Here is a 56915-nt window from a genome sequence, read left to right as displayed (position 1 = left end):
CGAACAACTCGAAAAGTCGGGACGGCTGGAAACCAGGTTCACGCCGGCGCATGACCGCGTCATCGAAAGTGGCGCCTGGCGGCGGCGCGTTCATCACTGGCTGTTCCAGGAGACCTTGCCGTTGTGGTCGACATCAGGCGTCGACGAGCGCCACGGTGGCTTCCACGAGGCGCTGGGTTTCGACGCCAAGCCGCTCGTCAAGCCCAAGCGCATGCGCACCCAGGCCAGGCAGGTCTATGCCTTCGCGGTTGCCAAGGAGCGCGGTTGGACCGGGCCGGCCGACCGGCTGATCGCGCATGGCATCGACTTCATGGCGGGGCAGGGCCGCACCGAACGGGGCGGTTGGGTGCGCACGCTGAATGTCGATGGCTCCGTCGCCGATCCCGTCGAGGACGCCTACGATCATTCCTGCATCCTGCTGGCGCTGGCGCATGCGCATATGTCGGGCAATGCCGATGCCTTGCGGCTCGGCCAAGAGACCTTCACCTTCCTCGATGCGCATCTGGAGGACAGCCGCATGACCGGCTTCCTCGACACCTCGGACGGGGCGGGCGAGCGACGCTCCAACCCCCACATGCATCTGCTCGAAGCTTTCCTGGCCTGGCACCAGGCAACCGGTGAGCGTGCGCATCTGCGTCGCGCGGCGCGCATCATCGACCTCTTCCGCAGCCATTTCTTCGACGCCGAGAGCTGGACGCTCGGCGAGTATTTCGATGCAGAATGGAAACCGGTACCGGGAGAGAAGGGGGCCTGGACCGAACCTGGCCATCACTTCGAATGGGCCTCGCTGCTGGTCGATTTCGCCGGCCGCAGCGGCCAGGCCGAACTGAGCGTCTTTGCCCGAAAACTCTACGCCTCGGCAATCGCCAATGGCCTCAACCGGGCCACTGGCCTTGCCTATGGTGCAGTCTCGCGGCAAGGACTGCCGCTCGACCTGATATCGCGCAGCTGGCCGCAGGCCGAGGCGCTCAAGGCGGCGATCGCCCTGGATGGCTCGGGCGGCCCCGATCTGAAGCCGGAGATCGAGGCGAGGGTCGGCCGGCTGTTCCGCTGGCACGTCGACCCGGCGCCGCTCGGCCTGTGGATCGATCGCATCGACGAGCGCGGCCGCTCGCTGGCATCTGACGTGCCGGCGAGCATCTTCTACCATCTGGTCTGTGCGCTGACGCAGTATCTGGATGGAACGGCGGAGAAGTAGGCGGGATCAGTACGGACTGGCGACGTCCCCGGTCTCGACATAGATCGACTTCAGCTGCGAATAGAGCGCCAGTGCCGCCAGCGAATTCTCCCGCCCGATGCCGGACTGCTTGACACCGCCGAAGGGAATTTCCACCGGTGTCAGATTGTACGCGTTGATCCAGCAGGTTCCGGCCTGCAACTCGGCGATGACGCGATGGGCGCGCGGCAGGTCGCGCGTGAAGACGCCGGCGGCAAGACCGAATTCGGTGTCGTTGGCGCGGTCGATCACCTCGTCCTCGCTGTCGAATTTCAGCACGCTCATGACCGGGCCGAAAATCTCCTCGCGGGCGATCCGCATCGTGTCGGTAACGGCGGTGAACACGGTCGGCTCGACGAAGAAGCCGCCCTGGAAGCCCTGCAGCGACGGCACATTGCCGCCACAGGCCAGCGTCGCCCCATCGTGCTTGCCGGCCTCGATATAGCCGACGACCTTGTCTTGCTGTGCCTTGGAGACCAGCGGCCCCATCTGCGTTTCCGGGTCGAGCGGATCGCCGATGCGGATTTTCTTGGTCCGTTCGATCAGCCGCTCGACAAAGCGGTCGTGAATGCCACTCTGGACGAAGACGCGCGTGCCGTTGGAACAGATCTGGCCGGTCGAATAGAAGTTGCCGAGCATGGCGCCGCCAATGGCATTTTCGAGATCGGCATCGTCGAAGACGATCAGCGGCGACTTACCGCCGAGTTCCATCGTCGCGTGCTTCATCCTGGAGCCCGCTAGCGACAGCACCTTGCGCCCGGTCGGCACCGAGCCGGTCACCGAGACCTTGGCCACGACATCATGGCCGACAAGGCCGGCGCCGACGTCGCCATAGCCTTGCACGACGTTGAACAGCCCATCGGGCAGGCCGGCTTCCGAGTAGATCTCGGCCAGCGCCAGCGCCGAAAGCGGCGTGTTTTCCGATGGCTTGAACACCATGGCATTGCCCATGGCGAGTGCGGGTGCGGATTTCCAGCCGGCGATCTGGATCGGATAGTTCCATGCGCCGATGCCGACACAGACGCCGAGCGCCTCGCGGCGCGTATAGGCGAACGGCCCGCCGAGGTCGACCGCTTCGCCGTTGAAGACAGCGACCGCGCCGGCGAAATATTCAAGGCAGTCCGCGGCGGAAGGTGCATCCGCCACCAGTGTCTCCTGGATCGCCTTCCCGGTGTCGAGCGTCTCGATGCGGGCAAGATCGGCGTTGCGGGCGCGCAAAATGTCGGCGGCTCGGCGCAGGATGCGGCCGCGCTCGACCGGCTTAAGACGCGTCCAGGCCGGCTGTGCGGCGCGGGCGGCCTCGACCGCCAGTTCCAGCACGTTCGGCGTCGCCGATCGCAGCATGGCGATGGTCTCGCCCGTGGCCGGATAGATCACCGGCAGCGGCGCGCCGCCTTCGTCCTCGATATAGCGTCCGTTGACATAGTGCGAAGCCGTGGGCTGGGCGCGCATGGGAGGTCTCCAATCGTTGTGCCCAAGACGGCTATTGGGCGGGCGCCTGTCGGGCAGCTCACTCTATCGGCGGATCATGGCCTATCTGTCGGAAGCCTGCCAGCGCGGATTGATCCATGGCTCCTGGTTGGACGGCGCGAGCGGCGTGCGGCCAAGGATGTGATCGGACGCTTTTTCGCCGGTCATGATCGATGGCGCGTTGAGGTTGCCGTTGGTCACGCGCGGGAAGATCGAGGAGTCGGCGACCCGCAATCCGTCGACGCCGATGACCCGGCATTCCGGATCGACCACGCTCGATTGATCATCGACGCGGCCCATTCGGCAGGTGCCGCAGGGGTGGTAGGCGCTTTCGGCATGGTCGCGGATGAACACGTCGAGATCGTCGTCCGACTGGACATGGCTGCCCGGCGAGAGTTCCTGTCCGCGATAGGCATCGAAGGCCGACTGGCCGAAGATCTCGCGGGTCAGGCGGATGCAGTGGCGGAACTCCGCCCAGTCATCCGGATGCGACATGTAGTTGAAGCGGATGACCGGCTTCGCTTTCGGGTCCGGCGAGCGCAGCGTCACCGAGCCGCGCGACTTCGAGCGCATCGGTCCGACATGCGCCTGGAAACCGTGCGACTTCGCCGCCGCCTTGCCGTCATAACGCACCGCCGCCGGGATGAAGTGGTACTGGATGTCGGGATAGTCGACGCCTGCCTGCGAGCGCACGAAGGCGGCCGCCTCGAAATGATTGGTGGCGCCAAGGCCCGAATTGAAGAACAGCCACTGCGCCCCGATCATCGCCTTGGAGAACGGGTTCAGCAGTGAATTCAGCGTGATCGGTTTGGTCGATTCCTGCTGGATGTAGAGCTCCAGATGGTCCTGCAGGTTGCCGCCGACGCCAGGCCGGTCGGCCACGACGGCAATGCCGTTTTCGTGCAAATGCCCGGCCGGGCCGATACCGGACAGCATCAGGATCTTCGGCGAGTTGATCGACGACGCCGCGACGATTACTTCACGTCGCGCCTTAACAACCTGAATCTGTTTGTGAGCTTCGATCTCGACGCCGATGGCGCGTTGATTCTCGATGATCACCCGGCGCGCAAAGCCTTTGACCAGTCTGACGTTTTTGCGCCGGAGCGCCGGCTTCAGATAGGCTGATGCCGCCGACCAGCGGCGGCCGCCCAGAATGGTCTGCTCCATCGGGCCGAAGCCTTCCTGCTTGGCGCCATTGTAGTCGTCGGTCAGTTCAAACCCTGCCTGGCGGCCCGCTTCGACGAAGGCGCCATAGAGCGGATTGCGCCGGGAGCCGCGCTGCACATGCAGCGGGCCGCCGTGCCCGCGCCAGCCATCCTCGCCGCCATCTGAATCCTCCATGCGTTTGAAGTAGGGCAGCACGTCGGCGAAGCCCCAGCCGGCCGCGCCCTGTTCGGCCCAATGGTCGAAGTCGCGGGCGTGGCCGCGCACATAGACCATGCCGTTGATCGAGGACGAGCCGCCGATCACCTTGCCGCGCGGCGTCGCCAGCACGCGGCCACCCAGATGCGGTTCCGGTTCACTGGCGAATCCCCAGTCGTAGAGGCTCATGTTGAGCGGTATCGACAGCGCCGAAGGCATCTGGATCAGCGGCCCGATATCAGTGCCGCCGAATTCGATGACGATGACCGAATGCTTGCCGTCTTCCGACAAGCGATAGGCCATGGCCGAGCCGGCGGAGCCGGAGCCGATGATAACGAAATCCGCTTCAAGCATGGTTCATATGCGCCATAAAATCGGCGAGCGAAACGTTGCCGCCGGTAGCCACCACCAGGACGGTTTTTCCCGCCACATCCACCTTGCCACCGAGCAATGCCGCCAGCGACGCCGCACCTGACGGTTCGAGCACCAGCTTCATCCGCTCGAAAGCGATCCGCATCGCGCGCCGCACCGACTGATCGTCGACCGTGATGCCGCGCACGCCAGCGGTCTTGACCGCGGCGAACGGCGCGTCGCCGGGCCGGCGCGACATCAGTCCGTCGCAGATCGATTTCGGACCGATCGGCATGGTCTCGATGCTGCCATGCGCCAGTGAAGAGCCCATGCCGTCGAACCCTTCGGGCTCTACGCCGATGATCTCGGTCGCCGGCGACAGATAGTGGAAGGCGAGCGAAACGCCGCCGATCAGCCCACCGCCGCCGACCGAGCAGAACAAGAGATCGGCGCTGGCATCCTTACCCGACAGCTGGTCGAGCGCTTCGAGGCCGGCACCCGCCTGACCGGCGACGATCTCGGGATCGTCGAATGGATGCAGGAGCGCTAGCCCTTCTGTTTCAGCGATTTCGCGCGCCTTGGCCGCCGCGACCTCTTCACGCGCGCGATCGTCATGGTCGGTCAGCACGACGCGCGCGCCATAACCCGCGGTAGCATCGCGCTTGGCGGCCGGCGCGTCGATCGGCATGACGATGGTCACGGGAATGCCGAGCGCCTGGCCGGCCGCGGCCAGCCCTTGCGCGAAATGGCCCGAGGAATAGGCGACGACGCCCTTCTTCGCCTCGTCGGGCGAAAGCCGCTTCAGCCGCCAATAAGCGCCGCGAACCTTGAAGGATCCGGCCCATTGCAGCGATTCCGGCTTGATGAAGACCCGGGCCGCGCCGGTTTCTCTGGCGAGCGCCGCCGATTCCAGCAGCGGCGTGACCTGTGTCGCCCGTGACGTTACCGCGTAGGCCTGCCTGAGATGGTCGAGAGTGGGAACGAGAAGGTCTGCCATCATTCGCCTCGCGGATACCTTTTGCTCTCTTCGAGATTGTCGAGGTTCATGTGATTGCGCATGTACCGCTCTGACGCTTTCTGCAACGGCTGGAAATCCCAAGGGTAATAGGCGCCGTTGCGCAGCGCCGGATAGACGACCCAGCGGCGTGCCTGGTTTTCGCGCACGGCGGCATCGAAGCCGGCCATGTCCCAACGCGCCCGGACCTTTTCCAGGAATGCCGCCACAAGACCCGCATTGGCGGGGTCGGCGGCCAGATTGTCCCGCTCGAGCGGATCGGCTTCGAGATCGAACAATTGCGGCGGATCGAGTTCGCAATGGACGAATTTGTACCTGCCTTCGCGGATTGCCACCAAGGGCGCATAGGAGCCCTCCGCCGCGTACTCGATCAGCACCGGTGCCGTGCGCTGCCCGCCCTTGGTGAGCGGCAGCAGCGACTGGCCGTCGGTCCACGGCGCGATCGCCCCGATGTCGATGCCGGCAAGGTCGCAAAGCGTTGGTGCTACGTCGAGATTGGAGACCGGCGCCTCGATCAGCCCGGCACGAATGCCCTTGCCGGCAATCATCAACGGCACTCGCGCCGAGCCTTCGAAGAAGCTCATCTTGAACCACAGGCCTCGCTCGCCGAGCATGTCGCCGTGATCCGAGCAGAACAGGAGGATCGTGTCGTCGAGCATGCGCGTCCGCGTGAGAACGTCGAGGAGCTCGCCGACCTTGTCGTCGACATAGGAGATGTTGGCGAAATAGCCGCGCCGCGAACGACGCACCTCTTCAGGCGTGATCTCGAAAGAGGGATAGTCGCTGGCATGGTACAGCCGCCGAGAATGCGGATCCTGCTCGTCTTCAGCGATGTACCCGGTTTCCGGATCCAGCACCTGGCAATGCTCATAGAGATCCCAATACTGCTTGCGCGCGACATAGGGATCGTGCGGATGCGACAGCGAGACGGTGAGGCACCAGGGCCGATGGCTCGCATCGTCCTGTTCGCGCGAAAGCTGATAGAGCTTCTGAGACGCGAGGAACACGACCTCGTCGTCATACTCCATCTGGTTGGTTGTTTCCGCAACGCCGGCGCCGGTCACCGAACCCAGATTATGATACCACCACTCGATGCGCTCACCGGGTTTGCGGTAGTCCGGCGTCCAGCCGAAATCCGCCGGATAGATGTCGGTGGTCAGCCGTTCCTCGAAACCGTGCAGCTGATCAGGTCCGACGAAATGCATCTTGCCCGACAGGCAGGTGTAGTAGCCGGCCGCACGCAAATGATGGGCGAAGGTCGGGATCGACGAGGCGAACTCGGCGGCATTGTCATAGACCCCGGTGCGCGACGGCAACTGGCCGCTCATGAACGAGGCACGGCCCGGCGCGCAGAGTGGCGAGGCGGTGTAGTTGTTGGCAAAGCGCGCCGAACGCGCCGCCAGTGCCTTCAGATGCGGTGTGTGCAGAAATTCCGCCGGCCCATCCGGGAACAAGGTCCCGTTGAGCTGGTCGACCATGACGATCAGGAAATTGGGTCGCTTCGCTGTCACTGCTTGTGCCGTCCGCCAAGTTTGGTTTCGAGATAATCCTCGACCAGCGCGATCGCGGTCGCGGCGTCAGGCACGCCATCCTTCAGCGCGCGCCTGATGTAGAGCCCGTCGATCATCGCCGCCGTCGCTTCCGCGGCGCGGTCGGCCTCGGTCCTCGGCAGGATGCCGGTCAATCCACTCATCAGGTTGGAATGCAGCCGCCGAGCATAGATTCTAAGCAGCCGGCGCAGCGAAGACGATTGCTGCGCCTCGACATAGAACGCGAGCCATGCGGCAATGGTTTCGGCCTGGAACTGGACATCGGAGAAGTTGACGGCGACCACGGCCGAGACGCGCTCGCGCGCGGTGCCGGCGCACTGCAAGGCGCGGCGCATATCGATGGTCAGTTCGGCCAGGATGTGCCGCATCGTCGCGAACAGCAGCTCGTCCTTGGCGCCGAAATAGTGGTGGGCGAGCGCCGAAGACACACCGGCGCGTCCGGCGATCTCGGACATGGTCACGTCAAGCGAGCCACGCTCGCCGATCGCCGAGATCGTCGCGTCGATGAGCGCCCTGCGGCGCAATGGCTCCATTCCGACTTTTGGCATGCCGTTTCCGATTTTTGCGGGAGATTATTTTTTATTGACGCGTCAATCAATAAAAAATCGACCTCGACGCGACCTGTACCAAGCGATTGTTGCGTTGCGGCCCTTCACGGCCCGGGCGAGAATGTTTATATTTGAACAATAAAGGCGAAGTGCGTCACGAGCCGTGGGCGCTGGCGCCAAGGATGGAGACCGCCATGACCGCATGCATCGTTGGCTGGGCGCATTCGCGCTTCGGCAAGCTTGAGGGCGAGACGCTCGAAAACCTGATCGTCAAGGTCGCGACGGACGCGCTCGACCATGCCGGCATTGGCCCGGACGAGGTCGACGAGATCGTGCTCGGCCATTTCAATGCCGGTTTTTCGGCGCAGGATTTCACGGCAAGCCTGGTTCTCCAGGCGGACGACCGGCTGCGCTTCAAGCCGGCGACACGCGTCGAGAACGCTTGCGCCACCGGTTCGGCGGCGGTCAGGCAAGGTATCCGCGCCATTGATGCAAACGCCGCCCGCATCGTGCTGGTGGTTGGCGCCGAGCAGATGACGACGACGCCCGGGCCCGAAATCGGCAAGAATTTGCTGAAAGCTTCCTATCTGCCCGAGGACGGCGACACGCCAGCCGGCTTCGCCGGCGTCTTCGGCAAGATCGCGCAGGCCTATTTCCAGCGCTATGGCGACCAGTCGGATGCGCTCGCCATGATCGCTGCCAAGAACCACAAGAATGGCGTCGACAATCCCTATGCGCAGATGCGCAAGGATTTCGGCTATGACTTCTGCCGGCAGGAGAGCGAGAAAAACCCGTTCGTCGCAGGACCCTTGAAGCGCACCGACTGCTCGCTGGTCTCCGACGGCGCCGCTGCCCTTGTCCTTGCCGACACGGCAACGGCGCTGAAGATGCGCCGCGCGGTCGCCTTCCGCGCCAACGAGCATGTGCAGGATTTCCTGCCGATGTCGAAGCGCGACATCCTGACCTTCGAAGGCTGCGAACAGGCCTGGACCCGCGCGCTGAAGAACGCCGGCGTAACGCTCGACGATCTCTCCTTCGTCGAAACGCATGACTGCTTCACTATCGCCGAATTGATCGAGTATGAAGCGATGGGACTGGCCAAGCCGGGTGAGGGCGCCAAACTGGCGCTGGATGGCACAACGGCAAAAGACGGCGGCCTGCCGGTCAATCCCTCCGGCGGACTGAAGGCCAAGGGCCATCCGATCGGCGCCACCGGCGTATCCATGCATGTCTTGACCGCCATGCAGCTTGTCGGCGAAGCCGGCGGCATCCAGGTGCCGGGCGCGAAACTCGGCGGCATCTTCAACATGGGCGGTGCGGCGGTCGCCAACTACGTTTCCATTCTCGACCGGATCAGGTAAACCGCCCCGGCATTCGCGGGAGGTAGCATGGCAAATCCGGTTCTGATCGAAGTTTTGCGCGGCGCCATTGTCGAGAGCGCCCATCGCGGCGCCGTCGCCGTCTTCGATGCCGACGGCAAGCCGGTGCTGGAGATCGGCGATACGTCGAAGCCGGTCTTTCCGCGTTCCGCCGTAAAGGCGATCCAGGCCCTGCCGCTTGTCGAAACGGGTGCCGCGGATGCCTATGGCTTCGGCAATCGCGAACTGGCGCTGGCCTGTGCCTCCCACTCCGGCGAGCCGGCGCATGTCGAACTGGCGCGGTCCATGCTGGCCAGGGCCGGGCTGGACGGGTCGGCGCTCGAATGCGGGGTCCACTGGCCCTCGAACCATGACGCGGAGATTGCGCTCGCGCGTGCCGGCGGCTCACCGAATGCGTTGCATAACAATTGTTCCGGCAAGCACTCCGGTTTCCTCTGTACCTGCGTTCATTTGGGCATCGCGCATCGCGGCTATGTCAGACCGGATCACGCCCTGCAGGAAATGGTGCGCGACGCCATGCAGGCAGTCACCGGCGCTGTCCACGGCCCCGACGAACGCGCGGTCGACGGCTGCTCGATTCCGACCTATGCGGTGCCGCTCAGGAGTTTTGCGCTCGGCTTTGCTCGCATGGCCACGGCCCAAGGCTTTGGCCCGGAGCGGGCGAAGGCCGCGAAGCGGCTGCTTTCGGCCTGCATGGCGGAGCCGTTCTTCGTGGCCGGCACCGGCCGCGCGGACCTGTTGCTGATGGAAGCCGCTCCGAGGCGAATTTTCGCGAAAGGCGGGGCCGAGGGCGTCCATTGTGCCGCAATTCCGGAACTCGGCCTCGGCATCGCGGTCAAATGCGATGACGGTGCCGGGCGCGCCGGCGATGCAATCGCCGCCGCGGTCCTCGCCAGGCTGCTGCGGGCGGACGAGGCCTTGGCGGCGAAGCTGCTCGAACTGGCGAATGCGCCTATCGAAAGCCGGATTGGCGCCAAGGTCGGGGCGCTGAGGCCGACGCCGGCCCTGAATTGAAGGCGGTAATCAGCTGACGCGGTTGCGCTCGACGGTTAAGTGCGCATAGCCGCTGCTGCTGGTCTGGGTGAGGTCTGATGTCACCGGCTCGGCCCAGCGCTGGCCGACAACCGCTCCGTTCGACGCGCCATCGATGACGTTGTCGGAGATGACGGCCGTGCCGGCACCTTCGACCACACTGACGACGATGCCGGTGCCTGCCTTGCGAATGATGTTGCCGGTGGCCACGACGTTGCGCAGATACGGCCCCCAGCCGATCGACATGCCGTAGAGCGGCGCGTTCTCGATGACGTTGTTGGAAGCGACGGTGTCGGCCTCGACGGCGATCCCAACGCCGAAGCCGGGTGGATCCGCGGTATAGGGGCCTGATGTCGACAGATTGCGCACGATGTTGCCGGAGCAGATACCCATGCGGCCGCCTTCGTTGAAGTTGACGATCGAGATGCCGTTGGCCGCGCCGTCGACGATGTTGTTGGAAATGACGGCGCCTTCGAACGAGAACTCGGAATAGACCGCGGTCTCGCCCGAGCGCGAGCAGGTGTTGCCCGATATCTGCAAATTGCTGGAACTGTTGGCCCGGATCGCCGAGAAGGCGCAGTCGGAGACCACATTGCCCGAGATGACGACATTGCCGGCGCGGAAGGCATTGATGCCGTTGCCGTTCTGGCCGGTGCCGCCGCTGCGCGCGCCAATGCGTTCGACGCGGTTGCCGGTGACCATGGTGCCGTCTTCCGCAGCTTGCCAGCGGTGCACCAGGATGCCGCCATTGGCGCAATCGGAGACGGTGTTGCCTGATATCGCCAGTCCTGCGGCCTCCACCGAATAGATGCCGGCGTCCGCCGCCCCCGATATGTCCGAACGCTCGATCCGGCCCGCGGCGTGTTCCAGCGCCAGCCCGTTCTTGCCGCTGCCCGTGATCTGGCAGTTGTCAACCACGAGATGCGCCACCCGGCGCAGATCGAGCAGTCCTTGCGCGTAGTCGCCCATAGAGCGATTCGCGCCGTCGAAAACCAGTCCGCTGAGTTCGATATGGTTGGCGTGTTCGGCCATAAACAAATGGCCGTCGCCGCCATAGACGATCCGCGTCGCGCCCGGCACGCCGGAAAGACGCACGCGACCAGGCAGCGAGAGATTGGACACCACATAGGTGCCGGGCGGCAGGAAGATCGGCATGTCACGGCCATTCGCGTCGCGCAGCAGCTTGGCGAAGGCCTTGCTCTGGTCGTCAAACGTACCGGGCTGGACGCCAAGTTCGGTGGCGTTGATCGAGCCGCGCATCGAGGCTTTCTCGATGCCGGTCAGGCTGGCGGCCGCCGCCTTGCCGAGCGCGAGGCCCATGACGGCAAAGCAGGTGGTCTGCGTCAGCAGGGTTCGTCTGTTCAACATCGGCACAGAATCCCAGTGTTCCGCCCCGACACCGCAGGAATCATGCCAGACGTTCAACGCGCCTCTTCTCGGCGGCAATGACTTGTCGGGCAGCCACTCGGCGCCTAAGTTCAGGGGATGAGCAGAGCTTTTACCCGCGAAGAAGACAGCGAAAACGCGATCGCCGGTGTTGGCGAGCGGCCGATCAGCACGCACCGGAACCTGGTGACGGAGCGCGGCCTGGCGCAGATCGACGACAATCTGGCCGATCTGCGCGATATCATGGCGAAAGCGGAGCGGAAAGCCGACCGCGAGCGCATCGCGGTCGTGTCGCGCGATCTGCGCTACTGGACCGCGCGACGCGAGAGTGCCGAGCTTTCCGTGCCGGAGCCCGGCAGCGATGTCGTCCGCTTCGGCATGGGTGTCACGCTGCAAAGTGACGACGGCAGGAAGGTGCACTGGAAGATTGTCGGCGAGGATGAAGCCGATCCGGCCAAGGGCAGCATCTCGCACGTCTCGCCTATGGCGGTCGCGCTGTTCGGCAAGAAGGTTGGCGACGCGGCCAGCGTCAACGGCAAGGAGTGGGAGATCGTCAAGCTCTCGGAGAGTTAGTCTTCAAGCTTGACGACATGGTCGCGGAAGAATGCGGCCGCACCCGCTTCGTCTATCTCGCCGGCAGCGACCATCATCACCAGTTGGATGACCTCCTCCTGTTCGGCTTCGATGCTTAATCCGTTGAAATAGAGAAACAAGTCGGCCGCAGCGAAAGCCGTGCGCTTGTTCCCATCGACGAACGGATGGTTCTTTGCGATGCCGAAGAGATAGGCGGCAGCGAGTTCGCTCAGATCCGGCTCGCCGTATGCTTCTTTCTGTTGCGGACGTGCGAGCGCCGATTCCAACAGGCCTTCATCGCGGATGCCCGACGCGCCGCCGTGAAGACGCAACTGCTCGGCATGCATCGCCTCCACGAACTCTCGCGAATGATGTGCCGTCATTTTGCGAGCGCGCGGTAGGCAACCTCGTATTTCCTCATCCGCTCGCGCGCTACCTTCATCTTGCGCTCGAATTCTTCGGCAGAATCTTCCAATCGGCGCAAGCGAAGCTCTTGACCTTCCTGGACGACGACCACGTTGTCGCCTGTCTTGAGATTCAATCGATCGAGAAGCTCTTTCGGCAGAATCAGGCCGTCCGAATTACCGATCTTGCGAATTGTGGTGTTCATGATGAAACATCCTGTTGCAACGCTAATTATAACGCGGTGCGCCGGGTGTTGCAACAGATATTATAACAGATTCGTCACGAGGATAGCAGCCGATCCAGCAGCCGCTCCGCCGCTTCCGGAATGACCGTGCCCGGCGGGAAGATTTCCGCCGCGCCGGCTTGCAGCACCGCATCATAGTCCTGCGGCGGAATGACGCCGCCGGCCACGATCAGCATGTCGCCGCGGCCGAGCTTCTTCAGCGTGTCGCGCAATTCTGGGATCAGCGTCAGGTGACCCGCTGCCAGCGATGAGGCGCCGATGATGTGGACGTCATTCTGGACAGCCAGTTTCGCGATCTCTTCCGGCGTTTGGAACATGGCGCCGACGGTAACGTCGAAGCCGAGATCGGCGAAGGCCGTGGCGATCACCTTTTGCCCGCGGTCGTGGCCGTCCTGTCCCATCTTGGCCACGAGGATGCGCGGCTTGCCGCCGTTTTTCTTTTCGAAGGCACCGAGCTTGTCCTGCAGGCGGTCGATCACCGGACTGTCGCCAAGCGCCTTGCGGTAGACACCGGAAATGGTCTGCACCGTGGCCACATGGCGGCCATAGGCTCTTTCCAGGGCGAACGAGATTTCGCCGACAGTGGCATTGGCGCGCGCGGCGCGGATGGCGAACTCCAGGAGGTTGTCCTCGCTCTGTGCGGCACGGGTCAGCGCATCGAGCGCGCTTTCGACGGCGGCGACGTCACGCGTGCCTTTCAGCCGTTGCAGCTTCGAGAGTTGCCGGGCCCTGACCTCGGCATTGTCGATCTTCAGCACGTCGACCTCGATATCGGTTCCGGGGCGATGCGCATTGACGCCGACCAGCATCTGCTCGCCGGAATCGATGCGCGCCTGCGTACGGGCCGCTGCTTCCTCGATGCGCAGCTTGGGTATGCCCTTTTCGATCGCCGCCGCCATGCCGCCGAGAGCCTCGACCTCCTCGATATGGGCGAGCGCACGCGCCGCCAGATCGTGTGTCAGCCGTTCGAGATAGGCCGAACCGCCCCACGGATCGATGATGCGCGTGGTGCCGGATTCCTTCTGCAGGACGAGTTGCGTGTTGCGGGCGATGCGCGCCGAATGGTCGGTCGGCAGCGCCATTGCTTCGTCGAAGGAGTTGGTGTGCAGCGACTGGGTATGCCCCTGGGTCGCGGCCATCGCCTCGATCATCGTGCGGATGATGTTGTTGTAGGGATCCTGTGCCGTCAGCGACCAGCCGGAGGTCTGGCAATGGGTGCGCAGGGACAGCGACCGCTCGTCCTTTGGCGCGAAGTTCTTTTTCATCAGCGTCGCCCACAACAGGCGTGCGGCCCTGAGCTTGGCCACTTCCATGAAGAAATTCATGCCGATCGCCCAGAAGAACGATAGGCGCGGCGCGAAACGGTCGATGTCGAGCCCCGCCGCGACGCCGGCGCGGGCATATTCGATACCGTCGGCGATCGTATAGGCGAGCTCCAGGTCGGCGGTCGCGCCGGCCTCCTGCATGTGATAGCCGGAGATCGAAATCGAATTGAACTTCGGCATGTTCTTCGAGGTGTAGGAGAAGATGTCCGAGACGATCCGCATCGAGGGCTTCGGCGGATAGATATAGGTGTTGCGGACCATGAACTCCTTCAGAATGTCGTTCTGAATGGTCCCGGCCAAATCCTTCTGCGCGACGCCTTGCTCTTCCGCCGCCACGATGTAGAGCGCCATGATCGGCAGCACCGCGCCGTTCATCGTCATCGACACGGTCATCTCGCCGAGCGGAATGCCGTCGAACAATTGCCGCATGTCGAGGATGGAATCGATAGCCACACCCGCCATGCCGACATCGCCGGCGACGCGCGGATGGTCCGAATCATAGCCGCGGTGCGTGGCGAGATCGAAGGCAACCGAAAGGCCTTTCTGGCCGGCGGCAAGGTTGCGCCGGTAGAAGGCGTTGGATTCTTCGGCGGTCGAAAAACCGGCATATTGCCGGATGGTCCAGGGTTGCTGGACATACATGGTCGGGTAGGGGCCGCGCACGAAGGGCGGCAGGCCCGGATAGGTGTCGAGATGCGACAATCCCTTGAGGTCGCCCTGACTGTACAGCTGCTTGACGACAAGGCCTTCCGGCGTTGTTCGCTGTCCCTTGACCTCGACAGGCGCGCGGCGCGGCGGCACCCAGCCGATCTGACTGAAATCCGGAATCAAGAAGCGGCCCCGATGGATTGATCGATGCGGACCGGAGACAACGCTTCGCACAGGACGACGCCCTCGGTGAAGGCAGGTCGCTTCTCTGCGTCCAGCGTCTCGACCGGGCGCTCGCTTTTCAACGGATAAAGCGTGGCGCCGACAATGGCCCGCTCGTCTGACTTGAAGGCTATGGCGCGATGGGCGGCGGCGTTGCGGACGCGCTGCTGGATATGTCCGTCCCGAAGGCTGGACAGCACGCCACCCTCAGCCTCGATGGCCTGTAATTCCGCCCACGCGGCTTCGCAAAGGTCTGAGGTCAGCGCTTCGACGGCGCCGGAGCCATAGGCGGGATCGGCGACATGATCGACATGGCTTTCATTGGCCATGATCAGCTGCGCGTTGCGCGCGACGCGGCGGGCAAAGGCGGCCGGCAGGCCGTGCGCGATCGTATGCGGCAGGATTGAGATCGAATCGGCGCCTCCCGCCGCCGCGGCGAAGCAGCCGATCGTCGTGCGCAGGATGTTGGTTTCGGGATCCAATGCCGTCATCATGCGAAATGATGTCTCGGCATGGATGTTGGCCGTGGAATTGGGGATCGAGCAGGCCTCCTGCACCCGTGCCCACAGCCTGCGCAGGGCTCGCACCTTGGCCATCGACAGGAACTGGTCCTGGTCGACGCTGAGCGCGAAACCGATATGAGGCGCGGCATAGACGAGCGGCTGCCGCGCCTTCTCGAACATTCGCAGATACGAGACCGCCGAGGCCAGCATGATGCCGAGTTCCTGCGCTTCCGTGGCGCCGGCATTGTGGAAGACGCGACCGTCTGCCTCCAGAAGCACACCCGGAACGCCCATCGAGAAGAAATGCGCCAGCGATTGCGGCATGGACTCCTGCAGCGCCTCGATCGACATGCGCAGCCGGCCGGTGCCGGCGAGGATAGCAGCCGGATCGATGCCGAAAGACAGGTTGAGCTTTGCCGGATCGGAGCGGCGCTTGCTCAGGAACGCCACCAGCCAGTCGGCCATGGGGCGGCTCCAGGGGTGGGTGTCGATACGGATCTGGACCCGGTTGAGGGGCACGCCCTCCAGCACCGTCTCAAGCGCCTGCGCCGTCCTCGGCAGGCCGTAGCCAAACGCGTTCGGGGCGCCCTCGAAGACAAGCGACAATCCCGTCGCGCCCTGGGCGACATCTTCCAGGACCTGCCTCTTGGCGCGTCCGACATCGGGGTCGTCGACGCGCTGGCTGACGATCCACGGCGATTGAGGATTGGCGCGCACGATCGGTTCCGTTCCGGCCGCGCGTTCATAGAGCGGCTCGACGCGGATATTGTCGTCGGTATGCGAGACCAGCTGTTCCTCGAAGGAGGCGCCGGCCAACGCTTTTCCCGCCAGGGTCAGCCATCGCTGACGCTCCGCATTCGTTGGCTCAACATCCCTGGTCAAGGCTCCGGCGCCCATTCATCGTCCTCGTTCTATGTGGCCGCACCAGCCCGGGCAGCCTAATCTACGGTCCCCGGTCAGTTATCGCAATGCACGCCCAGGCTTGAATTCGACCACCTGATATTCGATCCACCTGATATAGGTCGCTTGCGTGGACGGACCATGGACGATTGCCAAACACCATCGAAATCCGCAAGTTCCAAAATCCGATTTTGGCGATTGGTCCGATTTGGACGATAGCCCTGATTGGATGATTGGCCCCGCCTTGGACAATTGTCATTGTCGCTGTCCGGCAGCCTCACTATACCTTCGGGCACAGGCTGGCTTTAGACACATCAGTTTTGCGGAGACCCGAGCTATGGCTGACGACACCAGTATTTTTATCGGCGCCAGCCGCAAGCCCGACGACAGCTATCAGCGCGCCGAAAACCTGCTGCTGCAATACGGAAATCGCCATGGCCTGGTGACCGGCGCCACCGGTACGGGCAAGACCGTCACCTTGCAGATCCTGGCCGAGGGATTTTCCAACGCCGGCGTTCCGGTCTTCTGCGCCGACATCAAGGGCGACCTTTCCGGTATCGCCATGATAGGCACCGCCCAGGATTTCCTGGTCAAGCGGGCAGAACAGGTCAAGCTCGACCCTTACGACTTCCAGGAATTTCCCGTCATCTTCTGGGATCTGTTCGGCGAGCAGGGCCACCCCATCCGCGCCACCATTTCGGAAATGGGCCCGCTGCTCCTGTCGCGGCTGATGAACCTGACCGACGCGCAGGAAGGCATCATGAACATTGCCTTCCGCATTGCCGATGAAGAGGGCCTTCTTCTCCTCGACCTCAAGGACCTGCAGGCGCTGCTCGCCAACATCGCGGAGCGCGCCGAGGAAATCAGCGCCCGTTATGGCAACGTCACCAAGCCGTCGGTGGGGGCGATTCAGCGCACGCTGCTGGTACTTGAGCAGCAGGGCGCGGCGAACTTCTTCGGCGAGCCGGCTTTGCGCATTGCCGACATCATGCGCACCACCCGCGATGGTCGCGGCGCCATCAGCGTGCTGGCCGCCGACAAGCTGATGATGAATCCGCGCCTCTACGCGACGTTCCTGCTCTGGCTGATGTCGGAGCTGTTCGAGGAACTGCCGGAGGTTGGCGACCCCGACAAGCCGAAGCTGGTGTTCTTCTTCGACGAGGCGCACCTCTTGTTCGACGAGGCGCCGAAGGTGCTGATCGACCGGGTCGAGCAGGTGGTCCGCCTGATCCGCTCGAAAGGCGTCGGCGTCTATTTCGTCACGCAAAACCCCTTGGATATCCCCGAAAAGGTCCTGGCCCAGCTCGGCAACCGCGTGCAGCACGCGCTGCGCGCCTACACGCCCCGCGAGCAGCAGGCGGTGAGGACGGCGGCCGAAACCTTCCGGCCCAATCCGGATTTCGACTGCGCCACCGCCATCACCCAGCTCGCCACCGGCGAGGCCCTGGTCTCTACCCTGGAGGCCAAGGGCATTCCGTCCATGGTCCAGCGCACGTCGATCCGTCCGCCGTCATCGCGGCTTGGACCCATCACCCCTGCCGAGCGGCAGAAGCTGATCGGGGAAAGCCCGGTCACCGGCCAGTATGACCAGGTTGTCGATCGCGAATCGGCCTTCGAAATGCTGCAGAAGAAGGCAAAGCAGGCGCAGGACGCCGAGGCGCAGGCGCAGCAGACCGGCACCGGCGGCTCGCGCTGGACCATTCCAGGCTTCGGCAATGACGATCCCGCGCCGCAGTCCGGTGGCCGGCGCGCGCCTGCGCCGCGCCCCTCCAATCGCCAGACGGTGGCCGAGGCCGCGATCAAGTCGGTGGTGCGCTCGATCGGCTCGTCGGTCGGACGTGCCATTGTGCGCGGGATTCTGGGTAGTTTGTCGCGGGGACGGTAGATCAGGGCAGCGGCAACGCTGCTGCCCCCTGAACTCAGAAGCCCCCTGAAACTCAGAAGCCCCGTGAAACTCAGAAGATCGCGTTCGTGACCGCTTTGACTGGGCCGAGCAGCACCGATCCATCCGGCACGCCGGCATCGATCGGGATCGCCTTGTGGTTGGCCGTCGCCACCATCGGCTGGCGAGCGTCGCTGGTCACGATGACCGGCGTCTTCGAGGGCACGCGGTCATAAAGGTCGATAATGTCCTGGTTCATCAGGCGCACGCAGCCCGACGACACCGATTTGCCGATCGAGCGCCATTCCGGCGAGCCGTGCAGGCGATAGAGCGTGTCCACATTGCCCTGGAAGAGATAGAGCGCACGTGCGCCGAGCGGGTTCTTTAGGCCGCCGGGCATGCCGCCATTGTCGGCGCTGTACTGCTTCAATTCCGGCTGGCGGGCGATCATCTCATCCGGCGGCGTCCACTTCGGCCATTTCTGCTTCCACTGGACGACGGCGTCGCCCGACCATTCGAAGCCGGCGCGGCCAAGGCCGACACCATAGCGAATGGCCTGGCCGCCCGGGCGAACCAGATAGAGGAAGTGGCCTGTCGTATCGACGACGATGGTCCCCGGCTTCTGCCCGGTCGGGTCGGGTACGATCTGGCGCAGGAACTGCGGATCGATCCTGTCGACGGGGATGGCCGGCAGATCGAAACCGCCATCGTTGACCGCAGCGTACATCGACGCATAGTCGGCGAGCGGAGGCTCGACATACGTTGGTGGCGGCGGCGGCTCGACTGGTCCCGGTCCGGTGGTGGCGCATGCGGAAACCGCTATCGAGGCGGCGCCCAGGGCTGCGGCGTTGAGGAAGCCGCGACGGCTCAGGCGATAGGATTCGATTTCGGTTATGGACATGGCTGCCTTCTTTAAGACTCAAATCGCAACAAAGCGTCAACACGCGACGTTCGCTGCGGGTGCCTGACAACACCTGAGGCGATAGGCGGTTCCGATTCTGGCTCGAACGTGGACAAACAAAGGCGAAGCTGTGACTGCGCCGCCACTGTGGCGCTGGGGCCACAGGTCAGTTAGGCACCGGATACGAGTGCCTCCAGCGATGGCAGGATCAGGGCCGGTGGCAAGTCCTGGTATTCCTCCGGCTGGTTGGAGCGGTTGATCCAGACCGTACGGAAGCCGAATTTGGTGGCGCCCGCAATGTCCCAGCGATTGGAGGACTGGAAGGAGACCGCGCCGGGGTAGAGGCGCCATCCGGTGGCGACCATGTCGTAGACAACAGGATCGGTCTTGAAGCGACGCACCGCATCGACCGAATAGATGTCGTCCAGGACCTGGTCGAGTGCCGCCGACTTGACCGCTGCCTGCAGCATTTCGGGCGAACCGTTGGAGAGGATCGCCAGCCTGGCGCCCGAAGCCTTGAGCGCTTTCAGCACGGCCGGCACTTCGGGATAACAGTCCAGCCGCCAGTAGGCTTCCAGAAGTTTCGCCTTGAGGCTCGGATCGGCCGAAGGGACCTTGCGCAAGGCGAAGTCCAGCGCCTGTTCGGTCAGCTGCCAGAAATCGGCATAGGCGCCCATCAGCGTGCGAACCCAGGAATACTCAAGCTGTTTGGCGCGCCAGATTTCGGACAGGAGTTGGCCGTCCGGGCCGATCGCGTCCGCATGGCGGCGCACGGCGGCGTGCACGTCGAACAGCGTGCCATAGGCGTCGAACACGTAGGCGGCGTATTGCATGGCAACAGTTTTGAGGCGAGGCGGGACAAGGTGCAAGCCTTGATTGCAGCGCACCCGTCGCTGGCCTCAACAAAACTCCCCGATGCTGGTTGACGGCGGCGGTCAAAGCATCATCCAATGTTGTCACACAAGATTGACCGGAACGGGAAAACGCGATGACACTGGCGGCGGCGGCGCAATCCGCGACATGGACTTTCGTCGATGGCGATTGGTACGAAGGCAATGTCGCCATTCTGGGGCCGCGCAGCCATGCCATGTGGCTCGGCACCAGCGTGTTCGACGGGGCGCGCTGGTTCGAAGGCGTGGCGCCAGATCTCGAACTCCATGCCGCACGCGTCAATGCCTCGGCGATCGGGCTTGGGCTGGCGCCGAACATGACGCCCGAGCAGATCGTCGGGCTGACCTGGGACGGATTGAAGAAATTCGACGGCAAGACGGCGGTCTACATGAGGCCGATGTACTGGGCCGAGCATGGCGGCTACATGGGCGTGCCGGCCGATCCCGCCTCGACCCGTTTCTGCCTCTGCCTCTATGAATCGCCGATGATCTCACCGACCGGCTTTTCGGTGACCGTGTCGCCATTCCGGCGCCCGACCATCGAAACCATGCCGACCAACGCCAAGGCCGGCTGCCTCTATCCCAACAACGGCCGCGCCATCCTCGAGGCCAAGGCGCGCGGCTTCGACAACGCGCTTGTGCTCGACATGCTGGGCAATGTCGCGGAGACCGGAAGCTCGAACATCTTCCTGGTCAAGGACGGCCATGTGCTGACGCCGGCGCCGAACGGAACCTTCCTGTCCGGCATTACCCGCGCGCGCACGATGACGCTGCTTGGCGACTATGGGTTCACGACGACTGAAAAGACGCTGTCGGTGCGGGATTTCCTCGAAGCGGACGAAATCTTCTCGACCGGCAACCACTCCAAGGTGGTGCCGGTCACCCGCATGGAGGGCCGTGATATGCAACCCGGCCCGGTGGCCAAGAAGGCACGTGAACTCTATTGGGAGTGGGCGCATTCGACCTCGGCTGGCTGAGATAGCCCGCCTTTTGTCTGCGCGCGGCTGGTCACAGGAAAAGCGTGTGACAGTTCCCGGGAACCCGCTTAGAAAGGGAACCGGCGCTTCACTTCCGGAGTTGCTCCAGCTCAATCCCGACCTATCTTACTCCGGTATCCACACCGGATTTTCCACGAGGGAGTACTACCTATGGCTTTCGAATTGCCCGCTCTGCCCTACGACTATGAGGCCCTGCAGCCCTATATGTCCAAAGAGACGCTGGAGTATCACCACGACAAGCATCACAAAGCCTATGTCGACAACGGCAACAAGCTCGCCGCCGAAGCCGGCCTTGGCGATCTTTCGGTCGAAGAGGTGGTCAAGCAATCGTTCGGCAAGAATGCCGGTCTCTTCAACAATGCTGCCCAGCACTACAATCACATCCATTTCTGGAAATGGATGAAGAAGGGCGGCGGCGGCAACAAGCTCCCTGGCGCGCTGCAGAAGGCTTTCGACAGCGATCTCGGCGGTTACGACAAGTTCAAGGCTGATTTCATTGCCGCCGGCACAACGCAGTTCGGTTCGGGCTGGGCCTGGGTTTCGGTCAAGGACGGCAAGCTGGCGATATCGAAGACGCCGAACGGCGAGAACCCGCTGGTTCATGGCGCATCGCCGATCCTCGGCGTCGACGTCTGGGAGCACTCCTACTACATCGATTATCGCAACGCCCGGCCGAAATACCTCGAGGCCTTCGTAGATAGCCTGATCAACTGGGATCACGTGCTTGAACTCTACGAAAAGGCGAATGCCTGATCAATCTTCCGAAAGGCCCGGCACCCCGGGCCTTTTCTTTTCGTCTCGAACCCCACGGCTAGGGTCATGCAATTTCATGCGGGAGAATGGGAATATTCCACCTCCCTCATCCGTTAACGTCCTGTCCTGAAATGCCTTCACCACGGAGCCAAATGAATGAGAAAGCTTGTCATCGCCATCTCCATGCTCGCACTCGCCGCATCGGCGGCCTTTGCCGATCCGATCCTCGATCGGCAGGCTCTGATGAAGGAACGCGGAAAGATCGTCGGCGGCCTGTCGAAAGTGGTCAAGGGCGAGGAGCCCTTTGATGCCGCCGCGGTGCTGACGCAGTTGCAGGCACTGCAGGCAAATGCCGAGAAGTTCGACGTAGAGGCCTTGTTCCCGAAGGGCACCGACACCGGCGACACCACGGCGGCGCCAAAAATCTGGGAAGACATGGCCGGCTTCAAGGCGACCGAGGACAAGTATCTCGCCGATGTCAAGGCTGCGGTCGCGGCGGCTCCGGCCGACGTCGATGCGCTGAAGACGCAGATCGGCACCATCGGCTCGGACTGTGGTACCTGCCACCAGGGCTACAGGGTCAAAAAGGGCTGATCGCCAGCCATGGCATGGCTGAAGAAGCTCGTCGGCGCGGCCCTCGTCCTGGGCGTCGCCGGCGCGTCGGCGGGGTGGCTGCTGTCGGCACCGGTCACGCTTGATGCGGCGACCCTGGCGCAACTCGGCCCAGGCGATGTTGCCCGGGGCAAGCGCATCTTCTATGCCGGCGGCTGCACCTCCTGCCATGCCAAGCCCGGGTCGCAGGGCGATGCACGGCTTCAGCTCATAGGCGGGCTCGAACTCAAGACGCCATTCGGCATCTTTGTTCCGCCCAATATTTCGCAAGATCCCAAGGACGGCATCGGCGCATGGTCGGTCGGGGATCTCGCTAACGCCATGCTGAAAGGTGTGTCGCCTTCGGGCGAGCATCTCTATCCGGCATTCCCCTATGCCTCCTATGCTCGCATGAAACCGTCAGATGTCGCCGACCTTTACGCTTTCTTGAAGACGCTTCCCGCCGTCGCCGGCAAGGCGCCCGGCAATTCGCTGGCGTTCCCGTTCAGCATCCGGCGCGGCATTGGCCTGTGGAAGCGGCTCTATCTCAGTGACAAGCCTGTCGTGCCCCTGCCTGATGGCGCGCCAGACCCTGTGATGGCAGGCCGCTATCTGGTCGAAGGACCGGGCCATTGCGGCGAATGCCACACGCCGCGCGACCTCGCTGGAGGCACCAGGAAAAGCGAATGGCTGGCCGGTGCGGTGGCCACCGAGGGCTCGGGCGTCGTGCCGAACATCACTTCGGGCGAGGGAGGTATCGGCAGCTGGTCCGCGTCCGACATCGCAAACTACCTCGAAACCGGATTCACGCCGGATTTCGATTCCGTCGGCGGCGCCATGGTCGACGTGCAGCGCAACATGGCCGAGCTGACGGCGGACGACCGTGCGGCGATTGCTGCCTATCTGAAGGCGGTGCCGCCGCATCCCAACGGCTATCCGGCGCGCAAGAAAAGTACGAACTAATCCTCGGACTGCAGGTGGCGATCGCCGAGGAAATCGAAGCCCGTTTCGAAGAAAAGGTTGTAGTTGCAGGTCATCTCCTCGCCAGGCGCGATGTCGCGCAAGGCGTAGGTCTCCTCGGGCGACGAGACATCGCAATTCGGCTCGTCGTCATGGTTCATGTAGCGGGCGTCGTCGGCTTCGAAGACGATATAGGCGGGATCGCGACGGTCGGGGTAGGAATAGCGGTCGAGGTAGTTCTTCACCGGCCCGGTTTCGCTCTCATAGGTCTCGACGTCGATGATCCGATCGAACCGGGGGTCGAGCTTCCAGACCAGCGTGCCCTTGGCAATATGGTTCTTGGCAAACACACCGATGCCCTGGATCGGCGATTTGTCGAGATAGACGTCGACGAGCAGCATAATGGACCCTTGTGCAAGTGCGGACTTCGTGCCCCGGAAAACCGTGCCTTGGGTAGCGCGCGACCGTCGCAATTGCGAGCGGAAATGAGCCGCGCGGAATTCAAAAAGTGATGATCATCAGGCCTGCCAGCAGACGTGGGTCGCCTGGCCTCAGCGCTCTTGCAAGGCGAGGCGGACACCCAGGGCGCAGTAGATGCCGCCGACAACCTTGCCTTGCCATTTCAGCACTGTCGGATTTCGGCGCAGGAAACTGCCGAGCCGCCCTGCGCTCACGGCAAACACGACCGTGCTGAAAAGCCCCAGCATGACGAAGATGATCCCCAATACGGCCAATTGAACCATCACTGATCCGTTTTCGGGCCGCACGAACTGAGGCAGGAACGCCAGGAAGAAAAGCGCGGTCTTGGGGTTGAGCACCTCGGTCAGGACAGCCTGTCGAAACGCCTTGCCGGCGGAGCTTGCAAGCGCGCCGGCGGTCGGATCGGTTGGCGCTTTCTCGATGATGACCCGAATGCCGAGGTAAACGAGGTAGGCCGCGCCGATATACTTTACGATGCTGAACAGCGTCGCCGATGTGGCGATGATCGCCGAGATCCCAACCATCGCCATGGCGGTATGAAACACATCGCCGGCCGCGATCCCGCCGCCTGTGGCGATTCCGACTCTCGTCCCCGAACTCGTTGCGCGGGCGATCGTCAACAGCGTGGCCGGGCCAGGAATGAAGACAAAGCCGAGCACAACCGCGATGTAAGCTGTCGCTGTGGCCAGATCGATCATCGCAGCGTTCCTCCGTGAGCTATGCCTTGTCCGTCACCTTCAGCGTGAAGGCATAAGTATAGGCGATCTCCTCCAGGCGTGAAAACCGGCCGGAGGCACCGGCATGGCCGGAATCCATGTTGATCCTGAACAGTACCGGATTGTCGCCGCTCTTGCGGTCGCGCAGCCGCGCAACCCATTTGGCCGGCTCCCAATAGGTGACGCGCGGATCGGTGAGACCGGCGAGCGCCAGGATCGGCGGATAGTCGAGCGCGGCGACATTGTCGTATGGCGAATAGGCGGCGATCGTCAGGTAATCGTCGGCCGACGCGATCGGATTGCCCCATTCTGGCCATTCCGGCGGGGTCAGCGGCAGCGTTGCATCGAGCATGGTGGTGAGTACATCGACGAAGGGAACCTCGGCCACGATGCCGCCGAAGCAATCCGGCGCCATGTTGGCGATGGCGCCCATCAGCATACCGCCGGCCGAGCCGCCTTGCGCGACGATTCGGTCATGCGCGGTATAGCGCTCGGCAACGAGGTGGCGGGCGCAGGCGATGAAATCGGTGAAGGTGTTCATCTTGTGCGCCCGCTTGCCGTCGTCGTACCAGCCATATCCCTTGTCCTTGCCGCCGCGCACGTGGGCAATGGCAAACACGAACCCACGGTCAACCAGCGAGAACCAGTTGGTGGTGAAGGCGGCCGGCACGGTGATACCGTAGGAGCCATAACCGTAGAGCAGGCATGGCGCGGAGCCATCCAGCGGCGTGTCGCGGTGATGCAGAAGCGAGATCGGCACCAGTTCGCCATCGGCCGCCGGCGCCATCAGCCGCCTCGTGACGTAGAGGTGCGGATCGTGGCCGGACGGCACTTCCTGGGTCTTGAGCAGCACACGCTCACGAGTGCGCATGTTGTAGTCGAACATCTGCGACGGTGTCGTCATCGACGAGTAGGAAAAACGCATCATCTCGGTGCCGTATTCCAGGGACCCTGAAAGGCCGAGCGAGAAGGCTTCCTCGTCGAAGGAAATCAGATGCTCTTCGCCGCTGGCCCGATCCCGCACGACGATGCGCGGCAGGCCTTCCTTGCGCTCGAGCCGCACCATGTGGTCCTTGAAGCCGATCACCGACAGGATCAGCCGGCCCGGTTCATGCGGCACCAGTTCCTGCCAGTTGGCGCGGACCGGGTCGCTCGCCGGCGCCGTCATGATCTTGAAGTCCTTGGCACCGTCCGCGTTGGTCAGGACGAAGAAGATATCGCCGCCTTCCTCAAGTTCATATTGAAGGCCGGTCTCGCGCGCCGAAACCAGCTTCGGCTTGGCAAATGGATCGCTGGCGCTCAACAGGCGGTATTCCGAAGTCTCGTGATCGTTGATGCCGATCATGATCCATTGGTTGTTGCGAGTCCCGTCGACGTTCATGAAGAAGCCGGGGTCGGTTTCCTCGTAGATCAGCCGGTCGTTTTCAGGGGCCTGCCCCAGTGCGTGGAACAGCACCTTCGACGGCCGGTGGTTTGGGTCGAGACGCGTATAGAAGAACCCGTCATTGCCCGCGTCCCAGACCCCCGAACCGCCGGTGGCCTGTATCTGGTCCGCCAGTTCCTTGCCGTCGGCAAGGTCGCGCACACGCAGCGTGTAGAATTCCGAACCCTTGTCGTCGAACGCCCATAGCAACTTGCTATGATCGGCCGAATGATCGACGCCGCCAAGCCGGAAATAGGCCTTGCCCTCGGCCTCGGCGTCGCCGTCGAGCAGGATCTGCTCGGGTCCGCCGCCGCGCGGCGTTCGGAAATAGCGCGGCTGCTCGCCGCCGAGCTTGAAGGAAGAGCCGTAGGCATAAGGCCCGTCCTTCATGGGAACGGAAGAATCATCTTCCTTGATGCGGCCCTTCATTTCCTTGAAAAGCTGCTTTTGCAGATCTGACGTGTCGGCCATCAGCGTCGACTGATAGGCATTCTCGGCTTCGAGTTCGGCGCGGATCCCAGGATCGAGCAAGGAAGGATCCCTGAACATTTCTTGCCAGTTATCCGCTCGCAGCCAGGCATATTCATCGGTTCGCGTGATGCCGTGATGCGTGTCCGAAACGGGCCTTTTCTCGGGGGCAGGGGCGCTGGCGATTGGAAATCGGGAAGTCCTGGTCATTGCGTCTCGCTCTGGAAATATCTTGAATGACGAATGAACACGCCGATCAGGGCAGGTTCAAGAGCTGTGGCGTAGAGTTGGTGTCGGCCCATGCGACGGCCGGGGGAGAGAAGATGACTATTCGGTCTCGTATTGCTGCGGCTTTCGCCGTCGCTTCGCTAAGTCTGGTCTTTGCCGGCCAGTCTCATGCGACCGTATTTTCGGCTTGGCAAGTGGCCAATGTGCCGTTCGGCGACACGCTCAATGTGCGCAAATATCCGTCGGGAACATCCCAGAAGCAGGTCGCATACCCGAACGGGACCGTCCTGCAGATGACCGGACGATGCACCGGCGGCATAAACCTGCTCGATATCGCCAATCAACCGGCATGGAAACAGCAGCAGACGGTTCGCTATCGCTGGTGCGAAGTCTGGCATGAGCCGGCCAAGAACGGCACCTTCGTGACCGGCTGGGCCTATGGCAGATATATCATCCCGTATTGAACGACCATCGATTTTGGCCCCGACTGGTTCGGCCGGCGGGCATGTCGCCTGGTTGCCTGCCCGACAGAGAGGAGCGGCAACCTGTGGTTTTGAGGACAGATGCGAACAACCAAGTTTGCCGAAGCGACGGCAAAGCAAACGAGAGCATTGAAACCTGATTTGTGAGTTATCGCGAATGTAACGGTGAACTGACGTTACGTCAGGCTTTACCGGTTTGGCGGGCGAAATATCGAAAAATTACATGATGCACGAAAGATTGAAGCTGATCGCGGAATAGTTGATCAAGATTCATAAATATAATGCGCGCAACGAATTGACTTACTTGACCTGCGGCCGCATTGATGTCCCCGTGACACGAATCGCGGCAGCTCTATCTGCGCAAATTCGTGCAATGCCCTGCCTGTAAAAAAGGGGCACAGACCGACGTAACTCTTGTTGGGGCCTGAAGACCATGGATATTGTCGAAACACCTTCCAGAAACAATGATGCGCTGATCGAGCTCACCGCCGACGTGGTGGCTGCCTATGTCAGCAACAATCCGGTGCCGGTCGGCGAACTGCCGAACCTTATATCCGATGTCCATGCCGCCCTCGGGCGTGTGGGCGGAACCGTCGAACAGGCGCCTGCCGACAAGCAGAAGCCGGCTGTCAACCCGAAGCGCTCGGTTCATGACGACTACATTGTCTGTCTCGAAGACGGCAAGAAGTTCAAGTCGCTCAAGCGTCACCTGATGACCCACTACGATCTGACGCCCGATCAGTATCGCGAAAAGTGGAACCTGGACCCAAGCTATCCGATGGTTGCCCCGAATTACGCGGCGGCCCGCTCGCAGCTTGCCAAGAAGATGGGCCTCGGCCGCAAGCGCAAGGCGGCGCGGTAGTCGCTGCTTGCCAGATTGGATTGAAATCAAACGGCGCCTTCGGGCGCCGTTTGATTTCAGGGGTGGGCGGAAGATCGACAGGTCGATCAGGCAGTCTGGGCGAGCGCCATCTCGGCGTCGCGTTTGATGCGCTTGACCATCGAGCGAAGACCGTTGGCACGCTGGGGCGACAGGTGCTCGTCGAGGCCGAGTGCCTTCAGCGTCGCTTCCGCATCGATTTTCTGGATTTCGCTGGCCGTCTTTCCGGAAAACAGCGCCAGCATGATCGCAACCAGTCCGCGCACGATATGGGCGTCCGAATCGCCGGTGAAGGTGATGACGGGGTCGGCGCCCGGACCCCGTTCGGTGGTCAGCCAGACCTGGCTGACGCAACCTGGCACCTTGTTGGTGGCGTTGCGCTCCGCATCGGGAAAGGGCGGCAGCGCTTCGCCGAGTTCGATGACGTAACGATAACGATCCTCCCATTCGTCAAGGAACGAGAAGTCGTCGCGGATCGTCTGGATCGTGGTCGTCATGACCCGGATATAGTCACGCGGCGGCGCCGCGTCACGGAAAAAACAAGGACACCGCGGGCGTCGAGAGGGCAGACTGCCCGCGGTGCGCCGTCGAGACGGCTTAATTGTTTATCGGCAGGTTGACCGTTTCAGGCAGGACGACTTCCGGCACGCTGCCCGTCATTGTCGAGGTATCGGAGCCGGCGGACTTGTCGTCCAGCATGGCCGCCGCGATCTTGGCAGTTTCCTTGGCGCGTGCGGTGATGGTGTGCATCGCCGACTTGCCCGTCTCGCAGACATCGGGCTTGCGTTCGCAGATACCGGCGATGTCGCCGACGGCGTCTCGCGCCGCGAACAGGGCCTGGATCGGCCCGACGCTTTCCTGGCCCGTTTCATCGGACCCGACACCCAGCGGCAGCGCCAGCAGCACCAGTGAAAACCAGAAAGCCATTCTTATCAGGAAGAACATGCCTTGCCTCTCGTCGTGACCGGATCATGCATCATATGGCATGACCTCTTTTATGGGCAGGATGTTGACACACAGGCACGAAGGACGGCTTGCACGATCGCCGAGAATTTTCCTCAAATTTTAGGCAAATTCGAAACGAAGCGTTTTGCTGTCGATTTGTTTCATATCGGAACGATCCTTCTCACCATTCGATAACCATCTATCCCGTTGAATGAATTGTGTCTTCGAGGAAATAAAGCGGCTTCGACGACTTGGCCCGCGGTCCGACGACAGGACCCGGGGGATAACCCTCCGTTTACTATGGCTGCATTTGACCGGGTTTTCGGCCGCCGTCATCCCGATATTTGCCGCAGGGCGGGCCTTGGTCGGCCCTGCCTTATCCATTCCTTAAACGCTGGGTGCGAGTTTCAAAGCCAACCAACACAATCTGCAAAAGCAGAGCTGTTCACGACGAGTGCGAGTGCGTTGAATTGATGCCGATCGAGGCCAGATACGCTGAATTGCCTGGTGCAATAGCGGCCGGTTGTGAGCGCATGGTTCATCCCAGCGTTCTCGAACGGAGCGACCGCGAGCGCCAGCGCCGTTTCATCGGCGTGATGCTGGCCGCGCCATTTTTTGCAGCGGGTGCCGCGGTCACGCTGGTTACATCGGGGATGGGCGCCGCGGTGACCATGGCCGCCATTTTCGCGGCCTTCGGCCTGTGCTGGTTCGTCGCCCTGCTGGTAGCCGCTACCGGCAAGATGGCTGCCGCGGGGCCGATCGCCCTGGCGATGGCGGCGCTTGCCCTTGCCGGTCTCATCGGTGCCGCCGGCGGATTGAGTTCACCTGTCGCCATGCTTACCCTGGCGCTGCCATTCGAAGCCTGGTGGATCGGCGCGTCACGGCGTGCGGCATTGTGGGGGGGCGCGACAGCCGTCATCGCCATCGCCCTTCAGTCCTTGTCGGCCGCCTTCCTTCCATTGGCGGATGCGCACATCGCCGCCTGGCATTGGCTGGTGCCATTGGCCTGGGCGCTGGCCCTCATCCCGCGGATATCGGCTTTTCGCGGCACCGCCGGCGCGGCCGATACGCTCGATGCCGGTGATCGACTGGAAGACATCATCGACGCGGTGGTCTTGCGGGTCGCCCGCCACGGCGAGATCGTGGATGCATCCGCCAAGTCGCGTACGCTTCTGAAATTGCCGCCTGAACTGTTGTCCGGAACGGGCCTCTTCGATCGGGTGCACCTGTCGGACCGCGTCTCCTATCTCAGCGCCCTGGCCGACATGCGTGACGGCGCACGGTCGCGCCGCCTCGACTTGCGCATCAGGCTGCCCCAGAGTGGCAACGGCGCCCACAATGGAAATGGCTTTGTGGCCGACAATTACCAGCCATTCGCGCTCGAACTGGTGCGTGGCGAGAAACAAGGCGACGTCTTCACGCTTGTCCTGCGCCAAAATGACGAGACCGCGCGGCTGCGCGAAGAACTGGCGCAAGCCAATGAGACGGCCGCCGCCGCCGAAGTGGCTAAGGGCCGGTTCCTGGCAGTCGTGAGCCATGAACTGCGCACGCCGTTGAACGCCATCATCGGTTTCTCCGACATGCTGCTGCACGAGATGTTCGGCGCCTTCAAAGATCCGCGCCAGAAGGAATATGTCGGTCTGGTGCGGGATTCGGGCCAGCATCTGCTGGCAGTCGTGACATCCATACTCGACGTGTCGAGGATCGAATCGGGCGTCTACGCCACCGAGCCGGAGCCGTTCCGGTTCGTAGAAGCCGTAGACATGTGCCAGTCGATGATGCGGCTGCAGGCGCAGGCCAAGAATATCGACCTGCAGACGCAGATCGCCCCTGACGCCGGCGATATCAATGCCGATCGCCGCGCCGTACAGCAGATGCTCATCAACCTCGTTTCCAACGCGATCAAGTTCACCCCCGACGGCGGCGATGTCGTCGTCGGCGCCAAGCGGATCGGCTCACGTCTGCATTTCTGGGTGAGGGACACCGGTATCGGCATCGCCGAGGAGGATTTCGCCAATCTCGGCAAACCCTTCACGCAGATCCAGAACGACTATACCCGCCGTTTCGAGGGCACGGGTCTCGGCCTTTCCCTGGTGAAGGGGCTGGTGGCCTTGCATGAAGGGACCATGTCGATCGAAAGCATGCCGGGCGAGGGCACCACGGTGACCATCAGCCTGCCGGTCGGCGGGCCGAAGGGGCGCCCCGCCAACCCGACCGGAGTGCTGACAATGCCGGTGACGAGGGCGAAAGGGGACGGAAATGGCTCGCTCCGCAAAACAGGCTAAGGCGGTCAAACGCCGCGGCAATGCCTTTCAGGACGGCGCCATCGCCGTCGGCGGCATGATTTCGCGCAATCCCGTCCTGGTGGGAGGATCGACCGCATTCCTGGTGACGCTGTTCTATGTCTCGGCGAATGCGCTATGGTATCAGCCTTTCCCGCACGCCGGGGCGTTTTTCGCCACACGCAATTTCCAGGGCTTTCCGCACGCCGCCGCCGACGAGCCCGAGACGACAATCAACATCGTGCGGTCCAATGCCGCGCCCGCCCCGATCAAGGGTGACCCGGTGGTCGAGCAGGTGCAAGGCATATTGAAGGACCTTGATTTCTATTCCGGCCCCGTCGACGGCATTTCCGGCCCCAACACGCGCAAGGCCATACAGGCCTATCAACAGAAGGTCGGGCTGAACGCCTCGGGCGAGATCGACGCACTGCTCCTGGATCAACTGGGTGCAACGCCGAAGACGGCTGCCGTGCCGAAACCGCAACCTCGTCCTGACATGCCGCCGGCCGCCGTTCCCGTGTCCTTGCAGACCAACGAGGCACAGGCGAATGCCACTTTGCAGGGGCCTGACCCCCGCATCGTCAAGATCCAGGCCGGGCTGAAGGCCTTCGGCAATGACGACATGCAACTGGATGGCGTCGTCGGTGCACGCACCAAGGCGGCGATCAAGGAATTCCAGTCGCTGTTCGGCTTGCCGCAGACCGGCGAGCCCGACGAGATCGTCTACGTCAAGATGCGCGAGATCGGCCTCACCAACTGACGGCAGAAAACGACGGCTCGCCCTCCACGGGAAATTTCGGTAGAGAGCCCGCATGTCGTCGGGAGTCTTCCATGCGCGTAACGGCTGATCTGTGGGTCTCGGCCCTGTTGCGCCGGGTTTTCGGCGCGGGCGGATTTGCCGCCGTGGTCAATCGCGGTGCGACGGAGGCCGGGGCCGTGTTCATCCTGGCGCGGGGCAGGCTGGGTGAAACGGCTCTCTACGGGCCGGCACCGCAGACAAGCTACGATTCGGCCAAGCCCGAAGACCGGTTTTTCAGCCTTCTCGCCGCCGGCAATGATGCCGCCGTGCTGGATGCGAGACTGGAGCGCGAGAAAAAATTCGATCCCGACATCTGGGTGGTCGAGATCGAGGCCGGGAGCGTTCCCGTCGAGGAGCTTATTTCCGTGAAGACGCCCTGAGGCCGGGGGCGTCGGCTTCGTCGCTGTTGGAGACCCTGCGGCTGTCGCCGTTTGCCGGTGGCTTGCCGCGAACCGTCTTGGACAGGGTTTCGGCCTTCCACTCCCGCACTTTGTCCAGGGCCGCGTCGCGATGCAGCAGGCGGTAGCGGTCGAGATAGGCGCGGATGGCCTGGGGATGCGGGAACAGGCCGGGATAGACGGCGACAGTGATCAGGAATGCCCGGTCCTCGCTGAAGTCGAGCGAACGCAGCGCCGCAAGCAGCGGCGCATAGTTCTGGTGGAAGGTCAGCGATTGCGCAATCGAAAAATCAATGTCGAGAGCGTCCGCCAGCGCGGTGTGGAAGAACGCGGCATTTCCCGTCAGTGCCGTCTCGCGCAGTTTGACAAAGGTGTCCGCACCGGGGAACGCGTCGACCTTCGCCGCCAAGGCTTGGTCGCCGGTGCGCATCATGGAGCGCAGCTTACGCCGCGCGCTCTCGGCGGCAACGCCGGGTGTCTGCTGAGTTTCCGCGCTGTCCGCCGTCGCTTGCGCCTTCACGACAAGGCTCTGCGCCGGGGCAGCTTCCGGATCCCGCGTCCGCACCAGGGTTGGCCTTTCGAGCGCCCTGATCAGATCGGCGATCGTCGGGTTCAGGTCCTTGCGCCGCGCTATGGCGCGCGCATGCGGCAGCCCATGCCGGCCAATCAGCGCGATCAGGTCGATGTCGCTGACGGCGCGCGAGCGGATGAGCAGTGGAGCGGCAATGTCGACCGGTTCCTCGCAGAGGCGCCGCACCAGGGCCGCGGGTGCGTATTCGCATTCGGAAAGGGCGGCTGCCACGAAGCGCCGCGATTCGACGGATACATCATCGAACAGAGGCAGCGTCAGGTCTTCGAGTTGGCCGATCTCCCGGCGCGACGGCCGCGTCAGAGAGCAGAACGCGGAAACGGCGGCGCGGAACAGCCTTTCGGCTTTTCCCGCTTGCGTCCTTATCGCGATTTGCCTGAAATCCGAAGATGACACGAAGGATACGCCTGACACCAGATACACACTCGACCTCGCGCACCGGGACTATGTCGGTTTCGCGATTGCCTCGGTCAGAACTCACTGACCCGGGAACAAAGATCAATTTAGCCGCGATCCGTTAGCGCTCCGTTAACCCTCTGCCGGCCTTAATGATATTTGGAGGCGTTGCGTTGTGCTCCGGGGAAACCGAGAGGAATGCGCGAATCATGGGCATGGTACTGTCTTTCGTGCCGCGTGCGGCACCGGCCAATCGAGCCAAGCAAACCACCGAAATACCGGCGGCGGTGATCATATTTCCCGGCATCCGTTATGAACGGTCCAGCACCGGCGAAGCCCGGCCTGCAGGGCCGGACAAGCCGGGATCGCCACGGACGCCAGTCCCCCATCACTGAGCAGTCCCTCACCACTGAGCTTTGCTGAAGCCATGGTGTGGTCCGTCAGGCCCTCTGCTCCGGATCAGCGATCGAGGATCGCGGCTTAGAAATCCTGCAACTCGCAGGAACTCTGATCGAGAAAGCGCGACACGATCGGCTTCCAGCTCTCGTCGGGTACGAAGCTGCGGATGACGAAGATGCCTTCATCGATAGGCGCCTCGACGAAGATCGCTCCCTGAAGATCCTCGGGCAGGTCCTTGCGCACGTCGATCATCTGCGCCGGCGTCAGCACGACGGCATCCAGCTTGCCGCCCGCCGCCGTGTGGTCGTTGAAGGAATAGATGTTGTGACCGCTGCGGTCATAGACCGACACCGACCAGAACGGGACGTCCCCCGGCGCCTTGATCCGGACCATTCCTTCCTCGAGGTCGAAGCGGCAGGCCGTTGCGTAGAACAGCGGGTCAACCGATTTCACCACCGGTGCGCCGCCCGCTTCGGCATCGAGCCGGTTCATCTTGTAGAGATCCGAAGCCATGGAGAGACGCGACCAGGCGTCGCGTTCCGAAAATTCCGGCACCAGAAGCAGGACGACAATGTGGACGATGCCGGCGCCGACGAGGCCGAGCAGGATGGCATGGAGAAGCCTGCGCAATGCGGCACGCAAACTACGCATCGCAGCCCGCCTTGACGATCCTGGGCAGCGAAACGTCTGACAGGCCGGTGCTGCTGGCGATCGGCGTGTCGTAGAGGGTCAGGACGAAATACATCCGTCCAGAACCGTCGGTCAGCAGCCAGTTGCCCGGCATCGGGTGATGGCCCACGGATATAATCACGGAATTGTCCGGTTGGCGTAGCACCTCGTAGGACTGAAGAGCCGCAAGCCGCGATTTGCCGGTCTCGACGACGCCGAGCGACTGATCTGCGGCATAAAGCGTCCAGAACCGCGCTGTCGGAAATCCGCCCTCGATCCTGTAGATGCATTCCCGCTTGAGCTGGTCGCCGGCGGCATCCTTTTCCGCCACGAAGGACAGGCCCTCGGCGCGACCAAGCGCCAGCACGCCCTCGCGCGCCACGCGGGCCTTGGAATAGGGGTCCGCGGCCGGTGTGCCGATGTCGGGGAAGGCAGTCCACTGGCCGATCCTGATTGCGCCGACACCGTCCTGGATCTTCAGCGCATACCAGACGCTGGCACCGCCTCCGCCAATGGCTATGGCTAGCGAAATCAGCATCAGGAAGGCGTTCTTGAGCATGAAGGGCCAGGTGCGCGCAGAATTGCCGTTCGGGGATATCGCGGCCCGGGGCCTTGTGGCAAGCAGGCGTGATGGATTTCCCAGTCGGTCTTGTCTCAGCGGGCGGATATCACAGTGCCGACAACGTTTCGGGTGGAGCGGGGGCGTCGAGTTTGGGGGCCGCCTGGAACATCTGGCTCATGTCCCGCAACGTCTGTGTGGTTCGACTGGACAGCACCGGCGGCCGCTCGGCGGCGGCATCGGCCGCTGCCTGCTCCTCGCTCTTCTTCTGTGCCTCGGCGGCCTTGGCCGCGACCTCCTCGTCGACGAAGGGCTTGTCGATCCCCGGGATCGGCTTCAGGTCGATGTTCTGGTGCGCGTAGACCATCAACCGCTGCCACACCATCGCCGGCAGCGAGCCGCCGGTCATGTTCTTGGTCGGGGTGAAATCGTCATTGCCCAGCCACACGGCGGCCGTGTAGTTGCCGGTAAAGCCGACGAACCAGGCATCGCGGTAGGATTGCGTGGTGCCGGTCTTGCCGGCGACGACGATGTTGGGAATTTGCGCCCGCCGCGCCGTGCCCATCACCGGCACGGCCGCCAGCATGGTGTTCATGGATTTCAGCGCCTGCTCGGACAGGACGCGATGCGGCGGCGGCGCGTCCTTGGTCCAGTCATACACCACGTCGCCGGTGCGGGTTACGAGCTGGGTGATGCCGTGCCGGGAACCGACGAAGCCATTCTGGGCGAACACGCTGTAGCCCGTCGCCTGGTCCATCACGGTCATGCCCGAGGTGCCGAGCACCATCGTCTTGTGCCCTTCGAGCGGCGATTCCACCCCAAACGATTCCGCCAATGCCTTGATCGGCGCGATGCCGAGATGGTCCTTGGCGAGCCGCACCGGCACGGTGTTGATCGACTTGGCCATCGCCATGATCAGCGTGATGTTGCCCGCCGACTCGCCGCTGTAATTGTGCGGCGACCAGTTGCCCCAGCTGATCGGCCCGCCAGAAATGATCGAGTTCGGCGTGAAGCCGTGTTCCATCGCCGTGGCGTAGACATAGGGCTTGAACGATGAGCCGGTCTGGCGCAGTGCCTTGGTGGCGCGGTTGAACTGGCTGGCGCCGTAATCGCGGCCGCCGACGATCGCCCGCACCGCGCCATTGGTCTCGATGACCACCACGGCCCCTTCGGTGACGTTGTACTCCTTGCCGAACTGGCGCAGGTGGAACTCGACGGACTCCTCCGCCGCCTTCTGGATGTTGGCGTCGAAGGTGGTGTGGGCAACCAGCGAGTGCTGGCCTGGCTTGGCGATCTTCTTGACCTCGTCGAAGGCCCAGTCAAGGTAGTAGTCGGGGCTCTTCTGTTCGCCGCGGTCGACGACGTCGGCCGGGTGCAGTCTGGCCTGCAGCACCTGGCCTTCGGTCATGAAGCCGGAATCGACGAGGTTGGACAGCACCACGTTGGCGCGCGCGCGCGCCGCCGGCAGGTTGATATGCGGCGCGTATTTGGTCGGGGCCTTGAACAGACCGGCCAGCATCGCCGCCTCGGCAAGGTTCAGGTCCTTGACGCTCTTGCCGAAATAGAAGTCCGCCGCCGCCTCGATGCCGAACGTGCCACCGCCCATATAGGCGCGGTCGAGATAGAGCTGCAGGATTTCCTTCTTCGACAGATTGGCCTCCAGCCACAGCGACAGGAACGCCTCCTTGATCTTGCGCTCGAACGTGCGCTCATTGGTCAGGAACAGGTTCTTGGCCAGCTGCTGGGTGATGCTCGAGCCACCCTGGACGACCGAATTCGCCCGCACGTTCTCGAAGATCGCGCGCGACAGGCCGAGCACGTCGATACCGTAATGATCGAAAAACCGGCGGTCCTCGGTGGCGAGCACCGCCTTGATGACATGGTCCGGCATCTCGTCGACCGGCACGGAATCGCGCTGGATGATGCCACGCTGGCCGATCTCGTTGCCATAGCGGTCCAGGAAGGTGACGGCGAAGTCGCCCTGGGCACGCCAGTCGCCGGTAGTGTCCTGAAAAGCGGGTATCGCCAGCGCCAGCATCACCACCATGCCGCCGGCGCCGAGTGTAAAACCTTCGCTCAAAAGTTCGATGAAGCCGCGGCGCCAACCCTTGAGACGGAAGCGCCGCGAGAAGATCGTCGCGGCCTCCCAGAACTGGCGTGCCTTGAACCCGATCTCATAGAGCGAGGAATCGAGCCACGCGTCCAGCGCCAGCAACCAGGCGGCGATCGGACCTCTTCTCTTGCGTGGTTCAGGGCTGACCATTCAAAAAACCCGGCTCGGTTCTGGCGCGACCTGAAAACCGCAAGCGGGCAATTTCAGGGCGGCGCCCTGTCCGACTATTCATCCATTTACGGACACTCACAAGGGCGGCGAGGACACAGGGGCACGGTTTGTTGATGGAAGAGCCAGGTAGCCGGCGGCCGGTTCCTCGCCCGCCAGGTGCTCGATCCGGCGAGCGGGAGCTGTTTTGCCGTTTTCCCGACTATCAGGCCGCCTCGCGTTTCAGCGCCTGTGCCATGCAATGGATACCGCCGCCGGTCTTGGAGATTTCGCTCATGTCGACGGCCGCGACCTCGAAGCCGCGCGCCTTGAGTTTTTCGATCAGCGTCTTGCTGGACGTCGGCGCGATCACCCGGTCCTTGCCCAGCGACATGAAGTTGCAGCCGAGCGCCATCGTGTCCTGGAAGGGAACGTCGATGATCTCGTGCCCCTTGCCCTTCAGCCAGTCGACGATGCCAGGCTCGGTGCAGGCGAGGCAGACGGCAGTGAGCTTTTCGGCGATCGGCACCACCATCAGGTCGATATGGACGTAATATTCGTCGATGAAGGCAATGCGTGTCTCCCAGCCTTCCTTCTCGAACCAGGCCTGCACCTGCCGGGCGCCTTCCTCCTGCGTGCGGGCGCCGCCGCAGCCGATCAGCACCACGCCGTCCTCGATGACATTGAAGTCGCCGCCCTCGAAAGTGCCGGCCGTCACCATGTCGTAGATCGGGATGCCGAGCTTTTCATAGGTGCGGATGGCGGCGTAGTTCTCGCCGCGCCGCCACCAGTTGGCCATGGCGGTGATAATGGCGCCATAAGGCGTCATGACGCTGGAATCGCGGGAATAGACCTGCATCGGCAGTTCCGGCGTCGGCTCGTGCCAGTGAATGTTGACGCCGAAATGCTCGTAGGCCGCGACAAGATCCTTGTGCTGGGCCTGCGCGATCTGAACGTTGCAAGGGGCTTCGCGCAGGTGCTTGCGCGACAGCGAGCTGGTCGACAGGTGGCGCAGGAAATTCGGCGATCCGAGCAGCACGTCGGTCAACACGTCGGTTTCGTTGGCGAAGCCCCAGACGGTCAGTGGCTTGGTACCGCCGGCGGGGTTGCGGCGTTGCAGCGAAAACGGCTCGGCGATGATGCGGTCATGGACGGTCATGCGGGTTCTCCTCGTGGGCTCGTTCTAAAGGGTTGGTCAGGTCATGCGTTGCTGGGGATCCACCAGTCGCGGCCGCGCGCGGTGGTGACATATTCCGGCCAGCGGAAGTTGATCGGCGGTTCGTAGTCGCAGAGCGGCGCGATCCAGTTGGAGCCGCCGACGCCGCCGTCGGTACGGGTGGTGAACTCGTCCATTGCCGCATCGCGGGCGGTCTCGTCCTCGAGTAGGCGCAGCGCCGCCAGCGCGACCGTCTTGGCGGCGCAGATGACCATCGGGTCGATCGTCGCCGGAATGCCACCCAGCGCATTCATCACCCAGGAGGGATAGGCGCTGCCATTCGCCGAGCGGAGCGCTGGGCGGGCGACATAGAAGCGGGCGGTCGGCGCGTGCCAGCTCATGTCGGTGTAGTCGTCGGACGTCGAGTTCACCTGGGACGGCGGCAGGTCGCGGCGCAGGATCGCCTCGGCCTCTTGTGGCGAAATCAGCCGCTCAAGCTCCTCGATAAAGGGGTTTCCGGTAGCAGTGCCGCCGGCATTGACCTGGATTTCCCGCGCGATCGTTCTGGCGGCCTCGTCCCAGCGTGGCGGCCCGACCGTCGACAGGGCTTCATAGGCAATCCCGGCCATGGCGTGGTTCGCGAGCCCCGGCCGTGACTTCGACACCCAGTGCCGCTCGTAGCGGCAGCCGCTGATCGCGGCCGCGGCCGCGGCGTTGCGGTCGAGTACCGCCGTTACCTGCTCGGCCATGCCGATGGTGGGCACGCGGATCATGTACTGGATCTCGGCCAGTCCCGCCGGCAGATTGTCGGCCGTGGCCTGGCCGGCCGTCAGGATAGCCTCGCTGATCGACCAGCCGCCCTGGTGTGGCAGCATGGAATCGCGCAACGCCTTGGAAGCCATGTACATGGTCATCAGTGCATCGTTGGCGCCCGGTGCCCTGACCGCCGAATGCGCCTGCGGGATCGGTGCGCCGTCGCTTCCGCGAACCCAATTTTCGGGTTCGTCGCAGACGAAGCGATAGATCATCGCGTAGGCCGCGCCGCAATGCGTGTCCCAGCGCGCGGTATTGCAGAGCGGCAGCATGTAGAAGGGATGGAAGGAGATCATGCCGGCAAGGCCGTCATAGTAGCCTTTTGCCGCATGGATTGGCTTCGAACCGCGCACTTTCTCAGCCGGCTCGCCGGTAAAGCGCAGCGTGCCTTGAATGTCGTGGCGCTGCATGGCGGCTTTGGTGGCGAGCAGGCCGCCGAGACTTGCTACCCCGAGCCCCGAATGCGGGTCGGTATGGCCGCCGGCCTCGGCGCCAAGGCCAGATCGCGGCTGCCTCACCGTCACGGCGTCCTGGCAATTGCCGGGCACGGCATCATATTCGGCATACATGCCCACTGTCGGTCCGGCACCGTTCGTCCAATGGGCGCAAAAGGCGGTCGGCATGCCGCCCGAGCCTTCCTCGACCGAAAATCCCTCGCGCTTGAGTCGATCGACATACCAGGCGGCCGATTGGTACTCGCGCCAGGCGGTCTCGCCGAAATCGAAGATGGTGCGTGTCCATGCCGACAGCAGGGGCTGGATGCCGTCGAGGCAGGCAAGCGCGGTCTCTTGCGCCGATGTCGTCACCGGTTTGTCCATGCGTCAAAGAAAGCAGTGAAGTGGCTCGCCAAAAAGTGATATGTTTTCGTGGTTCATGCAAATTCGGTTCACCTCTTGAGAATTCCATCGACACAGGCGCTACGCGCGCTCGACAGTTTTGCCAGACATGGCAGCGTCTGGCGCGCCGCCGACGAACTGCACCTGACCCGCAGCGCGGTGAGCCACCAATTGCGGCTGCTCGAGCGCGATCTCGGCTTCGATCTGCTGGAGCGTATCGGCAAGGGTGTGGCGCTCACCCCGCGTGGGCAGCGTTATGCCAGCGACGTTCGCAAGGCGCTGACCGTGCTCGGTGACGCGGTGACGCGCGATGCCGGCACTGGCGTCGGCGGCTCGTTCGCCGTCTCCTGTACGCCGGGTTTCGCCTCGCTGTTCCTGTGCACCCATATCGGCGAGTTCCGGCAGATGTACCCCGATGTCGCGCTGCGCATCCTGACGCCCCGACGGCTCGACGATGTCAGCAATGCCGACGCAGACGCCTTCATCGCCTTCGGCGTGGGCAACTGGCCGAACCGCATGGCCGAGCTGTTGTGCGAAATCTCGTTCACGCCGCTCTGCAGCCCGACGCTGCTCAACAAGGTCGGCGGCTTTTCCCGGCCGGCGGACGTGCTGCGCGCCAATCTGCTCCATCTCGACGACACCGAGGATTGGGCCCGCTGGCTGGCGCTGTCCAAGGTCGAAAACCCGGACACCGAAGGCGGCATCTTCTTTTCCGACATGAACCTCGTCTTCTCTGCGGCGATTGCCGGGCAGGGGATCGCCATGGGTGACGAACTGACCAGCCGCCGTGCGCTGAGCGAAGGCCGTCTGGTCAGGCCTTTCGACATCGCGATCAAATCGCCGCGCTCCTATTTTCTGGTCTCCGAACACGCCAAGGCCTCGCACCCGGTCCTGGAAGCGTTCGCGGGATGGCTGAGGTCGACTCTCTCCGAGAACCGCATTCAGCCCTATTGAGGGGCAGCGTGGCGCCAGCCCGCCATAGATGAATGAAATTTGCCGATCAGGCGAAAACTATTCGGTTGCGGTGAGCTTCCGCCCTGCCTACGATTTGGCTCAACGGTAAGGATAGAGGCAGGATGCAGCAACCCGGCCGGGCCGCAGAGATCAAGGCAATCGGGATCGGCAAGAGCTTCGGCTCGTTCCGTGCGCTGGACAATCTGACGCTCGACATAGGCCGCGGCGAATTCCTGACGCTGCTTGGGCCCTCCGGCTCCGGCAAGACCACCTTCCTGATGATCCTGGCCGGCTTCGTGCAGCCGAGCGAGGGCAAGTTTTTCAGCGACGGCGCCGATATCACCGACCGCCCGGCCGAGCAGCGTGCCGCCGGCATGGTGTTCCAGGGCTATGCGCTCTTTCCGCATATGAGCGTCGAGGCCAACATCGCCTTCCCGCTCAAGGTCCGCAAGAGATCGGCCGCCGAGATCAAGAAGCGTGTCGGCGAGATGATCGAGCGCGTCGGTCTGGTCGGCCACGAGAAGAAATTGCCCTCGCAGCTTTCCGGTGGCCAGCAGCAGCGCGTCGCGCTTGCCCGCGCGCTGGTGTTCGAGCCGGGCGTGCTCCTGCTCGACGAGCCGTTTTCGGCGCTGGACAAGAGCCTGCGCGGCCAGATGCAGGCAGAGATGAAGCGCCTGCACCAGGAGACCGGCACCACCTTCGTCTTCGTTACCCACGACCAGAGCGAGGCGCTGGCGCTGTCTTCGCGCGTCGCCATCTTCAATCATGGCAAACTGCTGCAGGTCGGCGCGCCGGACGAGGTCTACGACCGGCCGGACAATCGCTTCGTCGCCGAGTTCCTCGGCGAGATCAACATGCTGCCGCTGAAGGGGGTTAAGGCCGTCGACAACGGCTCGACCGGCCTCTGTGAGGACCGCGCGGTCAGCATGCACTGCAAGGCTGAGAAGGTCCGTGGCGACGCCATCCTGGCGATCCGGCCCGAACACATGTCGATAGCGCGCGAGGCCGCCGCCGGAGAGAACGGCATTGCCGCGACGGCAATCGCCTCGACCTATCTGGGGGCGGCGACCAAGCTCGACCTCACCACGCGCCAAGGTGCCAAAGTCACCGTCTCGGTGCCCAACGAGGTCGCGGCGGCGGCGCTCAGCAAGGGTAATTCCGTGTGGCTGACATGGCCGGCGGAAAAGGGTTTCCTCCTTCCGGACGGAGGACAATGAGCACCGGCGCGGCCTGATCAGCCGCACCGGCTTCCGGAATCAAAATCAACGAAAACAAAGGGGAACTGACATGAACGACACCAAGAAACAGGCCATCGAAACGCTGTCCGAAAGGACGAGACGCGGCGAGATCTCGCGTCGGCAGTTCACGCAACTCGCTGCCCTCGTGCTCGCCGGCACGCCGATGCTGCTGCGCTCGACCGGTGCCTTTGCCGCAGCGAAGGAACTTGTGCTGGTCAACTGGGGCGGCGATGCCATCACGGCCTACGACGCGGCCTATGGCCAGGCCTTCACCAAGGACACCGGAATCACCGTCAAGATGGACGGCTCGGGCCCGACCGAAGGCGCGATCGCCGCGCAATCCAAGAGCGGCGCCCCGACCTGGGACCTGGTCGACGTCGACCCGTTCTCGGCCATTACGCTCGGCGCGCAAGGCATGCTCGAGCCGATCGACTACAACATCGTCGACAAAAAGAAGATGCGGCCGGGCTTCGGCTGGGACTATGCCGCCTCGACCTATTTCTTCTCCTATGTCATCGCCTACGATTCCGAGAAATACGGCAAGGATGCACCGACTGGCATGGCCGATTTCTTCGATGTGAAGAAATTCCCGGGCAAGCGTTCGCTCTACAAATGGGGCGTGTCGAGCTGGGAAGCGGCCCTTTTGGCCGACGGCATCGCGCCGGCTTCGCTCTACCCGCTCGACCTAAAACGTGCGCATGACAAGATATCGGCCTTCAAGGAAAACGTCGTCGCCTATTGGGGCGGCGGCGCCGAGAGCCAGAGCGTGCTGCTCAATGGCGAAGCCTCGATGGCGATCGTCTGGTCGACGCGCGCCTCGCTGATCGAGCAGGATTCCGGCGGCAAGATCAAGTTCATCTGGGACCAGGGCCTGATCTCGCCCGGAGCGCTGGCCGTGCTCAAGAACAACCCAGGCGGCAAGGATGCGGCGATGAAGTTCATCGCCAGCGCCCAGGATCCGGAAAAGCAGCTCGTCATGTTCGACAAGCTCGGCCAGGGTCCGGCCAATCCGGCGGCCGACGCGCTGATCCCCGCCGACAAGAAGCGTATCAACCCCGTCGATCCCGAGAACATGAAGAAGCAGATCGCGCTCGACATGGACTGGTACGCCAAGAACTATGGGCCGGCGCTCGACGAATACACCAAGATCATCTCCGCCTGACCGGCGGCGATGCTGATCTGACATGAGAGGCGTTCTCTCTGACAGGATGGGCGCGGCGCTGTTGATGGCGCCGCTGCTCCTTTTTCTCGGCCTCGCCTATGCCTGGCCATTTCTCGGCGTGGTGAAGTGGAGCTTCACCTTGCCGACGCCCGGGCTTGGCCAGTACGAGGCGTTGCTCACCGACGATCTGGTCCAGTCGGTGTTCATCCGCACGCTGCGCATCGCCGCGATCGTCACTATAGTGTCGGTCGCTGCCGCCTATGCTATTACGGTCGTCTGGGTTCGCGGCAGCCCGGCGCAGCGCCTCATCGCCGAATTCTGCATCCTGGTGCCGTTCTGGATCTCGGTGCTGACACGCGCCTTCGGCTGGGTGGCGCTGCTGTCCAATCGCGGCCTGATCAACACCTGGCTGCAGTCGATCGGTTTTATCTCCGAACCGCTGACTTTGGTACGCAACGAATTCGGCGTCATTGTCGGCATGACGCATTTCCTCATTCCTTTTGCTGTCTTTCCGCTGGCGTCCGCCATGCGCAGCCTTGACGAGCGTGTTCTGCTCGCCGCGCGCGGCCTCGGCTCAAGCCGCATGCGCACCTTCTGGACGGTGTTCGTGCCGATGACGCGCTCCGGCATCATCGGCTCCGCGATGATCGTGTTCGTCTTCTCGCTCGGTTTCTTCGTCACGCCGGCGATTCTCGGTGGCGGGCGCAGCGTCATGATCGCCGAACTGATCTATCTCAGGATATTCCAGAGCCCGGACTGGGGGCTGGGGGCTGCGATCAGCGTCGTGCTGGTACTGTTCGTCGGCGCGCTGATGGCGCTCTTGTTTCGTTATGTCAGACCGAAGCAGCTGATCTGATGCCGACTTATCGCCCCGGTCCTGTCTCGCTGGTTATCGCCGCCCTGGTGGCGCTGTTCCTGCTGTTGCCGCTGCTGGCCGTCATTCCCGTGTCGCTGACGCCGAGCCGCATGCTGGCGATGCCGACGGGCGAATTGTCGTTGCGCCACTACCGATCGTTGATCGAGGATCCGCGCTGGCTCCAGTCGATCCTGCTTTCGATCCGCATCGGCATCGTCAGCAGCGCCATTTCAACTGTGCTGGCGCTCTGCTTCAGCCTCGGCGTCTGGATGTTCCAGCCGCGCTTCACCGCGACCCTCGTCGGCTTCGTGCTGTTGCCGATGGTGGTGCCACCGGTGGTTTCGGCGGTCACGCTCTACTTCCTGCTCACCTCGATCTCGGGCGTCAGTTCCTTCTTCGGCTACGATACCTGGCTCGGCGTTGCCATGGCGCATTCGGTGATGACGGTGCCGTTCGCGACGGTGCTGATCCTGGTCTCGCTCAGCCAGCTAGACCGACGCATCGACCTTGCCGCGCGGGGGCTTGGCGCAAGTGTTTGGGAGCGCGCCACGCGCGTCATCATGCCCAACGTCAAGTTCGGCATCGTCACCGCGGCGCTGCTGTCCTTCGTGCTGTCCTGGGAAGAGATCGGCGTCACTTTGTTCATCACCTCGGTCAACGCCATCACGCTGCCGCGCCTGATGTGGATGGGACTACGTGACAACATCGACCCGGCGATCGCCGCACTGTCGGTGATTTTGATCATCATTACCGTGCTGGTTCTGGCGGTGAGGAGCGTCGTGGTCAGGCTGAACCGGGGGAGCAAGCCGGTCTAGACGAACCGCACCGACACTTTGCCGAACCTGCCCAAATCGCCAATGACTTCATCACCGGCGGCGACGCTGATCGGTGTCACGCAAGTTCCGGTGATCACCACCTGTCCCGGTTGGAGCCCTATGCCAAGCCCCGACAGCTCATTGACCAGCCATGTCAGGGCGATGCGCGGGTCGCCGAGGACAGCCGCGCCCGTTCCGTCGTGCCGCGACTTACCCGAAACGAGACCGGTCACCGGGTACTCCGCGAGGTTCACGTCGCGCCAATCGTCTTCGGCAGGCTGGCCGATGACAAACAGATTGGCGCAGGCATTGTCCGCGATCAGCTGCGGCGCGCCGACAGCGCAGAAATCATCATATCGTGAGTCCGGTATTTCGATCGCCGGATGCAGGGTCGCCACGGCGTCCATCACTTCAGCAATTTCATAAGGTGCCGGGCGAGGTGGGATCTGGCGGCTGAAACGGAACGCGAATTCGACCTCGGCGACACGCATCTTGCTCGTCGCGAGTGAGACGATCCCGCCGACCTCGACCGCTTTTTCGGCGAGCAGACGCCCGGCCATCGGGCCGTCGACGTTGATATGCCTTTGACCGGCCAGACTGGTTGCCGCGATCTTCCAGCCGAAAAGCGGAGCCGCCGAACGCTCCATGACATGCGACTGGATGGCGTAACCTTCGGTGCGCGTTTTCGGCCGCAGTTCCTCGGGTATGGCGTCGAGATGGGTGCCATTGTCCCAATGGCCTACCAGCAGATGTGACGCGGCCCTGGCCTTTTCTGGATCGAGCATGGTCAGCTCCGGATCGGGAACATGCCCCTCTGTCCGGCCAAGCCGGCAAGGAACATTCCATCGTATGGACCAGCCTATATGGGGGAAATCGCGTGACCAGACAATCAGAGGCAAGCTCATGGTCAATTTGCCAGGCCCTACCGCGCCGGCTGACGAGATTGTCGGCAAGTCGTATTTTCGAGATCATCGGCGTTCATCATTCCGATGACGAATCGCCATCGTCTTCGCGTGGCGAACCGCTATATCTGAGAAGGGATGCGGACTTGGCAGGCTTTGGGAAAAGCACTGTCGGTGGCGCAACGGCTTGAGGAAATGGACGATGACCGCGCCCGGTGATTTGCAGCAGGCCCTGTTTCTAAGACTGAAAAGCGATGCGTCGCTGTCGGCGCTGCTGGGCGGCGCCGGACTGCTCGAGCGGGCAACCGACAACGTCGCCTTTCCCTATGTGACTTCAGGCCAGACTTCTGCCTTTGACTGGGACACCGGCGCCGAGAACAATGACGACCAGTTGATCACGCTGCATGTCTGGTCGAAGGCGCATGGCGAGGCCGAGACGCGAGCGATCATGGATGCCATCAAGGCCCGGCTTGCCGGAGCGGTGTTGGTTATAGGCCCGCGTGGCCAGACGCGGCTGTCGCTGGAATTCAGCGAGGCGCGTTACGATGAGGAACTTCTTGTCCACCATGGGCTGCTGCGATTCCGTGCGTTGATGCAGGAAAACGCCTGACGCACTTTCAATATCATCGAAACGGAGTCTAGACTGAGCTTTCGCGGATTTCACTGGCGGGGCGGTGAAATCCAAGATGTCTGTCTCGCGTTGCAGGGGTGTGGCGAGCATGGTTTCAGGGCCGTTCACTGTTCATTTCACGTTCAGCACCGATGCGTTACAACGCGGGTCATGAAAACGCTTCGCTCCCATTTCCGAACCGCGACCCTGGCGCTTAGTGCCGCCGGGCTGTTTGCGTCGGAGGCAATGGCGATACCAGTCATCGAGCCCGACCAGGCCAGCCCGATCGTCCTGGCTGCATCTGACTGCTATGCGATCGGTCAGCAGGTGGCTCAGCAGAATGGCGGAACGCTCGCCAAGGCTTCGGCATCGACGCGTGGCGGCCAGCCGGTCTGCGTCATCGTCGTGCTCGTGCCCGGCAAGGACGGACAACGTCCCCGCCGCTCCGAAATCGTCGTTCCGCAGAACTGACCGGTCTTCCCTCCGTTTCCCAGGCCGGCGGAATCGGCCTATATCTGAAATCTTCAATCAACAGGCATTGGTCCCCGTATGCGCGTACTCGTCGTCGAGGATGACAAGGATCTCAACCGGCAGATCTCGGATGCGCTGGTCGATGCCGGCTATGTCGTCGATCGTGCCTTCGACGGCGAGGAGGGCCATTTCCTCGGCGACACAGAGCCTTACGATGCCGTCGTGCTCGACATCGGCCTGCCGCAGATGGACGGCATCAGCGTGGTCGAGCGCTGGCGTCGCGGCGGCCGCAAGATGCCGGTGCTGATCCTGACCGCGCGTGACCGCTGGAGCGACAAGGTCTCCGGCATCGACGCCGGCGCCGACGACTACGTCACCAAGCCGTTCCACATCGAGGAGGTGCTGGCGCGCGTCAGGGCCCTGATCCGCCGCGCGGCCGGCCACGCCTCGTCGGAACTGACCTGCGGGCCGCTGCGTCTCGACACCAAGGCTTCGAAGGCCGATGTCAACGGCGTGCCGCTGAAATTGACCTCGCACGAATTCCGGCTGCTTGCCTATCTGATGCACCACATGGGCGAGGTCGTTTCGCGCACCGAACTGGTTGAGCATCTCTACGACCAGGACTTCGACCGCGATTCCAACACCATCGAGGTCTTTGTCGGACGATTGCGCAAGAAGATGGGCATCGACATGATCGAAACCGTACGCGGCATGGGCTACCGCATGCGTGAGCCGGAGGCGTAAGGCGGAACCGCTCCCCACCAACCCGACCGTGAGCAGACGGCTCTCGCTGCGCGCGTGGCCGCGCTCGCTGACGTTCCGCGTCATCGCCTTCTCCACCGTGTGGGCGATCCTGACCCTGGTCGTCATCTTCACCCTGATCACAACGCTCTACCGGCAGGCCAGCGAGCGGGGCTTCGACAGTCTATTGTCGGCGCATCTGTTCAACCTGATCGGCTCCATCGGCATCTCCGACAGCGGCGCGTTGACCGGCTCCCCCGATCTTGGCGATCTCCGTTTCTCGGAACCGAATTCGGGCTGGTACTGGTCCGTCGAGCCCGCCTCGGAAGGCGTGCACGGCGATCTTCACTCGTCGTCCATGACCCGGACCATCCCGTCGCCGGACGTGGCGGATGTTCCCTTCAACGCCAATTTCCAGCGCAGCTATGCCGCGCAAGGCATCAATGGCGAGGAACTGGTCGTGTTCGAGAGCGAATTCGTTCTCGACGCGAAGAACCGCGCCGCGCGCTTCCGCGTCATGGGCAACAAGACCGAGTTGGAGCAGGAAATAGGAACGTTCCAGCGCCGCCTGCTGACCTATCTCGGCCTGTTCGGCATCGGCATGATCGCCATCAACGCCATCGCCATCCTGTTCGGGCTGCAGCCGTTGCGCAGGGTCCGGAACGCACTCGCCATGGTGCGCGAGGGCACCGCACAGAGGCTCGACGGCCGCTTCCCGGCCGAGATCGAACCGTTAGCCAACGAAACCAACGCCTTGATAGAAAACAACAAACGCATCGTCGAGCGCTCGCGCACCCAGGTCGGCAACCTCGCCCATTCCCTGAAGACACCGCTTGCCGTTCTGCTCAACGAGGGCCGGGCGCTTGGCGGCGCCAAGGGACAGTTGATCGCCGAGCAGGCCGCCTCCATGCAAAAGCAGATCGACCATTACCTGCAGCGTGCCCGCGTCGCGGCGCAGCGCGACAGCGTCGTCTATCGCACGCCGGTGGCACCGCTGGTGCAGCGCATGGTACGCGTTTTGCAGAAGCTGAACCCGCGGACCAGCCTGTCGCTGTCGCTGCCAGCCACCGAGATCGTCTTTGCCGGCGAACGCGAGGACCTCGAGGAACTGCTTGGCAATCTTCTCGAAAATGCGGTGAAATGGGCAAGGAGTGCTGTCGCGATCTCGGTCGTGCCCTTGGCCGGCAAGGATGAGAGCCTGTTTGAGATCAGCATCGAGGACGACGGACCGGGGATTCCCGAGGATAGGGCCCGTGAAGCGCTGAAGCGAGGGCGGCGCCTCGATGAGACCAAGCCTGGGACAGGCCTGGGCCTTGCCATTGTCGCCGATCTCGTCAACGAGTATGGAGGCGTCCTGGCACTCGAGCGGTCCGGCATGGGCGGACTGAAGGCGACGGTGCGATTGCGGAGCCTGCAGTAATGCTACCCAGGCCAATCGGCAGCAATGGAAGGCGCATATTGTGGCGGCATATCGATTGACCCCGGCGCAGCCGCCAGTGGCCAAATTTCCGACAAATATCAACACTATGGCCACGCCTACTTCTCCGATGACGCGGCCCCCGGCGCATCCATGGCAGGCTCCAACTCAAGAAAACCGGTTGTTGGCATGAAGATTCGCGTCGCGCTTGTTTCCGCATTGCTGGCCGTGTCGGGCTGCACCACCTTGAGCGGCAAGGGCCCGACCGTGGCGGCGACACCGGCCTCGACGCCTCCGGCCGGCGGCAAGGTCGTTACCAAGTCGATCATCTCCGCCATGGGCGGCGGCCTCATTGGCGGGTCGATCGGCAACGGTCTGAGCGACACGGAGAAGCGCAGCGCGCTCGAGGCCGAATACAAGGCGCTCGAATACAACACCAGCGGCCAGAAGGTGACCTGGAAGGGCGATCAGGCCTCACGCTATGGCGAGGTCGTCCCTGCCCAGCCTTACCGCGTCGGTTCGCAGGATTGCCGCCAATACACGCAGACGGTGTTCACGGGCGGCGCCAGCGTCACGGCGCACGGAACAGCCTGCCGCAATGCCGACGGCAGTTGGACGCCATTGACCTAGCCAGCCGGGTCTCGTTGCGATCCGGCCGGTGGATTTCGATCGCGACATTCGGCGCGTGCCGTCAAAGCGTCGCAGGATGCCTGTGTTGGCAGGGCAGGGCTCTGCCGTTATTGGAAGAACCATGCTGTTCTGGGTCATAGCCGCAATTCTCACGCTGGGCGCCAGCCTGGCGGTGCTTTTGCCGTTGGCTGGTGCCTCCAAGGGCGCATCATCGAGCGGCGATCACGATCTGGAAGTCTATCGCGATCAACTGTCCGAACTCGACCGTGATGCCGGGCGCGGTTTGATCGGGCCCACTGAAGCGGCCGAGGCGCGCGCCGAGATCGCCCGCCGCATCCTTCGTCTGGGCAATGCGGATATGGCGGCCAAGACGTCCGGCAGGCCATCGGGCACCGCACGGCTTGTCGCGACCGTTGCGGTGCTGGCGGTTCCGTTGGTCAGTTGGGGGCTCTACAGTCAGATCGGCTCGCCTGACCTGCCGTCGCAGCCGCTCAGCGAGCGGTTGGCCAAGAACCCGGCCGACAGTTCGGTCGATGAGCTGGTGGCGCGCGCCGAGGCCCATCTTGCCGCCAATCCTTCCGACGGCAGGGGCTGGGACGTGCTGGCGCCGGTCTATCTGCGTATGCAGCGCTTTGCCGACGCCGCGGCGGCCTACCGCAACGCCATTCGCCTGGACGGCGACAGCGCTGTCCGTCAGGCCGGTCTCGGCGAGGCGATCGCCGGTGCGGCGGGCGGCATTGTTTCGGCCGATGCCCAGGATGCCTTCGAGGCGGCCTTGAAGCTTGACCCGGCCAATGCGAAAGCCGGTTTCTATCTGGCCATGGCACTGGCGCAGGAGGGCCGTGGCAAGGAAGCGGCCGTGGCCTGGCAGGCTATGCTTGGTACGCTGCCGCCGGATTCGCCGTGGCGCGGCGCTGTCGAACAGGCGCTGGCCAAATCCGGCGGCCCGGAAGTCGCCTCCGGCACGACCGCGAAAGGCCCCGATGCCGCCGATGTCGACGCGGCGTCCTCCATGTCGCAGCAGGACAGGGAAGCCATGATCAACACCATGGTCGCCGGCCTGGACGACAAACTTCGTCAAAATCCGCGCGACCCGGAAGGATGGATGCGGCTGGTTCGTTCCTATGTCGTGCTGGGCAAGGCCGATCAGGCGCGCGATGCGCTGGGCCGCGCCATCGCGGTCTTTGGCGCCGATAGTGACGAAGCCAAGAAATTCACCGCCTTTGCCGCCTCGCTCGGCTTGACGGCGACGGAGTAGAATTGGGTATGACGCGCAAGCAGAAACGATTGTCGGTCATCGCGGGCGGATTGGTTTTTCTGGGTGCCGCCACCGGGCTGACCTTTTATGCGCTTGGCCAGAAGGCGTCCTATTTCTACATGCCGGCCGATCTGACCACCGCCAGCGTTCAGCCGGGCCAGCGCATCAGGCTCGGCGGTTTGGTCGAAAAAGGCACCATCCAGCGCGGCCAGGGCGCAACGGTTGCCTTTTCGGTCACCGACACCCACAAATCGGTCAAGGTGACTTATACCGGCATCTTGCCCGACCTTTTCCGCGAAGAGCAGGGTGTCATCACCGAGGGTACCTTCGGCCCTGACGGCGTCTTTGTCGCCGACAGCGTTCTGGCCAAGCATGACGAGCGCTACATGCCCAAGGAAGTAGCCGACGGCCTGAAGGCCAAGGGCGTCTGGCAGGAGAGCAAGAGTGAATAACTCTGGCGGAAGAGCAAGCGTGAGTCGCGGAAATGGTTGAAACCGGACATTTCGCCCTGGTTCTGGCGTTCGCGCTTTCACTGGTGCAGACGATCGTGCCGCTGTTTGGCGCGCGGCTGAACAATCAGCGCCTGATGGCGGTCGGCGGTCCGGTCGCGGTGACCGGTTTCGCGTTGACGGCGCTGTCCTTCGCGGCCCTTGCGAGCGCCTATGCAAGCTCTGATTTTTCCCTGGCGAACGTCTGGGAGAACTCGCATTCGCTGCAGCCGCTGATCTACAAGATCACTGGAACCTGGGGCAATCACGAAGGTTCGATGCTGCTCTGGGTGCTGATCCTGACCTTCTTCGGCGCGCTTGTCGCCGCTTTTGGCTCCAACTTGCCGGCGACGCTGCGCGCCAATGTGCTCGCCGTGCAAGGCGCTATTGGCGCTGCCTTCTTCCTGTTCATCCTGGTGACCTCCAATCCCTTCATCCGGCTCAATCCGGCGCCCATCGAAGGCCGCGATCTCAACCCGATCCTGCAGGATCTTGGCCTCGCCATTCACCCGCCGATGCTCTATCTCGGTTATGTCGGCTTCTCGATCTGCTTTTCCTTCTCGGTCGCCGCCCTCATCGAGGGTCGCATCGATGCCTCCTGGGCGCGCTGGGTGCGGCCATGGACGCTGGTCGCCTGGATGTTCCTGACCGGCGGCATCGCCATGGGATCGTATTGGGCCTATTACGAACTCGGCTGGGGCGGTTTCTGGTTCTGGGATCCGGTCGAGAACGCTTCCTTCATGCCGTGGCTGGCTGGCACCGCGCTGCTGCATTCGGCCATCGTCATGGAAAAGCGCTCGGCGTTGAAGATCTGGACGCTGCTGCTCGCCATCCTCACCTTCTCGCTGTCGCTGCTCGGCACCTTCCTGGTGCGTTCGGGCGTCCTGACTTCCGTCCACGCCTTTGCCACCGATCCGACGCGCGGCGTCTTTATCCTGTGCATCCTGACGCTGTTCATCGGTGGCTCGCTGGCGCTGTTTGCGCTGCGCGCCTCGAAGCTGACGGCAGGCGGCCTGTTTCACCCGGTTTCGCGTGAAGGCGCGCTCGTCCTCAACAATCTGTTTCTGACCACTGCGACCGCCACGGTGCTCGTCGGCACGCTCTATCCGCTGGCGGTCGAGGCTTTTTCGGCCGACAAGATTTCGGTAGGAGCGCCGTTCTTCAACCTTACCTTCGCGCCGCTGATGGTGCCGCTGCTGGTGATGGTTCCCTTTGGGCCGCTGCTGGCCTGGAAGCGCGGCGATGTCTTCGGCGTTGCGCAGCGGCTGATGGCCGCGTTCGCGGCCGCACTTCTTGCGACACTGGTTACGGTCCTGTTCATCGACGGCGCTTCGGTGCTTGCCGCGCTTGGCGTCGGCCTCGGCGTCTGGCTGATCCTTGGCGCGCTGACCGACCTCGCCACCAAGGCGGGGGTCGGCAATGTCGCCGCGCCGACAATGGTCAGGCGTCTGGTTGGTTTGCCACGCTCGGTCTTCGGGACTGCTTTCGCGCATCTTGGCCTCGGCCTGACCGTGCTCGGCATTGTTGGCACGCTCTGCTTCGGGACGGAGAAGATCCTGTCCATGCATGCTGGTGAAACCGTCGAAATCTCCGGCCGCACGGTGCGGTTCGTCGGGCTCTATCCTGCACAGGGACCGAACTACAGCGAGGATCGCGGGCGTTTCGAGCTGATCGGCGTCAGCGGCAGCCCTGTCGGCGAAGTCAGCTCCGCCAAGCGTTTCTATCCGGTGCGGCAGATGACGACGACGGAGTCCGGCATCAAGACTATTGGCCTTTCCCAGCTCTACATTTCGCTCGGCGACGAGGGCAAGGACGGCTCGGTCGTGGTGCGTCTGTGGTGGAAGCCGCTGGTAACGCTGATCTGGGGCGGCGGCCTGGTGATGATGGCGGGTGCGGCCATGTCGCTGATGGACAGGCGCCTGCGGGTCGGCGCGCCTTCGCGCCGTCGCAAGCAGGCGGTGGCGCCGGCGGGCCTGCCATGAGGGCAAGGCTTTCGGTGACGTCGATAGTCCTGTTGCTGGCATTGTTCTTCGCCGGAACGGCAATGGCGGTGAAGCCCGACGAGATGCTGGCCGACCCGGCACTCGAGGCGCGGGCGCGGGCGCTGTCGGAAGGCCTGCGCTGCATGGTCTGCCAGAATCAGTCGATAGACGAATCCGACGCGGACCTTGCCAGGGACCTGCGTATCCTGGTGCGACAACGCCTTGTCGCGGGCGATACCGACCGGCAGGTGATGGATTATGTGGTTTCGCGTTACGGCGAGTTCGTGCTGCTGAAGCCACGCTTCGATCTGCGCAACGCGCTGCTGTGGGGCACGCCGGTTCTCCTGCTTCTGGCCGGCGGCGTGTTTATAGTGCTCAGTGCGCGGTCGCGCCGGCTTCCGGCAACGGCAGCGCTTTCGGTCGAAGAGCAGGCCGCATTGGACGCGATCCTCCGCCGCGACTGACGGCTGCCGTCGCCAGCCAACATTACCAAAGTTTCATGTGCCGGAAATGGCGTCGTAATGTGCGCTTCCCTAATTCTCGTTCCTTGAGGATGCCGATCAAGGCGCGTCCGCTTGAAAGAGGATAAGAGATCCATGAATATTGCCCCCGATTCATATTTTCGCACCCGCAAGCGTCTTCTGGCTGCTGCCGCGTCTATCGCGGTCGCCGGTGCGATCGGCGTTGGCGCGCTGACCAGCGGAACCAGCCCCGTTCTCGCTGACGCCGTGCGCGTCGAGGCCCCGCAGGTTCCGAGCTTCGCCGATGTCGTGGAGCGTGTGTCGCCAGCCGTGGTCAGCGTCAAGGTCAAGGCCAAGATCCAGCCGACCGCCGATGATGGCTCCGACGATCAGGACGGCCTCGACAATCTTCCCAACAATCCGCAGCTGCGTCGTTTCTTTAAGGAATTCCGCGGCTTTGGTGACCAGGGCGGCCAGAACGACGAAGGTCATCGTCGCTTCGGACATCGCGACCGCAACAATGGCGAGCCGCGCCCGGTAGCGCAGGGCTCCGGCTTCTTCATCTCCGAAGACGGTTACCTCGTCACCAACAACCACGTCGTCGAAGAGGGCACCGCCTTCACCGTTGTGACCAATGACGGCAAGGAACTCGACGCCAAGCTGGTCGGCACCGATCCGCGCACCGATCTCGCCGTGCTCAAGGTCGATGGTGGCGGCAAGTTCACCTATGTCGACTTCGCCGACGATTCCAAGGTTCGTGTCGGTGACTGGGTCGTGGCTGTCGGCAATCCGTTCGGCCTCGGCGGCACCGTCACCGCCGGCATCGTCTCGGCGCGCGGCCGCGATATCGGCGCCGGCCCCTATGACGATTTCCTCCAGATCGACGCCTCGGTCAACCGCGGCAATTCAGGCGGCCCGACCTTCAACCTCAACGGCCAGGTGGTCGGCATCAACACCGCCATCTTCTCGCCTTCCGGCGGCAGCGTCGGCATCGCCTTCGACATTCCGGCCTCGACCGCCAAGCAGGTCGTCGGGGACCTGATGAAGAGCGGTGCGGTGCAGCGCGGCTGGCTGGGCGTCGAAATCCAGCCGGTCACCTCCGACATCGCCGAGTCGCTCGGCCTGAAGTCCAACAATGGCGCCTTGGTTTCGAGCGCCCAGGACGATGGCCCCGGCAAGAAGGCCGGCATATCAGCCGGCGACGTGATCACCCAGGTCGACGGCAAGGATGTTGCGTCGCCGAAGGAACTCGCCCGCCTGATCGGCGCCTATTCGCCCGGCAAGTCGGTCGATGTCACGGTCTGGCGCGATGGCAAGAGCCAGACGGTCAAGGTCGATCTCGGCAAACTGCCGGCGAGCGACAAGCAGGCCTCGAACGACCAGCAACAGCAGCCTGCCGCTCCGGCAAAGCCTGACACGCTGGCCGATCTCGGTCTCACCGTCACCAAGTCTGAAAACGGCAAGGGTCTGGTGGTGACAGACGTCGACCCCGACAGCGCCGCCGCCGATCGCGGCATCCAGCCGGGCGACGTCATCACCGCGGTCAACTCGGCGGAGGTCAATGGCACCGAAGACGTCACCAAGGCCATGGCCGATGCGGTCAAATCCGGACGCAAGGCGGTGCTGATGCAGATCACCCGTGACGACAACAACCGCTTCGTCGCGGTGCCGGTGGCCAAGGGCTGAGACGACTTTTCCAATGCGGCGGTTTCAACACCCCCGAGTCGCCGCATGGGGAAAGTAAGAAGGAGAGCCCGTTAGTCAGTCATCGCGCTCTCCTTCAGCGGCAGCGGGCTTCCCATCGCCCGCTCCCGCGCCCGCATCTGGCTGCCCACTCAGGCCCTCGTGCCCGATGCCGGTTGGTCCCGGGTTGCAGGTAACGACATGACCGGGAACTGGCATGTTCGGCCTAACGACGCCACGGAACAAAGATTTTATCGCGTACGCTCTCGATCGTCTTGATCGCGATGCGCTTTGGCAAAGGCTAAAATGCAGATGCCTGCTACTCAACCTTCAAGCGAAATCGCGTATAACGGCCCTATGAAGATTCTCGTCATAGAAGACGATCGCGAGGCTGCGGATTATCTGCAGAAAGCCTTCACCGAAGCCGGTCATACCGCGCATGTTGCGGGTGACGGCGAGACCGGCTTCGCGCTTGCCGATGCGGGTGACTACGATGTGATGGTCATCGATCGGATGATGCCGCGCCGCGACGGCCTGTCGGTTATTGCCGCCCTCCGCTCCAGGGGCAACACGACGCCGGTGCTCATCCTTTCGGCGCTGGGCGAAGTCGATGACCGGGTCACCGGCCTGCGCGCCGGCGGTGACGATTACCTGACCAAGCCCTATGCCTTTTCCGAACTTCTGGCTCGTGTCGAGGTGCTCAACCGACGCGCCAGCGCCAAGGAGGCCGAGACCGTCTACCGGGTTGGCGATCTTGAACTCGACAGGCTATCGCATTCTGTCCGCCGGGCGGGCCGTGAGATCACGCTCCAGCCACGCGAATTCCGCCTGCTCGAATATCTCATGCGCCATGCCGGCCAGGTTGTGACGCGCACGATGCTGCTCGAAAATGTCTGGGACTATCATTTCGATCCGCAGACCAATGTCATCGACGTCCACGTCTCTCGGCTGCGCGGCAAGATCGAAAAAGGCTTCGACAAGCCGATCCTGCATACCGTTCGCGGCGCCGGCTACATGCTGAAGGGCGGCTAGGCGGCGGCATGGCGCTTTCCGTGCCCGCCATCATGAAGACGACGGCCGCGCGGCTTTCGGCGCTCTATCTCTTGCTCTTCGCGCTCTGCGCGGTGCTGCTCGTCCTCTATATGACTTCGCTCTCGGCGCGCATGCTGACCGGGCAGACGCAGGAGACCATCAACGACGAGGTGCTCGGCCTTGCCCGAGCCTATCAGCGCGGTGGCCTTCCCGTATTGGTCCGCGTGGTCGAGGCCCGCTCGCGGCAGCCCGGCGCCAATCTCTATCTGATCGCCGATGCCAACGGCCAGATCCTGACCGGTAACGTGCAGAGCCTCGAGCCGGGCGTTCTCG

The 56915-nt window shown here is 63.2% G+C and carries 55 protein-coding genes (2 of these 55 cut by a window edge); 31 read left to right on the top strand and 24 right to left on the bottom strand.

Annotated elements, in window-relative coordinates:
* Positions 1–1198, top strand: the 3' portion of a protein-coding gene (locus tag LB555_RS20830) for a mannose-1-phosphate guanylyltransferase/mannose-6-phosphate isomerase (RefSeq protein WP_224683639.1). The gene continues 1037 nt to the left of window position 1, outside the view; only the last 1198 of its 2235 coding nucleotides appear in the window; its start codon lies off the left edge, out of view; its stop codon occupies positions 1196–1198.
* A 6-nt stretch (positions 1199–1204) separates the two neighbouring features.
* Here the strand turns inward: LB555_RS20830 and betB are convergent, their stop codons facing one another.
* From betB to betI, 5 genes are all read right to left on the bottom strand, one after another.
* Positions 1205–2668, bottom strand: coding sequence for a betaine-aldehyde dehydrogenase (gene betB / locus LB555_RS20825; protein WP_224598251.1), 1464 nt, complete (start codon positions 2666–2668; stop codon positions 1205–1207).
* Positions 2669–2749: 81 nt separating this feature from the next.
* A complete protein-coding gene (betA, locus tag LB555_RS20820) occupies positions 2750–4402 on the bottom strand; it encodes a choline dehydrogenase (RefSeq protein WP_224683638.1) in 1653 nt (550 codons plus the stop codon).
* Complete coding sequence (locus tag LB555_RS20815; RefSeq protein ID WP_224683637.1) at positions 4395–5399, bottom strand: threonine/serine dehydratase; 1005 nt, start codon at positions 5397–5399, stop codon at positions 4395–4397. Before LB555_RS20815 ends, betA begins: the two co-directional genes overlap by 8 nt.
* Positions 5396–6925 carry a choline-sulfatase gene (betC, locus tag LB555_RS20810; protein ID WP_224683636.1) on the bottom strand — a complete coding sequence of 510 codons (1530 nt, stop codon included), beginning with the start codon at positions 6923–6925 and terminating at the stop codon, positions 5396–5398. Before betC ends, LB555_RS20815 begins: the two co-directional genes overlap by 4 nt.
* Positions 6922–7512 (bottom strand): choline-responsive transcriptional repressor BetI, encoded by a 591-nt coding sequence (gene betI, locus LB555_RS20805; protein ID WP_015318667.1) that lies wholly within the window; start codon positions 7510–7512, stop codon positions 6922–6924. The genes betC and betI overlap by 4 nt, the downstream gene beginning before the upstream one ends.
* A gap of 194 nt (positions 7513–7706) precedes the next feature.
* Between betI and LB555_RS20800 the strand changes: the two genes are divergently transcribed.
* Positions 7707–8873, top strand: coding sequence for an acetyl-CoA acetyltransferase (locus LB555_RS20800; RefSeq protein WP_015318666.1), 1167 nt, complete (start codon positions 7707–7709; stop codon positions 8871–8873).
* Between the two features lie 27 nt (positions 8874–8900).
* Positions 8901–9905, top strand: a complete 1005-nt coding sequence (locus LB555_RS20795; RefSeq protein WP_140663184.1) for an asparaginase — start codon at positions 8901–8903, stop codon at positions 9903–9905.
* Positions 9906–9914: 9 nt separating this feature from the next.
* On the opposite strand, the gene LB555_RS20790 is transcribed toward LB555_RS20795, so the two are convergent.
* Positions 9915–11291 (bottom strand): TIGR03808 family TAT-translocated repetitive protein, encoded by a 1377-nt coding sequence (locus LB555_RS20790; RefSeq protein ID WP_224641842.1) that lies wholly within the window; start codon positions 11289–11291, stop codon positions 9915–9917.
* Positions 11292–11408: 117 nt separating this feature from the next.
* On the opposite strand from LB555_RS20790, the gene greA reads away from it, so the two are divergent.
* On the top strand, positions 11409–11882 hold the full coding sequence (greA, locus tag LB555_RS20785) for a transcription elongation factor GreA (protein WP_224683635.1): 474 nt from the start codon (positions 11409–11411) through the stop codon (positions 11880–11882).
* On the opposite strand, the gene LB555_RS20780 is transcribed toward greA, so the two are convergent.
* From LB555_RS20780 to LB555_RS20765, 4 genes are all read right to left on the bottom strand, one after another.
* Positions 11879–12265 carry a type II toxin-antitoxin system death-on-curing family toxin gene (locus LB555_RS20780; RefSeq protein WP_140618597.1) on the bottom strand — a complete coding sequence of 129 codons (387 nt, stop codon included), beginning with the start codon at positions 12263–12265 and terminating at the stop codon, positions 11879–11881. The genes greA and LB555_RS20780 overlap by 4 nt on opposite strands.
* A complete protein-coding gene (locus tag LB555_RS20775; protein ID WP_140717839.1) occupies positions 12262–12492 on the bottom strand; it encodes an AbrB/MazE/SpoVT family DNA-binding domain-containing protein in 231 nt (76 codons plus the stop codon). Before LB555_RS20775 ends, LB555_RS20780 begins: the two co-directional genes overlap by 4 nt.
* Before the next feature lie 74 nt (positions 12493–12566).
* Entirely contained in the window at positions 12567–14687 is a 2121-nt protein-coding gene (gene scpA / locus LB555_RS20770) for a methylmalonyl-CoA mutase (protein ID WP_224683634.1), read from the bottom strand.
* Positions 14684–16126, bottom strand: a complete 1443-nt coding sequence (locus LB555_RS20765; RefSeq protein ID WP_224584477.1) for a methylmalonyl-CoA mutase subunit beta — start codon at positions 16124–16126, stop codon at positions 14684–14686. Before LB555_RS20765 ends, scpA begins: the two co-directional genes overlap by 4 nt.
* 340 nt (positions 16127–16466) lie before the next feature.
* On the opposite strand from LB555_RS20765, the gene LB555_RS20760 reads away from it, so the two are divergent.
* Entirely contained in the window at positions 16467–18014 is a 1548-nt protein-coding gene (locus LB555_RS20760) for a helicase HerA-like C-terminal domain-containing protein (RefSeq protein WP_224683633.1), read from the top strand.
* Positions 18015–18084: 70 nt separating this feature from the next.
* Here LB555_RS20760 and LB555_RS20755 read toward each other — a convergent pair whose 3' ends face one another.
* Positions 18085–18912 (bottom strand): L,D-transpeptidase, encoded by an 828-nt coding sequence (locus LB555_RS20755; protein ID WP_015318657.1) that lies wholly within the window; start codon positions 18910–18912, stop codon positions 18085–18087.
* Between the two features lie 170 nt (positions 18913–19082).
* Positions 19083–19745 (bottom strand): haloacid dehalogenase type II, encoded by a 663-nt coding sequence (locus LB555_RS20750; RefSeq protein WP_140618589.1) that lies wholly within the window; start codon positions 19743–19745, stop codon positions 19083–19085.
* A gap of 155 nt (positions 19746–19900) precedes the next feature.
* Here LB555_RS20750 and LB555_RS20745 point away from each other — a divergent pair, with 155 nt between their 5' ends.
* The 4 genes from LB555_RS20745 to LB555_RS20730 all read left to right on the top strand — a co-directional run bounded on the left by LB555_RS20745 (position 19901) and on the right by LB555_RS20730 (position 23107).
* Entirely contained in the window at positions 19901–20779 is an 879-nt protein-coding gene (locus tag LB555_RS20745) for a branched-chain amino acid aminotransferase (protein WP_224584481.1), read from the top strand.
* Positions 20780–20950: 171 nt separating this feature from the next.
* Positions 20951–21553: a superoxide dismutase gene (locus LB555_RS20740; RefSeq protein ID WP_015318654.1), complete on the top strand. Its 603-nt coding sequence runs from the start codon at positions 20951–20953 to the stop codon at positions 21551–21553.
* A gap of 156 nt (positions 21554–21709) precedes the next feature.
* Positions 21710–22147 (top strand): c-type cytochrome, encoded by a 438-nt coding sequence (locus tag LB555_RS20735; RefSeq protein ID WP_015318653.1) that lies wholly within the window; start codon positions 21710–21712, stop codon positions 22145–22147.
* A gap of 9 nt (positions 22148–22156) precedes the next feature.
* The gene (locus LB555_RS20730; protein WP_224683632.1) at positions 22157–23107 is read left to right on the top strand and encodes a cytochrome c; all 951 of its coding nucleotides are present in this window, start codon (positions 22157–22159) and stop codon (positions 23105–23107) included.
* Here LB555_RS20730 and LB555_RS20725 read toward each other — a convergent pair.
* The 3 genes from LB555_RS20725 to LB555_RS20715 all read right to left on the bottom strand — a co-directional run bounded on the left by LB555_RS20725 (position 23104) and on the right by LB555_RS20715 (position 26401).
* Entirely contained in the window at positions 23104–23505 is a 402-nt protein-coding gene (locus LB555_RS20725; RefSeq protein ID WP_015318651.1) for an SET domain-containing protein, read from the bottom strand. The genes LB555_RS20730 and LB555_RS20725 overlap by 4 nt on opposite strands.
* 150 nt (positions 23506–23655) lie before the next feature.
* Positions 23656–24282, bottom strand: a complete 627-nt coding sequence (locus LB555_RS20720; RefSeq protein WP_224683631.1) for a LysE family translocator — start codon at positions 24280–24282, stop codon at positions 23656–23658.
* A gap of 19 nt (positions 24283–24301) precedes the next feature.
* Positions 24302–26401, bottom strand: coding sequence for a S9 family peptidase (locus tag LB555_RS20715; RefSeq protein ID WP_224683630.1), 2100 nt, complete (start codon positions 26399–26401; stop codon positions 24302–24304).
* Positions 26402–26514: 113 nt separating this feature from the next.
* On the opposite strand from LB555_RS20715, the gene LB555_RS20710 reads away from it, so the two are divergent.
* Together LB555_RS20710 and LB555_RS20705 are read left to right on the top strand one after the other, a co-directional pair.
* Entirely contained in the window at positions 26515–26883 is a 369-nt protein-coding gene (locus LB555_RS20710; protein ID WP_140618729.1) for an SH3 domain-containing protein, read from the top strand.
* 451 nt (positions 26884–27334) lie between these two features.
* Positions 27335–27763 carry a MucR family transcriptional regulator gene (locus tag LB555_RS20705; RefSeq protein WP_015318648.1) on the top strand — a complete coding sequence of 143 codons (429 nt, stop codon included), beginning with the start codon at positions 27335–27337 and terminating at the stop codon, positions 27761–27763.
* 86 nt (positions 27764–27849) lie between these two features.
* Here LB555_RS20705 and LB555_RS20700 read toward each other — a convergent pair whose 3' ends face one another.
* Positions 27850–28278, bottom strand: a complete 429-nt coding sequence (locus LB555_RS20700; protein ID WP_015318647.1) for a SufE family protein — start codon at positions 28276–28278, stop codon at positions 27850–27852.
* Between the two features lie 100 nt (positions 28279–28378).
* Positions 28379–28726 (bottom strand): DUF5330 domain-containing protein, encoded by a 348-nt coding sequence (locus tag LB555_RS20695; protein ID WP_224525865.1) that lies wholly within the window; start codon positions 28724–28726, stop codon positions 28379–28381.
* A gap of 533 nt (positions 28727–29259) precedes the next feature.
* Between LB555_RS20695 and LB555_RS20690 the strand changes: the two genes are divergently transcribed.
* From LB555_RS20690 to LB555_RS20680, 3 genes are all read left to right on the top strand, one after another.
* Positions 29260–31011: a PAS domain-containing sensor histidine kinase gene (locus tag LB555_RS20690; protein WP_224683629.1), complete on the top strand. Its 1752-nt coding sequence runs from the start codon at positions 29260–29262 to the stop codon at positions 31009–31011.
* Positions 30986–31768: a peptidoglycan-binding protein gene (locus LB555_RS20685; protein WP_224683628.1), complete on the top strand. Its 783-nt coding sequence runs from the start codon at positions 30986–30988 to the stop codon at positions 31766–31768. The genes LB555_RS20690 and LB555_RS20685 overlap by 26 nt, the downstream gene beginning before the upstream one ends.
* Positions 31769–31839: 71 nt before the next feature.
* The gene (locus LB555_RS20680; RefSeq protein ID WP_224525857.1) at positions 31840–32187 is read left to right on the top strand and encodes a DUF1491 family protein; all 348 of its coding nucleotides are present in this window, start codon (positions 31840–31842) and stop codon (positions 32185–32187) included.
* Here LB555_RS20680 and LB555_RS20675 read toward each other — a convergent pair.
* From LB555_RS20675 to LB555_RS20650, 6 genes are all read right to left on the bottom strand, one after another.
* Positions 32165–33190 carry a hypothetical protein gene (locus LB555_RS20675; protein ID WP_224683627.1) on the bottom strand — a complete coding sequence of 342 codons (1026 nt, stop codon included), beginning with the start codon at positions 33188–33190 and terminating at the stop codon, positions 32165–32167. The two genes, LB555_RS20680 and LB555_RS20675, sit on opposite strands and share 23 nt — an antisense overlap.
* A gap of 480 nt (positions 33191–33670) precedes the next feature.
* Positions 33671–34240: a DUF1254 domain-containing protein gene (locus LB555_RS20670; RefSeq protein WP_140618565.1), complete on the bottom strand. Its 570-nt coding sequence runs from the start codon at positions 34238–34240 to the stop codon at positions 33671–33673.
* On the bottom strand, positions 34233–34817 hold the full coding sequence (locus tag LB555_RS20665; protein WP_224525852.1) for a DUF1214 domain-containing protein: 585 nt from the start codon (positions 34815–34817) through the stop codon (positions 34233–34235). Before LB555_RS20665 ends, LB555_RS20670 begins: the two co-directional genes overlap by 8 nt.
* 109 nt (positions 34818–34926) lie before the next feature.
* A complete protein-coding gene (locus LB555_RS20660) occupies positions 34927–37080 on the bottom strand; it encodes a transglycosylase domain-containing protein (RefSeq protein ID WP_224525848.1) in 2154 nt (717 codons plus the stop codon).
* Between the two features lie 223 nt (positions 37081–37303).
* Positions 37304–38236 (bottom strand): dimethylarginine dimethylaminohydrolase family protein, encoded by a 933-nt coding sequence (locus LB555_RS20655; protein ID WP_015318637.1) that lies wholly within the window; start codon positions 38234–38236, stop codon positions 37304–37306.
* Positions 38237–38277: 41 nt separating this feature from the next.
* Positions 38278–39864, bottom strand: a complete 1587-nt coding sequence (locus LB555_RS20650; protein WP_224683626.1) for an amidohydrolase — start codon at positions 39862–39864, stop codon at positions 38278–38280.
* A gap of 75 nt (positions 39865–39939) precedes the next feature.
* Here LB555_RS20650 and LB555_RS20645 point away from each other — a divergent pair, with 75 nt between their 5' ends.
* The 5 genes from LB555_RS20645 to LB555_RS20625 all read left to right on the top strand — a co-directional run bounded on the left by LB555_RS20645 (position 39940) and on the right by LB555_RS20625 (position 44907).
* Positions 39940–40836, top strand: a complete 897-nt coding sequence (locus LB555_RS20645; RefSeq protein WP_224683625.1) for a LysR substrate-binding domain-containing protein — start codon at positions 39940–39942, stop codon at positions 40834–40836.
* A gap of 122 nt (positions 40837–40958) precedes the next feature.
* Positions 40959–42053, top strand: a complete 1095-nt coding sequence (locus LB555_RS20640) for an ABC transporter ATP-binding protein (RefSeq protein ID WP_224683624.1) — start codon at positions 40959–40961, stop codon at positions 42051–42053.
* Between the two features lie 70 nt (positions 42054–42123).
* Positions 42124–43236 (top strand): ABC transporter substrate-binding protein, encoded by a 1113-nt coding sequence (locus tag LB555_RS20635; RefSeq protein ID WP_224683623.1) that lies wholly within the window; start codon positions 42124–42126, stop codon positions 43234–43236.
* Positions 43237–43258: 22 nt separating this feature from the next.
* Positions 43259–44092 (top strand): ABC transporter permease, encoded by an 834-nt coding sequence (locus LB555_RS20630; RefSeq protein WP_015318632.1) that lies wholly within the window; start codon positions 43259–43261, stop codon positions 44090–44092.
* Positions 44092–44907, top strand: a complete 816-nt coding sequence (locus tag LB555_RS20625; protein ID WP_140726684.1) for an ABC transporter permease — start codon at positions 44092–44094, stop codon at positions 44905–44907. The genes LB555_RS20630 and LB555_RS20625 overlap by 1 nt, the downstream gene beginning before the upstream one ends.
* Here LB555_RS20625 and LB555_RS20620 read toward each other — a convergent pair.
* A complete protein-coding gene (locus LB555_RS20620; RefSeq protein WP_224683622.1) occupies positions 44904–45692 on the bottom strand; it encodes a 2-keto-4-pentenoate hydratase in 789 nt (262 codons plus the stop codon). The genes LB555_RS20625 and LB555_RS20620 overlap by 4 nt on opposite strands.
* Positions 45693–46011: 319 nt before the next feature.
* Between LB555_RS20620 and LB555_RS20615 the strand changes: the two genes are divergently transcribed.
* The 12 genes from LB555_RS20615 to LB555_RS20560 all read left to right on the top strand — a co-directional run.
* Entirely contained in the window at positions 46012–46419 is a 408-nt protein-coding gene (locus LB555_RS20615) for a DUF3168 domain-containing protein (protein WP_224683621.1), read from the top strand.
* Between the two features lie 171 nt (positions 46420–46590).
* Entirely contained in the window at positions 46591–46890 is a 300-nt protein-coding gene (locus LB555_RS20610; RefSeq protein WP_318013027.1) for a hypothetical protein, read from the top strand.
* Positions 46891–46968: 78 nt separating this feature from the next.
* Positions 46969–47634, top strand: coding sequence for a response regulator transcription factor (locus LB555_RS20605; protein ID WP_015318627.1), 666 nt, complete (start codon positions 46969–46971; stop codon positions 47632–47634).
* Positions 47635–47662: 28 nt separating this feature from the next.
* Positions 47663–49051: an ATP-binding protein gene (locus LB555_RS20600; RefSeq protein WP_224683619.1), complete on the top strand. Its 1389-nt coding sequence runs from the start codon at positions 47663–47665 to the stop codon at positions 49049–49051.
* Between the two features lie 186 nt (positions 49052–49237).
* Positions 49238–49678, top strand: coding sequence for a hypothetical protein (locus tag LB555_RS20595; RefSeq protein WP_041163489.1), 441 nt, complete (start codon positions 49238–49240; stop codon positions 49676–49678).
* A gap of 121 nt (positions 49679–49799) precedes the next feature.
* Positions 49800–50936, top strand: a complete 1137-nt coding sequence (gene ccmI, locus LB555_RS20590; protein WP_224683618.1) for a c-type cytochrome biogenesis protein CcmI — start codon at positions 49800–49802, stop codon at positions 50934–50936.
* A gap of 8 nt (positions 50937–50944) precedes the next feature.
* Entirely contained in the window at positions 50945–51388 is a 444-nt protein-coding gene (gene ccmE, locus LB555_RS20585) for a cytochrome c maturation protein CcmE (RefSeq protein WP_015318623.1), read from the top strand.
* A 32-nt stretch (positions 51389–51420) separates the two neighbouring features.
* Positions 51421–53406: a heme lyase CcmF/NrfE family subunit gene (locus LB555_RS20580; RefSeq protein WP_140618548.1), complete on the top strand. Its 1986-nt coding sequence runs from the start codon at positions 51421–51423 to the stop codon at positions 53404–53406.
* Positions 53403–53870 (top strand): cytochrome c-type biogenesis protein, encoded by a 468-nt coding sequence (locus LB555_RS20575; protein ID WP_015318621.1) that lies wholly within the window; start codon positions 53403–53405, stop codon positions 53868–53870. Before LB555_RS20580 ends, LB555_RS20575 begins: the two co-directional genes overlap by 4 nt.
* 132 nt (positions 53871–54002) lie before the next feature.
* Positions 54003–55553 (top strand): Do family serine endopeptidase, encoded by a 1551-nt coding sequence (locus tag LB555_RS20570; RefSeq protein ID WP_140618544.1) that lies wholly within the window; start codon positions 54003–54005, stop codon positions 55551–55553.
* Positions 55554–55907: 354 nt separating this feature from the next.
* On the top strand, positions 55908–56582 hold the full coding sequence (locus LB555_RS20565; protein ID WP_041163488.1) for a response regulator transcription factor: 675 nt from the start codon (positions 55908–55910) through the stop codon (positions 56580–56582).
* An 8-nt stretch (positions 56583–56590) separates the two neighbouring features.
* Positions 56591–56915, top strand: the 5' portion of a protein-coding gene (locus tag LB555_RS20560) for an ATP-binding protein (RefSeq protein ID WP_224525823.1). 1151 nt of this gene lie beyond the right edge of the window; 325 of the gene's 1476 nt are visible here — the first part of the coding sequence; it begins with the start codon at positions 56591–56593; its stop codon lies beyond the right edge, outside the window.

The sequence above is a fragment of the Mesorhizobium sp. BR-1-1-10 genome, from assembly GCF_020165595.1.
In the GTDB taxonomy this organism is placed as follows: Bacteria; Pseudomonadota; Alphaproteobacteria; order Rhizobiales; family Rhizobiaceae; genus Mesorhizobium; species Mesorhizobium australicum.
The sequence above is the reverse complement of the archived record's forward strand: the minus strand, read 5'-3'. Positions and strand labels throughout refer to the sequence as shown.

Coding starts and splice junctions, on each gene's coding strand:
- betB (WP_224598251.1), bottom strand. CDS start 2,668: ATGCGCGCCCAGCCCACGGCTTCGCACTATGTCAACGGACGCTATATC.
- LB555_RS20595 (WP_041163489.1), top strand. CDS start 49,238: ATGAAGATTCGCGTCGCGCTTGTTTCCGCATTGCTGGCCGTGTCGGGC.
- LB555_RS20610 (WP_318013027.1), top strand. CDS start 46,591: ATGAAAACGCTTCGCTCCCATTTCCGAACCGCGACCCTGGCGCTTAGT.
- LB555_RS20735 (WP_015318653.1), top strand. CDS start 21,710: ATGAGAAAGCTTGTCATCGCCATCTCCATGCTCGCACTCGCCGCATCG.
- LB555_RS20655 (WP_015318637.1), bottom strand. CDS start 38,236: ATGACCGTCCATGACCGCATCATCGCCGAGCCGTTTTCGCTGCAACGC.
- LB555_RS20635 (WP_224683623.1), top strand. CDS start 42,124: ATGAACGACACCAAGAAACAGGCCATCGAAACGCTGTCCGAAAGGACG.
- LB555_RS20705 (WP_015318648.1), top strand. CDS start 27,335: ATGGATATTGTCGAAACACCTTCCAGAAACAATGATGCGCTGATCGAG.
- LB555_RS20730 (WP_224683632.1), top strand. CDS start 22,157: ATGGCATGGCTGAAGAAGCTCGTCGGCGCGGCCCTCGTCCTGGGCGTC.
- ccmE (WP_015318623.1), top strand. CDS start 50,945: ATGACGCGCAAGCAGAAACGATTGTCGGTCATCGCGGGCGGATTGGTT.
- LB555_RS20620 (WP_224683622.1), bottom strand. CDS start 45,692: ATGCTCGATCCAGAAAAGGCCAGGGCCGCGTCACATCTGCTGGTAGGC.
- LB555_RS20685 (WP_224683628.1), top strand. CDS start 30,986: ATGGCTCGCTCCGCAAAACAGGCTAAGGCGGTCAAACGCCGCGGCAAT.
- LB555_RS20815 (WP_224683637.1), bottom strand. CDS start 5,399: ATGATGGCAGACCTTCTCGTTCCCACTCTCGACCATCTCAGGCAGGCC.
- LB555_RS20740 (WP_015318654.1), top strand. CDS start 20,951: ATGGCTTTCGAATTGCCCGCTCTGCCCTACGACTATGAGGCCCTGCAG.
- ccmI (WP_224683618.1), top strand. CDS start 49,800: ATGCTGTTCTGGGTCATAGCCGCAATTCTCACGCTGGGCGCCAGCCTG.
- LB555_RS20680 (WP_224525857.1), top strand. CDS start 31,840: ATGCGCGTAACGGCTGATCTGTGGGTCTCGGCCCTGTTGCGCCGGGTT.
- LB555_RS20790 (WP_224641842.1), bottom strand. CDS start 11,291: ATGTTGAACAGACGAACCCTGCTGACGCAGACCACCTGCTTTGCCGTC.
- betI (WP_015318667.1), bottom strand. CDS start 7,512: ATGCCAAAAGTCGGAATGGAGCCATTGCGCCGCAGGGCGCTCATCGAC.
- LB555_RS20710 (WP_140618729.1), top strand. CDS start 26,515: ATGACTATTCGGTCTCGTATTGCTGCGGCTTTCGCCGTCGCTTCGCTA.
- LB555_RS20755 (WP_015318657.1), bottom strand. CDS start 18,912: ATGTCCATAACCGAAATCGAATCCTATCGCCTGAGCCGTCGCGGCTTC.
- LB555_RS20720 (WP_224683631.1), bottom strand. CDS start 24,282: ATGATCGATCTGGCCACAGCGACAGCTTACATCGCGGTTGTGCTCGGC.
- LB555_RS20760 (WP_224683633.1), top strand. CDS start 16,467: ATGGCTGACGACACCAGTATTTTTATCGGCGCCAGCCGCAAGCCCGAC.
- LB555_RS20625 (WP_140726684.1), top strand. CDS start 44,092: ATGCCGACTTATCGCCCCGGTCCTGTCTCGCTGGTTATCGCCGCCCTG.
- LB555_RS20630 (WP_015318632.1), top strand. CDS start 43,259: ATGAGAGGCGTTCTCTCTGACAGGATGGGCGCGGCGCTGTTGATGGCG.
- LB555_RS20575 (WP_015318621.1), top strand. CDS start 53,403: ATGAGGGCAAGGCTTTCGGTGACGTCGATAGTCCTGTTGCTGGCATTG.
- LB555_RS20800 (WP_015318666.1), top strand. CDS start 7,707: ATGACCGCATGCATCGTTGGCTGGGCGCATTCGCGCTTCGGCAAGCTT.
- LB555_RS20715 (WP_224683630.1), bottom strand. CDS start 26,401: ATGACCAGGACTTCCCGATTTCCAATCGCCAGCGCCCCTGCCCCCGAG.
- LB555_RS20665 (WP_224525852.1), bottom strand. CDS start 34,817: ATGCTCAAGAACGCCTTCCTGATGCTGATTTCGCTAGCCATAGCCATT.
- LB555_RS20725 (WP_015318651.1), bottom strand. CDS start 23,505: ATGCTGCTCGTCGACGTCTATCTCGACAAATCGCCGATCCAGGGCATC.
- LB555_RS20565 (WP_041163488.1), top strand. CDS start 55,908: ATGAAGATTCTCGTCATAGAAGACGATCGCGAGGCTGCGGATTATCTG.
- LB555_RS20650 (WP_224683626.1), bottom strand. CDS start 39,864: ATGGACAAACCGGTGACGACATCGGCGCAAGAGACCGCGCTTGCCTGC.
- LB555_RS20700 (WP_015318647.1), bottom strand. CDS start 28,278: ATGACGACCACGATCCAGACGATCCGCGACGACTTCTCGTTCCTTGAC.
- LB555_RS20765 (WP_224584477.1), bottom strand. CDS start 16,126: ATGGGCGCCGGAGCCTTGACCAGGGATGTTGAGCCAACGAATGCGGAG.
- LB555_RS20570 (WP_140618544.1), top strand. CDS start 54,003: ATGAATATTGCCCCCGATTCATATTTTCGCACCCGCAAGCGTCTTCTG.
- LB555_RS20745 (WP_224584481.1), top strand. CDS start 19,901: ATGACACTGGCGGCGGCGGCGCAATCCGCGACATGGACTTTCGTCGAT.
- greA (WP_224683635.1), top strand. CDS start 11,409: ATGAGCAGAGCTTTTACCCGCGAAGAAGACAGCGAAAACGCGATCGCC.
- LB555_RS20775 (WP_140717839.1), bottom strand. CDS start 12,492: ATGAACACCACAATTCGCAAGATCGGTAATTCGGACGGCCTGATTCTG.
- LB555_RS20750 (WP_140618589.1), bottom strand. CDS start 19,745: ATGCAATACGCCGCCTACGTGTTCGACGCCTATGGCACGCTGTTCGAC.
- betA (WP_224683638.1), bottom strand. CDS start 4,402: ATGCTTGAAGCGGATTTCGTTATCATCGGCTCCGGCTCCGCCGGCTCG.
- LB555_RS20615 (WP_224683621.1), top strand. CDS start 46,012: ATGACCGCGCCCGGTGATTTGCAGCAGGCCCTGTTTCTAAGACTGAAA.
- LB555_RS20795 (WP_140663184.1), top strand. CDS start 8,901: ATGGCAAATCCGGTTCTGATCGAAGTTTTGCGCGGCGCCATTGTCGAG.
- LB555_RS20690 (WP_224683629.1), top strand. CDS start 29,260: ATGGTTCATCCCAGCGTTCTCGAACGGAGCGACCGCGAGCGCCAGCGC.
- LB555_RS20640 (WP_224683624.1), top strand. CDS start 40,959: ATGCAGCAACCCGGCCGGGCCGCAGAGATCAAGGCAATCGGGATCGGC.
- LB555_RS20580 (WP_140618548.1), top strand. CDS start 51,421: ATGGTTGAAACCGGACATTTCGCCCTGGTTCTGGCGTTCGCGCTTTCA.
- LB555_RS20605 (WP_015318627.1), top strand. CDS start 46,969: ATGCGCGTACTCGTCGTCGAGGATGACAAGGATCTCAACCGGCAGATC.
- LB555_RS20670 (WP_140618565.1), bottom strand. CDS start 34,240: ATGCGTAGTTTGCGTGCCGCATTGCGCAGGCTTCTCCATGCCATCCTG.
- LB555_RS20660 (WP_224525848.1), bottom strand. CDS start 37,080: ATGGTCAGCCCTGAACCACGCAAGAGAAGAGGTCCGATCGCCGCCTGG.
- LB555_RS20695 (WP_224525865.1), bottom strand. CDS start 28,726: ATGTTCTTCCTGATAAGAATGGCTTTCTGGTTTTCACTGGTGCTGCTG.
- LB555_RS20780 (WP_140618597.1), bottom strand. CDS start 12,265: ATGACGGCACATCATTCGCGAGAGTTCGTGGAGGCGATGCATGCCGAG.